This window comes from Scytonema millei VB511283 (assembly GCF_000817735.3).
GTDB lineage: Bacteria > Cyanobacteriota > Cyanobacteriia > Cyanobacteriales > Chroococcidiopsidaceae > Chroococcidiopsis > Chroococcidiopsis millei_B.
On record NZ_JTJC03000002.1, the window covers coordinates 345756 to 403426 of the forward strand.

Sequence of the window (57671 nt, forward strand, 5' to 3'; positions counted from 1 at the left end):
CTGACATGCTAGCTGGACTGCGAGAATGGTGGCGTGTCATCAAACCAGGTGGAACAGTCGTATTGTCAAGTTTTAGTAAGATGGCATTTGAACCAATGGCAGAAACAATTTCTGCACAAATTCAAGCATACGAAGTACCGAGTCCATCTAGCCGCGAACAAATCGACACGCCAGAAAAATGTTTCAATATAATGCAAGCAGCAAGCTTTGAAAAGATTGAATTACAAATCGAACAACTAGGATATTTTCTCAGCAGTTTAGACGAGTGGTGGGAATTAGTTTGGAATGCAGGCTTTCGGATTCGCCTCTCTCAAATTCCAACTGAGAAAATAGAACAGTTTAAAGTAGAGCATTTAGCTGCAATTGCTAAATTCATGACAGACAAAGGAATTTGGTTAGATGTAGAGACGATATTTGTCAAGGGGAAAAAGCCAAACTTATAAAAGTTAAACGTTATGGAAATTCAGCGTTTAGCCAATTGTCCAGCAGTACAGTGCAACTAGAAGGCAGACCAGTATCAGTTATCATGCAAAAGAATTTATGGTATTAACTAGCGCTTCACAGTTCGCTGTCAACCGTTAACTGTCAACCGTCAACTACCAACTATGAAAGCCCAAGCGATCGCCTCTTTCGGCGAACCAAATGTATTCCAAACCATAGATCTACCGAAGCCAGAAGTTATTCCCGGTCATGTCTTAATTCGAGTTGCAGCTACCAGCGTCAACCCAGTTGATTTTAAACTGCGACGGGGAGCCATGCCCGCGATCGCGCCTGAATTTCCTGCCGTGTTGCATGGAGATGTCGCAGGGGTAGTAGAAGCAGTAGGCGAAGGAGTCACTACCTTTAAACCTGGGGATGAAGTCTACGGATGTGCGGGCGGATTCAAAGGTATGGGTGGTGCTTTGGCAGAATATATGCTAGCTGATGCCGATTTACTTGCATTAAAGCCCAAATCTCTTTCGATGAAAGAATCTGCTGCCCTACCCTTAGTAGCAATTACAGCCTGGGAAAGTTTAATTTATCGTGCCAAAATCCAGCCAGGGCAAAACGTATTGGTTCATGCTGCAACTGGAGGAGTCGGTCATATTGGCATCCAATTAGCAAAATGGGCGGGGGCAAAAGTTTATACTACAGTTTCTAACGAAGAAAAAAAGGCGATCGCCCGCGATTTGGGAGCGGATGTTGTCATCAATTATCGTCAGCAAACTGTAGAAGAATATGTCGCAGAACACACTTCAGGCAAAGGCTTTGACGTAGTTTTCGATACAGTTGGTAAAGACAACCTCGATCGCTCTTTCGCTGCGGCAGCAATGCACGGTACGGTAGTTTCCATCTCTACCCGTTCTACCCACGACCTCAGCCCCCTCCATGCCAAAGGATTAACCTTACACGTCGTTTTCATGCTTCTACGTATGCTATACGGCACGGAAAGAGCAGAACATGGCAAAATCCTCTTTAACGTCGCCAAACTCGTAGACCAAGGCACAATTCACCCTTTACTCGACTCCAAATCCTTTCGTCTCTCCGAAGTCGCAGAAGCCCACCGCTACGCCGAATCAGGTCAAGCAATCGGAAAAATCCTGTTGGAACAATAGAAAGGGCGAGGGAAATTCGGAATTCGGAATTCAGAATTCGGAATTCGGAATTAACTCCTGACTCAACCAACTACCAACTACCACTGACAACTGACAACTGATAACTGACAACTGACAACTGATAACTGATAACTGATAACTGATTTAATCCGTAAACCCCACCACAACTTTATTTTCCACAATTAAATCTGGCAGTCCTTCAAGCTTTTCTGCGGCTGAGGGTGGGGCTGCTTCCTTTGGGACAAAAATCGTCAGTCCATCGGGAATGCATTTAACATCAATTGGTGTCTCACCAATGATTTCGCCATCTAAAACAACTTTTTGCGGCGGATCGGTGCGAATTTTGACTCGTTCGGCGCGTAAATATCCTACGTCATCTCGTTCGGCTGCATTCTCGTTCAAAGCTGTAGAGAGTAAGTGAAAAGAAGCCGCAATCGCCCCTGCGCGAGTTGTAGATGAAACTACGGTAACATCTAATAGTCCGTCATCAAATACTACTCCGTCTGGACCTTGAGCTAAGACCGAGGTAGGTGGTGCGGCGTTAGCTACGGTAATTGCGGCAGCCGTGACGTTGATAATTCTGTCTTCTGTCTCAATTTCTGCTGTAAAGCTTTCCAATTCGCGCAACTGTTGCAGTCCAGCCATGACGTAAGCTAGCATTCCAAACCGCTTTTTCGCCTGACGATCTGCTTTTTCTACCGTTTCCGCCTCAAACCCAATACCAGCTAGCAATACCATCGGGCGATCGTTACACAAAGCCGCATCAACTTTGCGCGTTACTCCCCCTAAAATCATCTGACAAGCAGATTCAATTGTATCTGGTAATTCCAAAGCTGCTGCGAAAGCGTTAGCCGTACCGCGAGATATGACACCTAAAGGAATATCCGTTCCCACTACGGCATCAGCCGCCGCCGAAAGAGTGCCGTCGCCGCCAGATGCGATAATAACTTTTGCCCCATCTGCGATCGCTTCTCTAGCGATTTCATCTGCGTCCTTTTCCGCTGTTGTCATCCGAATATCTAGGTCGAATTCCGGCTCTAACAGCGATCTAATTTGTGCTAAATCTTGTTCGGGGTTACTTTGACCAGCCACGGGGTTAAATACTAAGCAAGCTGTCTTTCGGGTCATAAAGTCTTCCGATTCGGCATTCAGATAGTTGCGTTTTCTTTTAAGCTATGATTTTAAATTAGCAGCTGAAATACCTATTCTGTCACTATATCCTAAGTTACAATTTCAGTCATGACAGATCCTTTAATGTATCAAGAAGATCACTTTGTTGTTCTAGAACCCAACCAGCCAGAACAGTTTCTTACGGCTGCCGAATTGTTTGAAAAGCTGAAAGACGTGTTGAGTCAGAGGCAACATAACTTGCCTTCTGAGTTGCAAAATTTCAACTCTATCGAAGCTCAGGCAAAGTATTTAATCGATACGAGTTGCGATTTGAATTTAGAGCCAGGGCAATTTTTACAGTGGTACGCCGTGCGGTTGGAGAAGTGATATTTGTGGTTTTGAGGTGAGGGTGCGATCGCATTATTTATCTTAATTTATCAAACTCTTCTTCAGTAATACCTAATTGCTTCAGAATTTCATAGAATAACCAACTACCAATTTCCCCATTACTATGAATTGGAATGGTTGTAGATCGTCCATCTGAATGTTGCCAACGAGCGTGACTACCCCTTTGCCGTACCTTTTCAAAACCTAATTTCCGAGCTACTCTTTCGAGATCTCTTATTTTAGCTGGCATTGGCGATCGTTAATTCAACATCATTTGGTAAAAAGCGTCCTTGTTCTGCATATTCTTCTTGAATCATTTCAAACACAAATACAAGTTCATTACGCGCTTCATCTGGTGTTTGTCCCCAAGCATGACAGCCAGAAATCGCTGGAACATAGGCAACAAATGTACCATTATCATCGGGACGAATAACAATAGTGTAGTTTTGTAGCAACTTCATAAGTCTATGAATAGATAGGTTGATACTTCTAGTTTAGGCTAGCGATCGCATTTGTGGTGAAGAGGGTGCGATCGCGTTTTTAGTACTATGACAAAATTATTTAGCTAATATTTACTCAAATAGTGGCAGGCTGGGAGTGAGTTTATGCTCGTAGCCAGTATCAGCCGGTAAATCCTTTTGTTGAGCAGCCATCACAGCCAATCTATCACAACGTTCGTTTTCTGGATTACCTGCATGACCTCTTACCCAGGTAAACTCAACTTCATGTTGAGTACATAGTTCTAGTAATTGTTCCCATAAATCAAAATTTATCGCTATTTGTTTCTTATTTCGCCTCCAATTATTTACTTGCCATTGCTTTGCCCAACCTTTCATAATTGCATCGACTAAGTATTGTGAATCGCTGTATAGTGTTACAGTACATTTTTGCTTTAAAGTACGTATTCCAATAATAGCAGCCATTATTTCCATACGATTATTTGTTGTTAATCGAAACCCGCCTGATATTTCTTTGCGGTACTTATCATATAGCATTACAATACCGTAGCCGCCAGATCCTGGATTACCTATACATGCCCCATCTGTATAAATAGCAACATGTTTAAGTTCATTGCCCATAATTCCTAAAACTTCCAATAAAAAATTTTTACTTTAGGAGCGATTTTAGCTCTTATACTTTCCTAACAATAGAGTTTCTTGCGCTTAAGAAATCTCTATCTAATTTAGGTTTAAAAAATTTATATTTACTTTAGAATGCTTTCAATTTCCTCGTTATTAAAGCCGAATTGCCTAAGAATACGCAACACATAAGCAGGTGACATTTCTCCCGCACCCATATCTATAGGCACGATTCTCTTTTGCTCCTGAAAATCACAAATATATAAGCAATGGTCGCCTTTTTCTTCTCGGTAAACTACAGCCTCCTTTTTCCAGGATTCTAATTAACTCTCTTGGTTTGAGAGCTGGTATATTTTTAGGCATATACTTTTCTTAATTCATAAATCTCAGAAGTCGTTTCTCGATCTTCTACAGTTAAAAACTCGTGTAGTTCTTCTATAGAAATTGGGGCAGTATAAATATTTGTTTCAGTTTCATATATAGCTTGAAATGAATCAATCGCATCTTTCAGCTTGTCAACGGCGTTTTCTTGAGTATTTCCTTGTCCTACTATTCCATTTTCTAAGCACAAAGCTACCCAATAACCTGCGCTTTGTCGAAGTACAACCGTGTAAAAGCCCATTAATGTATACCCAAAAGTGAAATTAGGTGGGCAACGCCCACCCTACAATTATGACTTACTAGCAGCCGTAGGCATTCCTAAAATGTCTTCAATCCGAGGCATTTCTTCTAAAGGAATCACCCTTCCTTCATCCTCAAAACCTGCGATTTGATCGAAGTTCAAGTAGCGATACAAATCGCCAGCAAAAGGATGAATTTTGTGTGCCACAATATCCATATATTCCTGTACGGAAGGTAGACGACCGAGTAACGCGCAAACAGCAGCTAATTCCGCCGAACCAAGGTAAACTTGTGCATCTTTACCCATGCGATTATTAAAGTTGCGCGTAGAAGTAGAAAACACCGTTACGCCATCTTCAACTCGCGCCTGATTACCCATACATAAACTGCAACCAGGCATTTCTGTCCTTGCACCAGCCGCACCAAACACACCGTAAACTCCCTCTTCTTTGAGTTGTTTTTCATCCATGCGGGTAGGGGGGCAAATCCACAAACGGGTTTTCACAGCGCCAGCACCTTCTAATACCTTTGCGGTTGCCCGATAATGTCCAATATTGGTCATACAAGAACCAACAAAAACTTCCTGTACCGGATCGTTTTCTACTTCCGATAACAACTTCACGTTATCAGGATCGTTAGGTGCGGCAACAATTGGTTCCTTAATTTCGTTCAAATCAATTTCGATGATTTCCGCATACTCTGCATCAGCATCACCTTCCATTAATACAGGATTTGCTAACCATTCTTCCATCTTGGCAACGCGCCGCATGATGGTTTTAGCATCCTGATAACCCCGCGCTACCATATTTTTCATCAGCGCGACGTTAGAACGCAAATATTCAGAAACAGTTTCGATACTCAACTTGATGGTACAACCCGCACAAGATCTTTCTGCTGTCGCATCGGTGAGTTCAAAAGCTTGTTCGACTTTTAAATCTGGCAAGCCTTCGATTTCCATAATCCGTCCAGAAAAGATGTTTTTCTTATTCTGTTTGGCTACCGTCAACAATCCTTTTTGGATAGCAACATAGGGAATAGCGTTGACGATATCCCGCAGCGTGACTCCTGGCTGTAACTCACCTTTGAATCTGACTAAAACAGATTCCGGCATATCTAAAGGCATAACACCTAAAGCCGCTGCAAATGCTACCAACCCAGAACCAGCAGGAAAGGAAATTCCCAAGGGAAAACGAGTGTGAGAATCGCCACCAGTCCCGACAGTATCCGGTAATAACATCCGATTTAACCAGGAGTGGATGATACCATCCCCAGGACGCAAGGCAACACCAGCGCGAGAAGACATGAAATCGGGGAGTTCGTGATGAACTTTCACATCTACAGGTTTGGGATAAGCTGCCGTGTGACAGAAACTTTGCATCACCAAATCCGCACTGAAACCCAAACAAGCAAGTTCTTTCAACTCGTCGCGGGTCATAGGTCCCGTGGTATCCTGGGAACCAACAGTAGTCATCATCGGTTCGCAGTAAGTTCCAGGACGGACACCAGCTAAACCGCAAGCTTTACCCACCATTTTTTGTGCTAACGTGAAGCCTTTACCCGTATCGGCGGGTTGTTTGGGACGAGTAAAGATTGGACTGGGTTCTAATCCCAAAGCCGTGCGAGTTTTATCTGTCAGTGTACGTCCAATTAATAAGGGGATGCGTCCACCTGCACGAACTTCATCTAAAATCGTATCGGGTTTGAGAGTGAAGGTAGAGATAACCTCGCCTGCTTCGTTGGTAATTTCCCCTTTATATGGATGGATAGTAATTACCATCCCCGTTTCCATCTGGGTGACATCGCACTGAATCGGCAATGCACCCGCATCCTCGGCAGTATTGAAGAAAATCGGCGCGATCGCACTTCCTAAAATATACCCCCCTGCCCGCTTGTTGGGAATGCAGGGAATATCTTGTCCGATGTGCCACAACACCGAGTTAATTGCCGACTTACGGGAAGAACCCGTACCGACAACATCGCCAACATAAGCTACAGGATGTCCTTTTTGCTTTAACTGGGCGATCGCTTCTAGACTACCAGGTTGCCGCGATTCCAACATCACCAAGGCGTGTAAGGGAATATCGGGGCGAGTGGTAGCATGGGGTGCAGGAGATAAATCGTCCGTGTTCGTCTCCCCAGGCACTTTAAATACAGTTACAGTGATGGCTTCAGGTAAAGTCGGGCGAGAAGTGAACCACTCAGCATTTGCCCAAGAGTCAACCACCTGCTTGGCGTAAGGATTGCCTTCACTTGACAAATCCAAGACATCGTGGTAGGACTCATAAACTAGAGCGATCTTACTCAAAGCCTTGGCTGCTGCTTCTGCTAAAGTTGTTTCAGCACTGAGAAGGTCAATCAGCGATCGCACGTTATAACCGCCTACCATCGTCCCCAATAAAGCGATCGCATCAGTAGGAGAAACAAGGGGACTCGTCACGTCACCTTTAGCCACAGCCGTTAAAAACCCAGCCTTAACATAAGCCGCCGGATCGACACCAGGAGGAATGCGATCGCGCAACAGGTGCAGCAATGTCTCCTCTTCCCCAGCAGGCGGGTGTTTCAGCAATTCACACAAATCCGATGTTTGTGCCGCATCCAATGGTAACGGCGGAATACCTAAAGCCCCGCGTTCTGCCACTTGCTGCCGATATTGTTCCAGCATTCTCTACCTCTTTAAGATCTCCAGTATTTTTACTCCTACTTCCAGCTTAGTGCTAGCAAGAGACAGTTATCAGTTATCAGTTAACAGTTATCAGTGGTTAGTGGCTGGTGGCTAGTGGCTAGATAAAGATTCGGTGACTAGCTACTCACATAACAACCAATGACAAATGACAAATGACAAATGACTTAAAAAGCAGATTGTACAAGATAAAATAACCTGTGAGCGATTTACAATGATTGAGCTACGACGCGATCGCCCTACTTTTATATATGTCTCAAACTTACACGGTTCAAATTTATCATCAAGGCGAAACTCACACGATCCAAGTCCCAGAAGACAAAATCATTTTACGGGCTGCTACTGCTGCTGGACTGGATTTGCCAAGTTCTTGTAATGCAGGCGTGTGTACTACCTGCGCTGGCAAGATTTTAGAGGGGACTGTCGATCAAAGCGATGGAATGGGAGTGAGTCCCGAACTTCAGGAACAAGGCTATGTCTTGTTATGTGTCGCCCGTCCGCGTTCCGATTTGAAGATTGAAACGGAAAAAGAAGACGAATTATACGATTTGCAATTTGGAAAACCATAGAATTAAAGTCGTAAGTCGTAAGTCGTAAGTCGTAAGTCAAAACTATGGTTCTGACTTTTCCTATTCCCTACTCCCGTTCTTCCATGACTACTCAATTCGTGACTCTAGAAATCAATCTTCAGGAATCGCCAGCCCAATTACTGCAAGCAATTGAGACGGGATTACGCTTATCAGGAGAACCGTTGCGATGGGCAATTACCGATGTAGATCTTTCCCGCCAAAAAGCAATTGTTGAAGCAATTGTTATCAGTTAAGAGTTATCAGTTATCAGTTATCAGGGAGACAATACAATTCAAATTACAACCACAGGCTACTCAATTTTGACTTTTGACTTGTGTAAGGGCGAGTTTACCAAAAAAGTTATTTGTTCTGTTACTGGGATCTTCTAAAAACCCGCCCCTACGAATTTTTCACGGTTGTCCGAGCGGGTTTTGGATAATCATCTTTGTTAATTGGTAAGGATTCTAGTTAAACCGGCCCCTACGAACCCTACGAATTTTTGACTTTTAACTTTTGACTTTTGACTTTATATGAATCGTCCCTACACAGCCCTCTTAATCGTCCCTACTGGCATTGGGGCAGCTATTGGTGGTTATGCTGGTGACGCGATGCCTGTTGCTAGAACACTCGCCTCGGTATGCGATCGCCTGATTACTCACCCTAACGTCCTTAATGGCGCACAATTATACTGGTCTTTACCTAATGCTTTCTACGTCGAAGGCTATGGACTTGACAAATTCGCCGTAGGATGCTGGGGTTTACGTCCGGTACATCAAAATCGCGTGGGTTTAATTCTTGACAAAGGAATAGAATCAGATCTGCGGCTGCGACATCTCCAAGCTGCGGATGCGGCTAGGGCGACACTAGGACTAAATTTAACCGACTATGTTATTACCGACGCACCTTTGAATGTGGAATTGCGGACTGCTGCTTCTGGGGCGAGTTGGGGAACAATTGGCAATCCAGATAGTTTGTTACGGGCGGCGGAAGTATTGATAAGTAAAGCTGGGGCAGAAGCGATCGCAGTGGTTGCCCGTTTCCCTGATGATGTTGGTAGCGAGGCGTTGCAAAACTATCGCCACGGGCAGGGAGTCGATCCGCTAGCGGGTGCGGAAGCGATTATCAGCCATTTAATTGTCAAAACTTTTCAAATTCCCTGCGCCCATTCTCCCGCGTTATCATCTTTACCCCTCGATCCCGATTTGTCTCCTCGTTCGGCGGCGGAAGAATTGGGATATACATTTTTGCCTAGCGTTTTAGTTGGGTTAAGTCGCGCCCCCCAATTTGTGGTAGACAAACCCCAACATCTAGAAGAGATTTGGGCAAACCAAGTCAATGCTGTCATCATCCCCGCCACCGCTTGTGGTAGTAGTGCTGTCCTGAGTTTGAGTCAATCCCAGGCGCAAATTATTACTGTGGCAGAAAATCAAACCACGATGCAAGTGCCACCCGCACCACTGGGAATTAAAGCGATCGCAGTAAACTCGTATTTAGAGGCTATTGGTGTCATCGCTGCCCACAAAGCAGGTGTGAATCCAACTGTCCTTTGTGGGGCGATCGCAAATTTACATTGCTTATCTACCACAGATGACTAGCCGTAGCCCTATACTATCACTAACCCCTAACCGCCCTGCCATTTCCGTGAGTCAGCAGCAAGATCCGAGTCTTCAACCTTTGTCGCGCCTCCAAATTTTAATGTTGATGGGTGTGACTGCTGTAGTATTTTTAATAATCTCAAAACTCTGGTTAAGATTTGGTTCCGTGTCCCTCTTAAGTGTTAGTTGGGATGCCGGATCTATACTTACAGGCATTGGTCTAGGACTCATTATTACTTCTGCTAGCTTTGTAGTTTATCGATTATGGCCCGCATATCGTCGTAGTTCGGACTTTTACCTAGAATTTGTCCTCAAGCCATTGTTACTACCAGATATTATCTGGGTAGGATTACTACCAGGACTGAGTGAGGAATTACTCTTTCGGGGTGTTATGTTGCCAGCACTTGGCTTAAATGCTACTGGCATTGCCATATCAAGTCTATGCTTCGGTGCTTTACATCTGAGTGGTTCTCAGCAATGGTCTTACGTTATTTGGGCAACTATAGTAGGTGTATTGTTAGGATTCAGTGCTGTAGTCACGCACAATTTACTAGTACCAATTGTAGCTCATACATTTACTAATTTAATTTCCAGTTACCTCTGGAAATTGGGACAGTCTAATTCGTAAATAGGAGCGTACAGTTGTGCTTTTCCTGCGTTTTACATCAAAAAACAACTTTACGGCAGTAAAAAGCCTCTGCGTATTTTCCTGGTGCGTTCGATTCAATTCCTCGCAGCCGCAAGATTGATAAGAAAGTCTCTTCCGTAAACCACTGCTTTCCCACCTGAGTCTGAAAACTGTTGAGAATATGCTGAGTCTTAGTTCGACAAATTGACGGTTCTAAATGCACGAAAAAGTTGGGATTTCCTAAATCGCCGTCATATTTGGGAATTTCATATTCTAAAATGAGATGATTTCTGAAGGTATTCCAAGTTAAATCGGAAATTAATCGATGATCTTGATGTAGATCGTGACGGTAATGAGTCAAAATTAGATCGGGCTGAAATTCTTCTTTTAAGCTCTCAAAAAGTTCTTTAACTTCGATCGCCATGAAAGGTAAAAATCCATCCCGAAAATTTGCGATCGCAATATTTTTAACTTCCGCACCTTTCAAAAACTGTTTGGCACTCTCGTAGGCTTCTTTTTCCCTTTGCGAACTCGAGCTAAATACCACCCAATAAAATACAAGATTCTGATATCTTTCTATCAGTTTTAAAATCGTACCTCCACACCCAATTTCAATATCATCGCAGTGCGCTCCCAAACACAAAATATTATAAGGCGAATCGCTTTTCTCCTCCAAGTTAAATTTCAGCATCCAGTCTATCTCCCAATCTGATATGCTAAGCTGAATGTTTTCGATTCATTAGTTTCCCAGCAATATTCTGACTGAGTAGATTTCCATACCTGCCAAGGTGCTTTCCCTTGGCAATACAAATCGTCTAACTGCTGCTGTTCTTTGAAGGTATCCATGCACGCCCAAAAACCATCGTATTTATAAGCAGTGAGTTGATTTAACTTCATCAATCTTTGAAATGGTTCGCAAACTAACTCCTCACCTTCATTAATGTATTGATAAATCTCTCGTTTAAAAAGAAAATATCCTCCGTTAATCCGAATTCCTGCTTCTTTCACATCTTTAATATCGCTGACTAAACCATCGTCTGTAGCAGAAACAAGATGAAAACTATGGGAAGGTTTAACGCATAAAAAACAAGCTATCCTATCTTTTTGATAAAAATCATCAATAAATTTTGGTAAATTCAGATCGGTCAACCCATCGCTATAATTCGCTAAAAATACCTCTTCACCTTCCAGATACTTTTCTACCGCTTTAAACCTTTGCCCAATACTAGAATGCAAACCTGTATCGACAAAAGTTATTTTCCAATCTTCGATATCACTATTGGATAGTTGAATAGTTTTTCCACCATTCAATAATGTAAAGTCATTAGATAAACATTCATTGTAATGTAAGAAATAGTTCTTTATAGCATCAGCTTTGTAACCAAGACACAAAATAAAATCTTTATGTCCATAGTAGGCATAATACTTCATAATGTGCCATAAAATTGGTCGGTAGCCAATATGAACCATTGGTTTAGGTAAATTTGTAGCAGCTTCTCTCAATCGCGTTCCTAAACCACCGCAAAATAGCACAACTTTCATGGATTTTCTCCTATTTATTTTCTATGTCGCGATCGTTCGCAATCGATCTACCTAACCGTATTCTCGGAAGGGCGGGTTTGTTAAGATCGTCGTAGAATAAATGAATTGTCGATAAACCCGCCCCTACAATTTGACCGATGATGAATGACAAATGACAAACGACAAATGACACATTATTAATAAACAGTTACTTCAGGTATTGGTACAACAAACTTACCACCCCAATCACGAATATATGCCATTTGCTCCATGATTTCATTCTGAAGATTCCAAGGCAAAATTAAAAGATAGTCTGGCTTTGTCTCCAAAATTTTGTTGGGGTTAAAAATAGGAATGCGAGTTCCTGGTAATAATTTACCTTGTTTAAAAGAACTGCGATCGACAGTATAATCAATAAAATCCGTGCGAATTCCACAATAATTCAAGAGCGTGTTGCCTTTGCCTGGAGCGCCATAACCAACAATAGATTTGCCTTGCTTTTTCGCTGTAATTAAAAAATCTAATAGCTTAAACTTGGTTTCTTTAACCTTTTGGGCAAAAGAGAAATAATGCTCTAGAGTTGTAAATCCAGTAACTTTCTCTTCAGATCTTAACGCCTTCACTTGTTGACTAATCGATTTTGACGTGTCTTCAGCATGACTGACATAAATTCTGAGGGAACCGCCGTGAGTTGATAACTGTTCTACATCAAAAATGGTTAATCCGTGGGTAGCAAAAACTTTCTCAACCGTGAGAAAGGAAAGATAAGAAAAGTGTTCGTGGTAAATAGTATCAAACTGATTTCCCTCCATTAACCGCATTAAATGAGGGAATTCCATTGTAATAACTCCCTCTGGCTTGAGCAAAATTTTCATTCCAGCCACAAAATCATTTAAATCGGGTACGTGAGCTAACACGTTATTACCTAAAAGTAAATCGGCTTGTTTTCCCTTTGCTGCTAACTCTCGCGCTGTATGTTGCCCAAAAAACTTGACAACTGTAGAAATACCTTTTTCCTGTGCTACTTTAGCTACATTTACTGCTGGTTCTATGCCTAAAACAGGTATCCCTTGAGCCACAAAGTATTGCAGTAAATAACCATCATTACTCGCAATTTCCACAACTTGGCTCTGTTCGTGCAATCCCCAACGTCCTATCATTTTATCAGTGTAATCTCGAACGTGTTGCAGCCAGGTATCGGAGTAGGACGAGAAGTATGCATAGTGACTGAAGATGTCACTCGGACTGACATACTCTAGAAGCTGGACTAAAAAACAGCGATCGCATACGTACACATGCAGTGGGTAAAATGGCTCCATCTGGTTGAGCTGAGCAGGTGTTATGTAGCTCTCGCACAATGGTGACATTCCTAGATCGACAAAGCTATGTCTCAGCAAGGAGCCACAGAAACGACAGCACGAGCTATTCATTGTTAGATTTTGGTTATATTTTGCTATGCCTAAAACTTAACTATGTCCGAACCAACTAGCTGGCACTAGTCGCTAATGCAACTTAAGATTTATTGCAATTTAAGACTTGGCTTTGAATACTCACTTTCCCTCTAAACTGGATACTACACACTTAATTCGAGCGTGTCAACCCCATATTTGCAAACACCGAGTTCGAGACATTTGTGCAAATTTTGCACAAACTTGAGGATACTTGCAAAAACAGGTTCGGATTCCAGACGCGCGATTGAAGGACTGTTTTGCAAAAATCTGAAATTCAAAGGGAGCAGGGAAACCCATACTTTATTCACTCCAAATTAGCTACAAGCAAGAGACAACAACTAATAGAGAGAAAATATCGACCAATTATCCTGAGTTGAAAATAGGGCATTGTGTTACAAGTTACCAAAAAAACTCGATTGTCTAGTTGACACTTGTAATTAACTTTGGTAAGAGTGTAGCTTATGACTAGGTTTTGATAGAAACTAATTTTTGCCTTAATTAACGATTGCGATCGCGGTCGTTCGCGCTCTGCCACATGCGTGAGGGGCAGTACTCCTGTGTTGTATCTCGACACAAGCGGCAAGAATTAAGTATCGAGATTTAAAAATTTAGAAATTTGAACTATGAGGAGCGGAATCCTGCATGAGTCTGCCGTGTTCTAGCTTCAGTTATGCACCGCTGGTCACCAGGGAAGCAGTCACAGCTCAGGGTAAGTTTTTATACGTTAACGATCGCAAGTTTTTTCTCAAAGGAGTGAGTTACGGTCCCTTCTCTCAGGCAACTCACGGCACTCCCTTTCCTGAAAAACAGGTTGTCGAGAAAGACTTTGCCTTGATGGTAGAACTAGGAGCGAACTGTATCCGCACGTATACCGTTCCCCCTGTATGGCTGTTGGATCTGGCAGCAGCTTACGGTCTGAGGATCGTGGTCGGTATTCCTTGGGCTGAGCATATCTGTTTTTTGAGTTCCTCTGCCGTCCGAGCAGAGATTCGAGGCGCGATCGCTGATGGCGTGCGAGCCTGTCGTGACAGCCCTGCTACATTTGCCTATCTAGTCGGTAACGAGATCCCGCCAGATGTCGTTCGCTGGCATGGAGCTAAGCAAGTTCGAGCTTTCCTGAGAGATTTGGTTTCGGTTGCCAAGGATGGAGATCCAACCGCACTTGTTAGTTATGCTAACTACCCCTGTACTGAGTATTTAGATATTGACTTCACTGATTTTTTATCCTTCAACGTCTATCTACACAAGGAAAAAGACTTTCGCAGTTACCTAGCGCGGCTGCACAATCTAGCAGAAGATAAGCCACTAGTACTAAGCGAGTTCGGCATCGATTCTATCCGCGAGGGTGTAGAGGGGCAAGCTCAGATTCTCGATCGCAAATTGGCATCGAGTTTCAAAACCGGAGCAGCAGGCACGATTGTCTTTTCTTGGACAGACGAGTGGTTTACTGGCGGGTTTGCGATTCAAGACTGGGCGTTCGGTTTAGTCGATCGCGATCGGCACAAAAAGCCAGCATTCTATAGCGTGCAGCAGTATTATCAATCGCTGCTACCACCACAACTACTTGAATATCCCAAAGTCTCGGTGGTTGTCTGTACTTACAATGCCGAACGAACTCTAGACAGTTGCCTCGCCTCGCTAGAGCGGCTCAATTACCCTAATTATGAAGTGATTGTGGTTAATGATGGATCTACAGACGCTAGCTTAGAAATTGCTCGGAAATATGACTATATTCGTTTAATTACTCAAGAAAACAAGGGATTGAGTGTCGCTCGCAATGTCGGGATCGCCGCTGCTGAAGGCGAAATTATTGCCTATACTGATTCTGATTGCGTTGCCGACCCAGACTGGTTAATTTACCTGGTAGATAAATTTCTCAGTTCAGGACTTTCAGCCGTTGGTGGTCCCAACTTGCCCCCACCAGAAGATGCTTTAATCCCTGCTTGTGTGGCAGTGTCTCCTGGTGGTCCTACCCATGTCTTACTGAACGATGAAGTAGCAGAACATATTGCTGGCTGTAACATGGCTTTTCGCCGAGCAGCGCTAGCGGAAATTGGCGGTTTCGATCCGTTGTTTCACGCTGCTGGCGATGATGTCGATCTGTGCTGGCGGTTACAAGACCAAGGCTATACGATTGGCTTTAGTCCCGCCGCGATCGTCTGGCACTTTCGCCGCAATACCGTAGCCGCTTATTTAAAACAACAACGAGGCTATGGCAAGGCAGAAGCTCTAGTCTACTTCAAACACCCCTATCGCTTTAATCTGTTGGGACAACCCCGTTGGTTCGGCAGAATTTACGGCGGACTTTACTCCACTTTTCTCATCGGTCAACCGACTATTTATTCAGGAGTGTTCGGTCGCGGCTTTTTTCAGATGTTGTATCAACCTCCAGCCTCTCTGTTTGGCTATCTCCCTCTAACTTTAGAGTGGAACCTAGCGATCGCCCTCTTTGGTGCTTTATCGCTGTTATCCAGTCACTTCCCTTGGGTTGCCATCGTCATGCTGTTAATTTCCTGGGGTTGGTCTGTGGCTGCTGCCGTACAAGCACCAATTGATTCCCGTTTTCAGGGCATAAAAGCGCGTTTGTTGGTCGCAACGTTAATTTACTTAGGTCCACTGGTTCGCAGTCTAGAGAGGTATCGCTGGCGGTTTAAGGGACTAACTCAGATGGATGCGATCGAGTGCGATCGCCTCACGCAAAAACCCGAAGTTGTTTGGCACAAGTCTGCCTTTTACTTGTCCTATTGGACGGAAGCCGGGATGGAGAAAGAAAGTTTGCTGTTGGGGGCGATGGAACTGCTTGGATCTCGCAAGTACTTTATCATTCCCGATCGCGGTTGGAGCAGTTGGGACTTGGAAGTTTATCGAGGCATCTGGTCGAAGGCTCAGATCAAAGTTTGTACCGAAAACCACGGTAGCGGTAAACGGCTGCTGCGCGTACGGTGTGGATTGAAGCTGACGCAGCTCGCTAAAATGACAGCGATCGCCTGTATCTCACTAGCAGTTGCCGCGATCGCCCTCGGCAGGACTGAACTGGGGGCGATCGCAACGATCGCGAGTACGATTACTGCTACTACAATTCTGTATCAACACATCCGCCTCGGTCGCATTCTCTACTACGTCATGGAGAGCGTAGCACAAAGGCTTTATTTATTGCCAACATCAAACATGGACGATGGGCAATAGACAGATGGTAATTGGTAATGGGTAATTGGTAGTTGCCTCCTTGTCTCCCTTGTCTCCCTTGTCCTCCTTGTCTTCCCGACTCTCGTACGGGCGGGTTTCCAAACCCACCCCTACCGACTCCCGACTCCCGACTCCCAATGATAATAATCCTCGCCCGTAAAACCTTACGCTACCTTCTGCCCTACCGCTTCCTATTTTTAGTGGCGATCGCGCAGGTGATTTTGCTGAATGCTTTAGAATTGCTGAAGCCTTGGCCCCTCAAGCTAATTATCGACAACGTACAGGTTGGCGGTCAGCCGCTACCGTGGGAATTTTTAAAAGGCTTGTCTCGCGAGCAGCTACTTTTGGCGATCTGTATCGGACTGGTGCTGATCTATCTACTTTGGGGCAGTCTGTCACTATTACATAACTACACGACTATTAGCATCGGTCAGCGCATGGTCAACGATCTGCGCGGCGACCTCTACAGCCACTTACAACGCCTTTCTCTAGCTTTTCACAATCGCCAACAAGTAGGAGATTTACTCTACCGCATCGCTACCGATACCTATGCAATTCAAAGCTTGACGATGAACACCGCGATCCCCATCCTCTCAGCAGTGGTGTTTTTGGTGGGGATGTTTGTCATCATGGTGCAGCTCGATCCGTTACTAACTTTCTTAGCGCTGAGCGTTTGTCCGGCTTTGTTTATCACGCTGTCGCTGTTAAATCGCCCGATCAACAAAGCAGCAACTCAATCTCACCAGCAAGAGAGCGTGGTTTATTCGCTCGTGCAGCGGAATATCTCTGCCATGCGGATCATCCAGGCGTTTACCAAAGAAGATGAAGAACACAACAAGTTCATGGCGGCGAGTCGGGAGAGCTTAGCGGCACGATTGCGGCTTTACAATCTCCAAAGTCTCTACTCTGGGGTAGTCAGTTTAGTTAGCGCCGTGGGTACTGCCTTAGTCGTGTGGGTTGCTGCCAATCAAGTATTGGCTGGTGAATTGACGGTGGGCGAGTTGGTGTTGTTTACCTCTTACCTTGCCTCACTTTACGACCCAATTAATAGTATCAGTCAAACCTACGGAATGACTCAGTGGGCGCAGGTGGGCGTGATGCGAGTCTTTGAAATTTTGGATATCGAGCGAGATCTGCCAGAGGGAACTAAAACATTCCCTAGAGTTGGAGCTAAGGGGGAAATTGTTTGGGATAGTGTCAGTTTCGATTATCTGCCCAACCAGCCGACGTTGAAACACATTAATTTGCGCGTGCGAGCGGGGGAGAAAGTGGCAATTGTCGGTCCCACGGGAGCGGGAAAATCAACTTTAGTTAGTCTATTACCTCGCTTTTACGATCCGCAAGTCGGTCGAGTCACGATTGATGGAGTTGACGTACGAGAGTTTCAACTGAAGTCCTTGCGCCGTCAGATTGGCATGGTGCTGCAACCGCCGATCGTTTTTCCCCTTAGCTTTCGGGAGAATATCGCCTACGGTCGCCCCGATGCCGCGCTGTCAGAGGTTGTGTCTGCTGCCCGTCTTGCCCGAATTCACGATTTAATTGTCAGTACGCCCGAAGGATACGACACGGTCGTAGGGGAGAGGGGAGCGACTCTTTCAGAAGGGGAAAGACAACGCTTGACGATCGCCCGGGCAATTTTACTAGACGCACCGATTTTAATCTTGGACGAACCCACCTCCTCAGTGGATGCCGAAACTGAAGCGCTGATTATGGAAGGATTAGACCGACTTACCGTCGGACGGACGACCTTAATTATTGCTCACCGACTCTCAACCGTGCGTCAGGCTGATTCGATTGTCGTGTTACGAGCTGGGCAGATTGTCGAACAAGGTACATTTGCCGAATTGATGAGTCAAAAGAGTGCATTTGCGGCGCTCTACCGTACCCAGTTCAGTTTACAGGGGGAGAAATAAATATGTCGCTGCGGATTGCGATCGCTGGTTTAGCTGGGACATATCCCTTCGGGGGCATGTTTTGGCATTACTTACAATACTTACTCGGATTGCAACGGCTCGGTCACGATGTCCTATATATAGAAGATACGGGTAAATGGTGTTACGACCCAGTTGCAAAAACATTTGTTGAGGATGGGTCGAAAAACGCTGCCTTTTTAGCGCGAGAACTAGCCATTTTAGATGAGAGTTTGAGCGATCGCTGGTTTTTTCGCGACGTAACTGGTAAGACCTACGGTCGTCCTTGGCACGATGTTGTCGAGTTCTGCCGCAGTGCCGACCTGTTACTCCACATTTCTGCTGGGCATTGGATGCGCGAAGAAAATTTTACCAATGCCAAAGTCATCTTAATCGATACCGATCCCTTATATACCCAAGCTGGACTGCTGACTGGTTCCCCTACGGAAGTCGCAGCCCGCGTTGCTTGGTGGCAGGAACATCACGACGTTTTCTTCAGCTTTGGCGAAAATATTGGCGCTGCTGATTGTCAAGTTCCCTGCGAATCATTTGACTGGATACCCACACGCCAACCCATCGTATTAGATTGCTTCGACCGAGCAACCGTACCAGTCACAGAGCGGCGACCCGTGTTGACAACCGTTGCATCGTGGGAACCGAAAGAAAAGGGTCCGGTAGTCAACAGCGTTGCTTATACCGGAAAAAGTAGCGAATTCGAGCGCTACATGGATTTACCATCTCACAGTCCGCTACCACTCGAATTAGCTTTGAGCGGTTCCGCCCCGGTCGAGAGGCTGCAAGAATCCGGTTGGATCGTGCGTGATGGCTACGAAGTTTCCCACAACCCTTGGGTCTACCGAGATTATCTCGCTCATTCCTTTGGCGAGTGGAGTATTGCCAAGAACGCTTACGTTGCCAGTCAAAGCGGCTGGTTTTCTTGTCGTACAGCCAGCTACCTCGCCCTTGGCGTACCAGTCATTTTACAAGATACAGGATTTAGCAAAACCATTCCCACTGGAGAAGGGTTATTAACATTTACAACCACAGCTCAAGCAGCAGCGGCAATTGAGCAATTAAAAACCAACCCGCAGCGACACGCCAAAGCCGCCAGAGAAATCGCCCAAGAGTATTTTGACTCGGATAAGGTGCTGACAAATTTGCTCGAAAAAGCAGGGAATCGGGAGTCGGTAGGGGCGGGTTTGGAAACCCGCCCGTACGGGAGTCGGGGAGAGCTGGGGGAGCTGAGGGAGCTGAGGGAGCTGGGGGAGCAATTCCAGCCACCAGCCACTAGTCACTGATAACTGATAACTGTCAATCAACAACGCAATGTAATGACCAAAGTTACCGTAGCACTAACCACATACAATCGATCGCAGTTACTCAAACTCAGTTTGGCAAGTGTCTTAGCTCAAGACTATCCAGACTTTGGGGTGATGGTTCTCGATAATGCTTCGACAGACGATACTGAAGCAGTCGTGCGATCGCTTGCCGAAGGCGACGATCGCGTCACTTATATTCGTAATGAAACGAATATTGGCGGTTTAGGTAACTGGAACCTAGCTATTGAATTAAATACTAGTCCTTATTTAACAATTTTGAGCGATGACGATTTGATGCTACCGGGGTTGATCGGCGCATCTGCCCGAGTCTTAGACGAGCATCCGCAAGTGGGGTTTTCATTTGCAATGGTGAGACTGATCGATGCTGATGGTAACTCCCTAGACTTGCAGCACACGGGAAACATTTCTGGTGGTTTGGTCAAGGGTCTCGATTTTCTCGAACAGACGATTTCCTGGCAGGGTTGTCCGGTTTATACTTCTAGTTTATTTTTCCGCGCTTCAGCGCTGGCAGTCGTAGGACAGTTTGATAGTCCCCATTCCAAGCATACATTTGACTTGACGACGATCTATCGGCTGGCTGCCAAGTTCGACATCTTCTTTTTAGCCCGAGAACTCGCTCAAGTCCGCCTGCACCCAGGACAAATTACCGAAACAGACTGGCGCTTCGATCGCAACGGACCTATTGGTGTCATTGCTGAAATTATCGATGCGGTAGCTTATCTTTTACAAAGCGATCGCGCTAGGGACGAGAACTATCGCCAATGGCTTGCCGAGCGCTTCCTCGCCCTGCACGCACGTCAAAGCGAATACACGCAAATGGCTCTACCCCACATGCAACAAACTTGGGAAGAACGATTGCAATTAGCTACCCAGGAAATTGCTCGGTTAATCCCCCCAGAAGAAGCCTACATGCTTGTTGATGACGGTCAGTGGCAAGGGGAAGCGATCGCCTCTACACCAGCTATTCCTTTCCTTGAAAAAGACGGGCAGTACTGGGGCGCGCCACCAGATGACGCAACGGCAATTCAAGAACTGGAACGGTGGCAAAGCAAAGGGGTGCAGTTTATCGTTTTTGGCTGGTCGGCGTTTTGGTGGTTCGATTACTATTCTGGACTGGAACGTTACTTGCGCTCCCATTGCCACTGTGTATTGAAAAATACTCGCCTTGTTGTATATAGCCTTCAACCATGATGCAAAAGTCAAAAGTCAAAAGTCAAAAGTCAAAAGTCAACATTCCCCGATTCCCAACTCCCGATCGCGCAAGTTGCTTACGAATCGTCGTCCTCGGCTACATCGTGCGCGGTCCTTTGGGTGGGATGACTTGGCATCCTTTGCAATACCTGATGGGTTTGGCAAACTTAGGTCACGATGTTTATTTCATCGAAGATAGCGATGATTATCCCTCTTGCTACGACCCGACACGCGGCTATATGGATACCGATCCTACCTACGGTTTGAAATATGCTGCGAGTATCTTCGAGCGAGTTGGCTTGGGCGATCGCTGGGCGTATTACGATGCCCACACGAGTTCGTGGTTGGGAGGTTGTGCTGACCGGATTGAGGAAATTTGCACTACTGCCGAGTTGTTACTCAATTTAGATGGAGTCAACCCGCTACGCCCTTGGCTGCTGCAAATTCCTAACCGTGCGTTAGTTGAGGGGGATTCAGTCTTTACTCAAATTCGCCACCTCACCGATGCTTATGCTTACGAACAAGCGCGACAGCATACAACTTTCTTTTCTTGTGCCGAAAATATCGGTCAGAGCAAATGTACTATCCCCGATGATGGTTTTCCCTGGCAACCCACGCGCCAACCGATCGTTCTCGATGCCTGGTCGGTGACACCTTTACCTGATGCCTCAGCCAAATTTACGACAGTCATGCAATGGGAAAGTTACCCAGCGCGAGAATATAAAGGTATCCGCTATGGCTTAAAAGCGGATGCTTTTCCCCCTTACATAGATTTACCAAAGCGGGTAGGATCGATCCTGGAGCTAGCAGTGAGTGGAGGTAATACACCCACCGAGCTACTAGCAACTAAAGGCTGGAGAGTACGAGAGCCGCCCACGCAAACACCCTGGACTTATCAGGAATACATTCAGCAATCGAAGGCAGAGTTTAGTATAACCAAGGATGCTTTTGCCGTGACTTATAGTGGTGTTTTTAGCGAACGCAGCGCTTGCTATCTCGCTAGCGGTCGTCCCGTGGTGATTCAAGACACGGGTTTTTCCAATTGGTTACCTACTGGTGCAGGCGCGATCGCATTTAGTAACCTAGAGGAGGCGATCGCGGGGATTGAAGCAATTAATAGCCGCTACGAATTCCACTGCCAAGCAGCAAGAGCGATCGCTCAAGAATATTTCGATGCCCGTCACGTCCTACCACCTTTACTTGAAGCCGCCATGAAAGGAGGAGTGAGGAGCGAGGAGCGAGGAGTAAGGGGAAAGAGAGCTGAGGGAGAGTTGCCCAGCTGAGGGAGAGAATTGACTCACCACTCACTACACCCTACACCCTACACCCCATTCTTCACTGATAACTGATAACTGATAACTGATAACTGGTCAATCGTGAGCAGAAAACAGGGAAAGCACAAATTTCGTTCTGGTATGCAATGGCTAGCTTGGTCGGCGACTCTAGCCGGAATTTGCTTAGCTAGCGGGCTGGGTTACTTCCTAGTTTTCAATTCCACTGCCGAACCAGTGATGGTACAAATGGTAGCCGTAGAAACAGGAACCGTAGAAAATACAATTGATGAAAGCGGTACTGTAGAACTTCAGGGACAACGAACGATCAAGTCGCCTACTGAAGGTGCTGTCGATCGCGTCTTAGTACAGCCGGGAAATCAAGTGAAAGCCGATCAGGTACTCGTCATTCTCCGCTATCCCGAGCGCCAAACCGCTTTAGCTAACCAGCAATTGAAAATACTAGAGGCGCAAGCTACTTTGGTACGCAATCGTCAAAAAATCTTGGAGGCTCAGGAACAGTTAATTGCTGATGAAAAAATTCGTAAAAAACTAGACGCTTTGGCACAGGAAGGAGCCGTAGCGCAACAACAAGTCCAAGAGCTAGAGGATAAAGTGCGGCAAAATGAAGCTGACATCCGCAACGCTCAATTAGAGGCTCAGAATGCGACAATCCAACTTCAGATCGAGCAACTTCAGCGTCAAAGCATTCAGCAAAAACTCCAAGATACATTAGTGCGATCGCCTTTAGATGGAACAGTTTTGGGAGTCAGCGTCAAAAATGGTGATGGAGTTGAATTGCGTACCGATCTACTGACAGTTGGCGATCCGGCACAAGTGAAAATCAAACTTTTGCTTTCTCCCCTGAACGCCGCCCAAGTCAGAGTCAATCAAGTGGTTCGCGTCAGCGCGATCGCTCCTAACGCCAAAACGTTTACTGGTAAAATTCAAAGCGTATATCCCCAGGCAGTGACTCCCGAAGAAAGTCAAAAACAAAGCGGTCGTAGTGGTAGTAGCGAGCGATCGAATCAACCTAGAGTACCCGCAACTGTCAAACTCGACACCCCAACGCGATCGCTCATTCCTGGCAGCGGCGTAAACGTTGAGATCGTACTAGAGCAGCGGCGCAATGTCCTAGTCTTGAATTCAGAAGTGATTCAACGCACCGAACAGCGTCCTTTTGTTTGGGTAAAAGATAGTCAAAACAAAGCTCAGAAACGATATCTTAAATTAGGTTTAGAAGGATTACTCACCGCCGAAATTGCTGCTGGACTGAACTTTGGCGAAAAAGTCATTTTACCCCCTGCCGAAACCACCCTAACCCCAGGAACGCCAGTTATCAGTGGTCAGTGAACAGTTATCAGTGGTCAGTGACCGGTTATCAGTTGTCAGTTATCAGTTAATTCTCACTTACGAATTACGAATTACGAATTACGACTTATCCAATGAGCCTTTCACCCATCGAACTACTAGTCCTCACCTTTTACTCTTTGCGTAGTAATCCCCTGCGTTCTGCTTTGACGGCGTTAGGCGTATTTATGGGTGTGGCAGCAGTTAGCGCTACGCTTCAAGTTGGCAGCATCAGCCGGATTGTGATTGCCCAGAGATTAGCAGAAAGAGACGCGCCTCAGATTATGGTAGGGCTAAATTGGCAAGCAGGCAGCGACTTGAGCGCTCAAATGAGCCTAGCAGATTTGGAATTTTTCCGCCAACGGCTCTCTGGCTTACGGGCAAGTAGCGGCGCAGCTTGGGTAGGCTCGGCTGAAACTATATTTCAAACTGAAGAAGCTAGTCCTCAGATGATGGCAGTGACCCCAGATTTTTTACTCACCTTGGGTAGACCGTTGGAAGCAGGACGGTTCTTTACTGCTGCTGATTTCGCCAACTATCGACCTGTGGTTGCGATCGATCGCTTTCTGGCGGATAAGCTATTCAAAGATGGTCAAGCAGTCGGACAACGCCTTTATGCTAACAATAGACCCTACGTAGTAGTGGGAGTCGTACCGACTAAAATGCAGGAAAACGCACCACCTGAAGGACAATTGTTAGTACCGCTACCAGTTTATAGTTCTCTTACAGGTAGCCGTGCTGTCGATACAATTCAGCTTCGTCCTCGCCGGATTGAAGACCTTGAAGCTTTTGGCAACCAAGTACAGCAACTCTTGGCACAACGTTTTCCAGGTAGAAGTTATTGGGCTTGGAACAATGTAGCAGACATCATTCAACAACAAAAAATCATGCAGCTAGCCTCTCAAGCGTTAACTGTAGTGGGTGCAATTTCCCTCCTCGTAGGAGGTGTGGGTATTGCCAATATTACGATCGCTTCAGTGATAGAACGCACGCCAGAAATCGGTTTGCGTCGGGCTTTGGGAGCAACTCAGCAAGATATTATGGCGCAATTTATTTTAGAAGTTGCGCTTTTAAGTTTAATCGGCGGGACGATCGCCATAGGGACGGTGCATGGGATTGCTGTTGCTGTCTCCGATACATTTGGCTTGCCCTACCAATTTGAACCCAGTACGGCAAGTCTAGCGCTAGCTTCAGCTTTACTAGTCGGTATGGGTGCTGGTTTTATTCCCGCTCTCCGTGCCAGCCAACTCGATCCAGTCAAAGCTTTGCGATCGGAATAAGCATCAACAAAAGTCAAAAGTCAAAAGTCAAAAGTCAAAATCTTTTTACACCCGACTCCCGACTCCCTGCTCCCTGACAACTGATAACTGTCAATCAGGAATAATGATATTTTCTAAATCCTGCGCTGCTGCTGGATACTGTGGATTCATTGCTTCTAACGTATCGGCGATCGCTCGGGCAATGACTAAGTTTCTATACCACTTCTTATTCGCCGGGACGACATACCAAGGAGCATATTCTGTAGAGCAATAATTAATTGCATCTTCATAAGCTTGTTGGTAATCATCCCATAATTTCCGCTCGTTGACATCGTTAATAGAAAATTTCCATCGCTTATCTGGATCTTCCAGCCGCTTTTCTAATCTCCGCTTTTGTTCGTCTTTAGAAATATGTAGAAAAAACTTAATAATACTGACATTATTCAAAACCAGCATTTGTTCAAATTCATTAATGCTGTGATATCTTTTCTGCCATACTGCTTCCGGGACGAGTTGTTTAACGCGCACGATTAATACATCTTCGTAGTGAGAACGATTAAAAATATTAATCATTCCTCTTTGCGGTGTCCGCTGATGGTATCGCCACAAAAAATCATGGCTCAATTCTTCTTGGCTGGGATTTTTAAAAGACCAAACTCGACAACCTTGAGGATTGATCCCCTGAAAAACATGTTTAATTGTGCCGTCTTTACCACCAGTATCCATTGCTTGCAATACAATGAGCAGACTGCGCTGCTGCTCGGCGTACAGGCGTTCTTGTAACAAACTCAAGCGATCGCGATAATACTCTAATTCCGCTTCTATTTCTTTTTTGCTCTGATAGCTTTCACAAGTATCTGGGTCGATTTGACTTAATTGAATTGGTTCGTTGGGAGTGACGCGATAGCGGGGATAATCGGGTTTTGGTGGTAACTCATCTGCTACAACTGTCTCTGGAGACATAACGCGAGCAACTTTTGCTGTCTCTTTAGCTGTAGTTTTGTCAATATGAGCAGCAGACTTTTTTGCCGATTTTGAGTTTGCCATAGTAACACTATCGCCAAGCTTTATCGAACTTATTTTTCGATTTTATGGCAAGAACCACAGCAGTGTTTCTCTCAAAAGATAGACTCATGTGTTTTGTTTTACAGCAGTGAGGGGTAGTTGGTAGTTAGTTAACAGTTGACAGTTATCAGTGAAGAAAGGGTGTGGGGTGACAGTGACCAGCGACCAGCGACCAGTTAGTTATTTTATCTCCCTCAGCTCCGCGACTCTCTCTTCTCCCTACTCCCTACTCCCTACTCCCTATTATGATTAACGACTACAGCTTTGAATAACGCATAATTGTTACAGGAACACCGATGTTCGTTGCCAAGACAGACAAAGCAAATTTAAGTTTGAGCGATCGCGGTAATTCTTTCCATGTAACTGCAACAAAACCAAAGCGAGTGTAAAACTCTGCTAGTTTACGCCCCAAGCATTCTAAATAAAGCGGCTGAGTTGCTTGTCCAATTAAATATTCCACCAAGTATGTTCCCAAACCTTTACCCCGCCAGTTAGAGGCAACCACTAAACTACCCAATTCTTGCGCCCCAGCAAAAGCCCGTAACTGCCCGCAAGCAACTACTCGTCCGTTGCATTCAACGACTGAAAATTGTTGCCAGCGTAACTGCGTCGGGTCGAGTTTTGCCGATAGCACCAACTTCCGAATCGCCCAAGTATCCTTAGCATTGGCGGGGCGAAGATTGCATCCCGATGGTAGAGTAGACATTCGGTTGAAGTCTAAGTTTTCAAAATTAGATGACAACTACATTTTTACAACTAAACCAACAGCACGACGAACGTATGCTTGATACGACTCATTTGCAGGTGGAAATACCAATCCATAAAGCATGATCCCACTAATGAGGTCGAAGACAAGATCGGCATCTATATCTGTGGCAATTTCCTGTCTGCTTTTTGCTTGTGCGATGACAGCAGCAAAGGCTTGGCGACGGGGTTGGAGATATTTCGCCCAATAAACCTGAGCAAACTGGGGATTGTTAGATGCTGTACTGATGATTAAAGCCACAATTTGCCGTCCTAGAGGATCTAAGGTCATCTGGGTAGCACTGGCAATAATTAGATCGATATCGCTCCAAAAGTTTTTCGTATCGGGGATTTCTACGTCTTCTCTGCGGCTTTCGATCGCATCTGCCACCAGTTCTTCTTTTGAATTGTAGCGTCGGTAAATCGTGGTTTTTCCCACTCCTGCACGGCTAGCGATCGCCTCTATACTCATGCGGTCGTAACCTACCTCGGCTAAGAGTTCCAAGGTGGCTTTATGAATAGCGCGATCGGCTTCTACACTACGCGGTCTTCCAGGCTGATTTTTAATTTTTGCATTCATTATTGGTTCATTGCTCTTGGATCGTCATCTGGTGGTATCATCCGCTACCGCTACGCAAATATAAGCGGCGTGTCTTAACGATGCATCCACCATTGTGATGTTCTTCGTTTAAATCTGCGATCGCCACAAGGCGATCGATGGATGTAGTACCCGTAATCTTCAAACCATCAGCTCTCTAAATCAAATGGGATGACTGTTGCTACTGGCGAGGATTAAATTAAGGAACGACTTCTAGTCTACCTAAAGGAGGAAATTTAGTTAACAACTGAGTAACTTGAAAACCCTCTATCCACAGAACGATCTAGCAGATGAGTTAGTTGGAGTACTGTAAATGCTAAATCGTATAGAGATTGTATCCGATGAAACTGACATATTTGAAGCAACAAGTTTCGACTTTGGGACGTTTTCTGGCAACAACGCTATTTTTTCTGTCTGCGATCGGCTTCGTATGGCACTTTGCCTTGTTCTCAAACCCTGTAGCAATGGCTAGTCCCGCTCCGATTTCGCTCGCAGCGGCAGACTTAGGCGATCGAACTAAAGAAGCAGCCGACGATGTTGCTAAAGGCTCCAAGAATTTGATCCGGGATACGGCAAACAAAGTTGAGCGAACTGCCAACAAAAATGCGGCTAAAGTCGATCGAGCTGACGACGAGGGTAGTGGCGTTGAGCGCAAAGCCAAGCGCGATCGGGATCGGATCGAACAAAGAGCTGAGGAAGATGCCGCTCGGACGGAAAAAGCAGTAGATAAAAACATCAACGCTGTCAAGCGTACTGTTGATAGTATCAAGGACGCTTTTAGCAATTAGAGCAGCAATTTGCTCGGTTAGTTGGGATATCGGTGGAGATCTGGGGCAGAAGATTTACATTTCCTCATAGTCTGCACGTAGAAGCCTAAACTAGAAAGCATAACTCAGAAAGCCTAAGTCAGGAAGATAATTTCTTGGCTTAGGCTTTTTCTTTGGAATGACGAGGGACGAGCGCCAAATATCGAGACCGAGCGTTTGCATGAGGCAAGTATGACTATTATGATGAAATTTACTGAAGCTTAAGGATTGATTAACCATACTAGCTCTCGAATTACAGTGTTAATCTCAAATGATGGGTGTTATATTACATCGCTTTTCCGTATGCACAAATTTTGCCAACAACTCAAAAAAATGACACTAGCCAATTAGTCAGTATGGGAGTAATGTAGTTGTCGAACATCTGAAATAAGCTAAGCAAATGCTAGCATTTGCTGGTAATTCTCATATAACCAATGGATCGCACTACTCAATGGAAAGTTACATGGCAAATTATAAGTTATAAAATTATGACATTTCTCTGGCAGTGGCTTGGTGTATTTGGTATGTCGTTCGGTGCGATCGTTTTTGGAATTGGCGCTCACAACGCAAAAAATCAGCGTTGGCAGATTTTGTATACGCTCAACTTCTTCGTTTGCGCGATCGCTGCTGGACTATATTTAATTATGGCTCTCGGTCAAGGAGTAGACTTTATTAACGGTCGTCCCATTTTTTGGATCAGATATGTTTCCTGGTTTATTTCCACACCTTTATTGCTATTAATTCTCACATATCTTGGTAAAACTAGCATCACAACTACAGCTAGTTTAGTGGGAGCAAATGCTTATACTATTGCTGCTGGTTTTGTTGCTACTATTTCACCCTATCCAGTTAATTATATTTGGTATATTGTCAGTTGTGCAGCTTACTGTGCTACTGTATATCTTCTCCTTCATCAATATCGCCCACAAGTAGAACGTACCTTCCCTAGAGTCATTCCAGCATTCCACAAATTGCTAAAAGTCCACTTGATAATATGGACATTTTACCCAATAGTCTGGATTCTTAGTCCCGCAGGTTTGAATTTCTTAAATATTAGCGTGGAAACAATGTTTGTTACTCTCCTCGATCTGGGTTCCAAGGTAGGTTTTGGTTTTCTTTCATTGCAAACCATGACTGCCATAGAGAAAGCGAGACAGCAAGCAAAAACAGCATCTTCTTTAGTTGTATTTCGTTAATTTGTAGCAAAAAAAGTAGATATAGCGTGCTTCTACTCTTCGTCCCAAGTTCGCAACTGAATATAAACTAAAACTAGCGCTACCAATAACAAAACTGTAGCCGCAGCCGCAGCGTAACCGAAATCAAATTGCCCAAACGCTTCTTGATAAATGTAATAAACTAAAATATTAGTAGAATTTAAAGGTCCTCCACCAGTCACGACATAAATTTGCTCGAAACCCCGCAAAGTAAAAATTGCCGTTGTAATCGCAGCAAAGATTAACGTCGGTCTCAATCCTGGTAGAGTAATGTACCAAAATTGCTGCCAAGCATTTGCTCCATCTAATTCTGCCGCTTCATAACGACTGGGAGGAATTGCTTGCAATCCAGCTAGAAATACCACCATATTGAAGCCTAGCTGCTTCCAAATACTCAATAAAATGATGACTGGCATTGCCCAAATATTACTACCTAGCCAGGGAATCGGAGAAATTCCAATTGCATTCAACCATATATTGACTGGTCCATCGGTTTGAAATAGCCAGCGAAATCCTAACCCAGCGGCGACAATAGACACAATTGAAGGGAGGAAGTAGGCGCTGCGTAATAATCCTCGCCAAGCTATAGTGCGGTTTAATAGTGCTGCCAAACCCAAAGGAATTACTAGGCTGGGAATTACTGTAGCAATGGTAAAATAGAGGGTATTACTGAGAACTTGCCAAAAATCAGGATTGAGAATTAGTCGTAAGTAATTGTTAAACCCCACCCAGCGCACGCCAGCAGCGGTAAAACTTCCTGTAGTGAAGCTAAGGTAAAACAGATAAGCAATGGGAAATATTAAGAATATTCCTAGCATGAGCAGCGCTGGTGTTAGAAAAATCCATGCTGCGATCGCATCGTTATCTAGCAGTTGCTTGCGAGAACGCTCAGAAGCCATACATTGTATTTTAACTTTGTAGGGCTATTTTACTCATTAAAGGGAGCAGGGAGCAGTTATCAGTTATCAGCAATTTTTCACGCCGGGGTGAGGCGATCGCGGCTCGAATGATGGATAATGACTGAGTTAGCACCTTGCTCGATAAAATGCTGTATGACGATCCCAGCAACCACCGCCTCTACTGCCAGCCTAATTTCTCCGGTCGATCCCACTGATATGTGGATACCAGGAGAACCAATTAAACTAGGTATACTTGCTTCTGGAAATGGCAGTAACTTTGAAGCTGTAGCAGAGGCGATCGCCCAAGGTAGACTTAATGCTAAAATTCAAGTCTTAATTTACAACAACCCAGAAGCGAAAGTCGCAGTTCGAGCTGCAAATCGCGACGTACCAGCCGTTTTGCTCAATCATCGTCATTTTCCCAGCCGTGAAGATCTAGATCGTCAAATTGTTCAAACTTTACATCAATATGACGTATCATGGGTTATAATGGCGGGCTGGATGCGAATCGTCACGCCAGTACTGATCGACGCTTTTGCCGAACGAATTATTAACATCCATCCCAGTTTATTACCTAGCTTTCGCGGCATTCAGGCAGTAGAACAAGCCCTTGCTGCTGGTGTAAAAATCGCAGGTTGTACGGTACACATAGTTGTTCCCGAAGTCGATAGCGGGCGCATTCTGCTCCAAGCTGCCGTACCCGTTTTACCCGACGACACCCCCCAAACTCTACACCAACGAATTCACCAACAAGAATATCGAATTTTACCCGCCGCGATCGCTCTTGCTGCAAGACAGTAAGCAGTTGTCAGTTGTCAGTTATCAGTGTACAGACGTTACATGTAACGTCTGTATAAAGTAGTCAGTTATTAGTTGTCGGTCAACCGTCTTCACGGAGTTTAGCGCAGCGCTTACTGTCAAACAATGACGATTAAACCTCGTGCAAAATTTGCACGTCGTTTATAGATTACCCGTAAGATTCAATCGGTTCGCTACCGTCAGGAGCAGGTGGCACAAATTTTTTCCAACCGAGTAACTGAAAGCCAACATACCATAAATAAAGCGGATTGAGCAGGATATAGCGCCGCCACAAGCGTCTGGGTTCTTGTAGCAGACGAAATAACCACTCCAATCCCAAATCTTGCATTGTTTGCGGTGCTGGCGCTAGCCTACCAGCGTGAAAATCAAAGGCAGCACCCACAGCTAAGATGGGGATACCTAGCATTTGGCGATATTCATAAGCCCAAACTTCTTGTCGAGGACAACCAAGACCGAGAAGTACGGCACTGGCTCCAGAGGCTTTAATTCGAGCCACTAACTCTTTTCGTTCCTCTGAGGAGAGACGGCGAAATTTAGAAGGCTCCATGCCCGCAATTTGAAGCTGAGGAAAACGTTGCTGCAACTGACAAGCGAATTGCTGTAATACTTCTATTTGACTGCCATAGAGATAGACGCTCAATCCTTTTTCAGCAAAAGCTTGAGCGATTCTGAGCGTCAGCTTGGGACCGCAAACGCGATCGGGTAATCCTTGCTTGTGCAGCCACCACAAAGCCCAGCGCACGGGTTGTCCGTCAGGAACTACGAGATCCATACCGTTTAATCGGCGGGCGTGAATAGGATCTAAAAATCCCGTCATCACGCCATGAACGGCTAACGCACTGACCGCATAGGGAACTCTCTTTTCAGCCGCAACAACAATTTTGTTGACAGCAAATTCGTAATCTATAGCGTGGATGTTAATCCCTAAGATGGAGTGTTTGCCTCGATTAATCACTGTACTTTAACCACCTTTCACAGTTTTGGGTATAAATCTCCCGCAAAATGTGCGGTACGTCGTATTTAATCGACCAATTTGGATACTTAGCTTTAAACTTTGATAAATCGCTGATGTACCAGATGTGGTCGCCACTGCGATTTTCATCGGTGTAAGAGTAGTTCAACTTTTTGCTAGCAATTTGTTCGCAATAAGCGATCGCCTCTAGCATCGAGCAATTACTCTCTCTACCACCGCCAATGTTGTAAACTTCAGCGATCCCAGGGTTGAGATAGAACTCGTAAAATGCTGAAATTAGGTCTGACGAGTGAATGTTATCGCGGACTTGTTTACCCTGATAACCATAAATCGTGTAGGGATCGCCAGTCACGGTACATTTCATTAAGTAAGCGAGAAAGCCGTGTAATTTTGTTCCCGAATGGCTGGGTCCGGTCAAACAACCACCCCGAAAGCAAACAGTAGGAATGCCAAAGTAATGACCGTACTCTTGTACCAGTACATCGGCTGCAACTTTAGAAGCTCCAAATAGAGAGTGCTTGCTGCGATCGATACTCATATCTTCAGCGATCCCCAAAGCATACTTATGAGCGGGATCGATTTCCCAACGGCGGTCTAACTCGACTAGGGGTAAAAAGTTGGGTAAGTCTCCGTAGACCTTGTTAGTGGAAGTGAAGATAAATGGGGTGTTCGGGCAATGTTGGCGCGTTGCTTGTAACAAGTTCAACGTACCGTTGGCATTGACCGAGAAATCAGAGAACGGATCGCGTGCAGCCCAATCGTGAGATGGCTGGGCTGCGGTATGAATGACAAGGGCAATGTCCTGTTTGTAGTACTGAAAAATGGCATCGAGGCGATCGCTATCTCGGATATCTACATCGTAGTGAGTGTACTCTTTAATCTGAGATTGCAAACGCCTAAGATTCCATTTTGTGGAAGCTTCCTCTCCAAAAAAAAAGCTACGCATATCGTTATCGATACCGACGACATGCATACCGAGAGCGCTAAAAAAACGTACTGCTTCCGAACCAATGAGACCAGCAGAGCCAGTAACGATCGCAACACTCATGGCTTATTCTCAAGCTTTTTGTAATTTTTTCTATGCATTTTTTAGTATGCATTCCAGAGCTGCAATGACTGCCGGTACTTTTGACAATACATGCGAACATCACGATCTATACTTGACCAGGCTAGAGCCGCCACACATGCTAATGCTCAGGCGATCGCGCGTCAAAAATTTGTCTGACATTCGCTCGAATGCCTGCACCTCTGTCGCGAGAATCCTCAGACTGAAAATCTGCAATCTCTCGCTGACAATTTTGCAATACTCTGGATTGAAATTTGGTGTTCTACCACACAGGAACCTGCCAGCTACCGTAGATGGAAACTCCTCAAGATTTCAGCTGCTCTAGGAATTGTTAGAACTGCTTTTTTTCTTCGTCTCTCGGTCTAGATTGCCGTACCTGAGTCCGTAATCGTTAATAGACCAACAGACAATTGGAGTCTGCCGCAGCTACGGTACGAAAGGCGATTTTAATGTAGCCAGAGTCAATATACTCCAACTAAGTGGAATTACGCAACCCATTTTTCTTTCCATCTTGCGATCGCTTCATAAATACGTTTTTGTAGCTGTTGGTGTGACTTGTGCTATGTAGTTGTTGTTGAGCGCGAGGCGCAATCGCACTTAACCTGCAACTAGTATTTAGCCCTGAATGTAATCTATCCCTAAATGTTATGTCTAACTATCTATTCGAGGGAACGGGCAACGGGTAACGGGGAAGAGCGATGAAATTGGTGCAGGATAGATCTTTGACTGCAACGTCGTTTGGATATTGTCAACCGTAATTTCACGGATAATTTGTGACAACTTACCCCAACCTGGAGTCAATTTTCCGTAAAATTTCGCAAGCAATGAATTAAGAAAGATTCTTAACTTATCGTAACGTTTTCGATTTGATAAACCTAAACCCCCATAGTTAAGGCATAAAATGGTCGTCGTTAAATTCTTAGTATCGGTTTGTGCTAGCGATCTCTATCCATCGTCGGCTGAAAATTCTAAAATAAATTTAATGTCTATTTTTTCGCTTGAATTTTTAACTTATGTGTTTAAAACTTGCTTTCGACTTGACTTAGGTTTGTATCATTTTCTACAACAAAACTTGTAAAAAAGATCGCAACTAAGCGTCAATAAATTAATCGAAGGTCATGAACTCGGATCGACAAATGCAAGCCAAGCAAATCTAAACAATCTAAACAAATGGAGCTAGAGCCAGGTTTCGATTACAAAGTTTTAAGTGAGAAAAACCGTTCGCTCGTTCAGCAAAGAACTAAAGAGCTGAAGGAGCGCTTGCAGCGTACAGCTCAAGATATATGGGAAATTGGCAAGAAATTAGTTGAGGTGAGAGCAGAACTGAAAGGACATGGCTACTTTGATGCTTGGCTGAGAGCTGAATTCGGGTGGAGTCGGCGCACGGCATACAACTTTATTTATGTATACGAAGCATTTCCTTATGCAAAATTTGCACAGATGATCATCGAACCATCTGCGCTCTATCGCTTAGCTTCGCCTTCGACTCCCGATGCAATCCGCGACAAATTCATCCAACAAGCTAATGCGGGTAGTAAAGTCAGTCATAAAGAAGTTTTGAAAGCCGTTACTGAAGAAAAGCTGAAGCAAATTCCCAATTCTCCCATCGAACATTCCCTCAAATCGGCAGCAGCTCAAGCAGAAGAAGATCCGTCCCTAAATATAGATAAAGAAGTTAAATCAGTCGTCTCAGAAATACAACAACCTCCCTATAAAGCTGCTTATAAAGCTAATCCAACAATTGTCACCCCACGTTTCCAGCAGTCGCATTGGTACACGTTGGGCATCAATCACCTATTATTTTGCGGCGATACTAACTCACCAGCATTTTTCGATCGCTTACCGGAAGCAGCTTTTGCTTTGGATATTGCGGCAAGTGGTACGTGGCAGCATGACTGGTTGATGTATAAAGCCCGCTCGGCGTTGATCCTCCATCCCCGCGAAAGACTCGATGGAGAGCGGATTAGGCAGCTACTATTGATGTTTTCGGAACGGGAAGATGCAATAATATTACCCTGCGCGCCCAGTGGAGAGGTGATTGCTACGATTGGTAGGCTCAAGCGTAAATTATTTGCTGGCTATCAGAATCGACAACAGTGCCAACAGGCGATCGCGGATTCGGGATTAAAAGCGCAAAAGGTTGAATTACCCTAGTTGTAATCCTAGTCGCAATTGTTACCCTGAAAGCAGATCGCATTTATGCTGATAATGGTATACTGCCAAGAAAGTCTCGTTCTCATTGACAGTTAAGGACAATTAAGTTCTTTGTTAGCGTGGCGATCGCGGCACAGTTCAACTAGCCACCCGCCCTATTCCCAGTAGCATTTGCGCCAGAAATATCTCCGGTCGCGAAACGTTCGCTCTCAATCAGCAGCAACTTACCATTAGCTTATGGAATCTAGAGTGGAATCTAGAGAAGCCGTAGACATCAACTTGCAAAACTTGCAGTTAGCCATCAAACGGCGATGGTTCTCAGCAGCAGGGGTATTTGGCTTTGTCTTAGGACTCTCAACGCTCGCAGCCCTTTTGCAAGCGCCGCTATACCAAGCAGAAGGCAAGCTCTTGCTCAAAAAGCCCAGCGAGACTTCTAGTCTCAATCCTGAAAAGTACGAGCCGCGCTTGGAACCGCTTAGCGCTGAGAGCAATCCGGTGAGTACCGAGTCGGAAATCGTCAGTTCGATCCCGCTGGCACAGAAAACGATCGCCGCGCTCACCCTTAAAGACGAAGAAGGTAAGCCGCTCAAACCAACAGCACTGATTAGTCAGTTGACACTGAAAAATATTCCCGCTACTGACGTGCTGCAAGTCGCATATGAAAGTAAAGATCCTCGGGAAGCAGCGGCAGTCGTCAATAAATTGATGAGCGCTTATGTAGATTACAACATTCAAAGTAACCGCGCCGAAGCCTCAGCCGCAGAAGATTTTATCGTCAAGCAACTGCCGCAGACAGAAAGTACGGTGCGAGCAGCTGAAGCTAGTTTACGCCGTTTCAAGGAACGACATCAAATCGTCAGCCTAGAACACGAAGCCATCTCAGCTGTAGAAGTGCTGAAGGAACTGCAAGACCAAATCACGCTTGCAGAAGCAGCACTCGTACAAACTCAAGGTCGAGCGACAAAACTGCAAAAAGAGATTGCCCTCACTTCCCAAGATGCCGTACCGATTAATTCTCTCAAAGAGTCCCCTGGCATACAGAAGACACTGGCAGAATTACAACGGGTAGAAGGCGACTTGGTTGTCCTTCAAACTCGTTTTGAAGATACCTACCCCGAAGTCCAAAAATTACAACAAAAACGGGATGCCCTCAAACAGTTGTTAGAAGGACGCATAGGACAAATGTTGGGCAACTCGAAACAGGTATCGAATCGCAATTTAGAAGCAGGCGAGTTACAACAAAAACTGGCTGAAGACTTGGTAAGAGCGGAAGTCGAACGCCTCAGTTTGTCTAATAGATTAAACTTTTTAGCTCAAGCTAGAACGAACTACAGACAAAGAGCGAAGATTTTACCGCAATTAGAGCAGCAACAACGGGAGTTAGAGCGACAAGTCAGAGCCGCCCAAGCTACCTACGAATTAATGCTGAAAAAACTGCAAGAACTACGGGTAGAGCAAAACAGAAATATTGGTAACGCTAGCATTATTGAAACAGCATTAGTGCCAGAAACTCCATTATTGGGTAAAAGAGTGATGACTCTCGGTCTGGGAGGAATTGCCGCACTATTACTCGCGATCGCCACGATCGCTATACTCGAACTGAGCGACGCATCAATCAAAACACTCAGAGAAATTAAGCAGGTGTTTGGTTACACCTTGATTGGTAGCATTCCTCAACTGGGCAAATTCATCAAATTGAAACCTGGACGACAGCAAGATTGTCCAGTTCCCGAACTAGCGGTGAGAAATAGCCCTCGCTCGTTGACAGCGGAAGCTTATCGTATGTTACAAGCTAACTTGCGGTTTTTGAATTTAGATCGTCCGCTCAAAGCCGTCGTCGTGACGAGTTCAGTGCCGAAAGAAGGCAAATCGACCGTTTGTGCTAATTTAGCCGTCGCGATCGCCCAGCTAGGACGCAGAGTGTTATTAATTGATGCCGACCTCCGCTCTCCGATCCAACACCATATTTGGCAGCAAACGAATGTAGAGGGTTTGAGCCACGTCCTCGTTGGCGGAACAGACTTTCAGGCAGCAGTAGAACAAGTTATGCCAAACTTACACGTTCTTACGGCTGGAGTCTTACCACCTAACCCAATGGCTTTAATCGACTCTCAGCGAATGGCTGCATTGGTCAGTTCTTTAAGCGATCGTTACGATTTTGTCATCATCGACGCTCCGCCTTTGGTAGTAGCGGCAGATGCTCTGACTCTAGGGAAAATTACCGATGGAATTTTGTTGGTCGCTAGACTAGGGGTGGTCGATTATACTAATGCAGTTGCGGCAAGAGAGGCTCTCAAATGTTCCTGTCAGACAGTGCTGGGAGTTGTTGCCAATAGCGTTCCGTCCGAAAATCGACCTTACAGTTCCTTCCATCGCGATCGAAGTCTCGGCGATCGCGATGCTACGGTAGTCTCTAGTAAGTGAATTGGTAATGGATAGTTGTCAGTTGTCAGTTGTCGTAGTAGGGGCGGGTTTAGCCAGCAGATTCACGGCTCAAGCTCTAATCTTCCTTCAAAATCCGCCCGTACAGTTATCTCGTAGTTAGCGCTCTGTAACCTTCGATGTCCGATTTCTATCCTTTATCAACATGAGAACGCGCGAGATCGTATTAGAAGCAGGTAAAACTGAAAGTCAGTATTGGCGGGATGTTTGGGACTATCGCGAATTATTATATTTTCTCGCTTGGCGAGATATTTTGGTTCGTTACAAACAAACTGCGATCGGTATTCTCTGGGCGCTGATCCGACCGTTTCTCACCACGATCGTGCTGACAGTAGTTTTTAGCGTTTTGGCTAAATTGCCCTCAGAAGAAAACGTGCCTTATCCAATTATGGTGTTTGCAGCAATGCTACCCTGGCAATTTTTTGCGAACGCCTTGACTGAGTGTAGCAATAGCTTAATTACGAACTCTCAAATTATTTCTAAGATTTACTTTCCTCGCTTGATCGTTCCCGTAAGTGCAGTTGTGGTCTGCTTTATAGATTTTTTAATTTCTGGTATGATTTTACTAGCTTTAATGGCATGGTATAATTTCATCCCAAATTGGCGAATTTTAACGCTACCTTTATTTACAGCGATCGCCTTTGCTGCGGCAATAGGTGCTGGTCTGTGGTTAGCAGCCCTGACAGTAGAATATCGAGATTTTCGCCATGTCGTACCGTTTCTCGTTCAAGTCGGTCAATACATCTCGCCTGTAGGTTTTAGTAGCAACATCGTTCCCGAACAGTGGCGATTGCTATATTCTCTAAATCCGATGGTAGGGGTTATTGATGGGTTTCGTTGGGCAATTTTAGGGGGAGAAGCTCAACTTTACCTACCAGGACTAATTCTGAGTGTAGGGTTAGTTTTACTTTTACTTGCCAGCAGTATTTGGTATTTTCGACGCACGGAGCGCACTTTTGCAGACGTGATTTAAGTTGTAGGAATAGATCGTGTCACAAACCGTTATTCGTGTCGAGCAGTTGGGAAAAAAATATCTGCTAGCGCAGCAAGCAGGTGGATATACTAATTTGCGAGAAAAAATTACTCAAAAAACTAAGTCTTTGACTCAGAAAATATTAACTTCCAAACGCACGCATAAATTTAAAACTAAACCAACTTGCGAAGAATTTTGGGCGCTCAAGGATGTTTCATTTGAAGTTAAACAGGGTGAGTGCATTGGAATTATTGGTGGAAACGGAGCCGGAAAATCGACATTATTAAAAGTTTTAAGTCGCATTACCGAACCAACCAAGGGTAAAATACGAATTAAGGGTCGAGTTGCCAGTCTTTTAGAAGTAGGAACGGGCTTTCACCCAGAACTGACAGGAAGAGAAAATATTTATCTCAACGGCGCAATTCTGGGAATGAGTAAAGTTGAAATCAAAAATAAATTTGATGAAATTGTCGCTTTTGCAGAAGTCGAAAAATTTTTAGATACGCCCGTAAAGCGCTATTCCTCCGGTATGTATGTCAGACTAGCGTTTGCCGTTGCCGCTCACCTAGAACCAGAGATTTTAATTATCGATGAAGTCTTAGCAGTAGGAGATATAGCATTTCAAAAGAAGTGTTTGGGCAAAATGGAAAATGTTGCGACTCAAGAAGGTCGAACGGTTTTATTTGTCAGTCATAATATGCAAATGGTTCAAGCTTTGTGTGCTAAAGCTTGCTTACTCAAAGCCGGAAGTATAGTGGCTCAGGGAAAATCAAGTGATGTCATCGAGAAATATTTATTATCCTTGCGATCGCTAACACAACTCAATTCAACCATATTGGAACAGCGAAAAGATCGCTCTGGAGATGGCAGCGCTAAGCTAACTTTTGTGAAGATTGAAGATGGCGATGGAAATAAAGTCATTTGTTCGATTAGCCGCTTAAAACTCACCATCGGCTACCGTAGTGAAAAACCAATTTACTCACCGCGATTTTTAGTCACTATTTATGACTACAACAACGAATATGCCATTTTTGCGCTAGATAGTGATGTCGTAGGAGGAGTTCCCGAACTGCTTCCTGCTGAAGGTACGGTAACTTGTATCACAGAACCAATGTATCTGACACCGGGGCGATGTCGCATTGAACTAGAGATCCTCAGAGGCGAAATTCTGCTTGATTGTATCGAATATGCTGCGTCTTTTGATGTAGAACCTTACGACATTTATGGGTCGGGAAAGTCACCTCCTCGCAGTTGGGCGACTTGCCTGCTGCAATATCAATGGTCTACTCACGTATGCTAATTTTAGTTGAGAAACAATATGGTTTCAATCCAAAAAGTAGCTCGTTCGATGTATGACGATGTTTCTCCTTTACTTTTAGATTTAAACGATCGCATTAACTGGAGAAATGTTTTTGATTGTAGTTGGCAGAAGGAAGATTATTGCGGTTATGGATTGTTTGATGGCAAGGAAATTGTCGGTTTTTTAGGATTAATTTTTAGTCGTAGAGAGATCGGCGATCGCGTCGAGAATTTTTGTAACATTCATAGTTGGATAGTCAAACCGCAATATAGAGATCGAAGTATCTCACTGATTTTGCCCATTCTGAGGTTGAAAGATTGTACGCTGACAGATCTCAGTCCAGCCCCTAGAGTTATTGAAATTCTGCAAAGTTTGGGATTTAAAAAACTAGATTCAAAGCTACGTGTATTACTACCAATTGGCGGGAGAAATAGGAGTGCGATCGAGAAAGTTAAACTGACTCAAGAAAAATCTCACATAGCAGAGCGACTCTCAAAACAAAATTTCAGATTATTTCAAGATCATATAAATTATTCTAACTGCAATCATTTACTAATTGACAATGGAAAAAATTACTGCTACGTCATATATACTATAGTAAAACAAGCATTTCTTTCACACTGCTACATTCAATACATCAGCAATATTCAAATATTTTCGCAATACAGCGGTGCAATCCGTTCCGAAATAATGCGGCATAGTCGTACTCCTTTAGTTGTGGTAGATTCGCGGCTCATCGCGCCGTTCAAGTTACCATTCAGTTATGATTTACCGTTTAGTTTTCCTAAACTTTACAAGTCGTCTAGCTTAAAGCCAGCTCGAATTGATAATTTATACTCAGAACTTATTTTATTAAATTTCAGCTTGATTCCAAACAACTTACAAGAATTGCGTGCTTTATGGCATGAAACTAAATATTGGCACAGCAGAAGAAATGATTCTTGAGATATTAGTAAATTTTACTAGTGGAATAAGTAAGTAAAAATGATTGTCAAAGAAACTCAAAATATAGGACAGCAGATTCGCCAATTTATCCTGACTGAGTTCCCACAGGCAAACGAGCGATCGCTTAGCGACAACGAAACTTTCTTAGGCAGCGACATTGTTGACTCTTTAGGTATTGTCAAATTAATGACTTTTGTAGAAACTGAATTTGACATAACTGTAGAAGACGAAGACCTTCAACCCGAAAATTTTCGATCGATTGCGAGATTGACCGAGTTTGTGAAAACTAAACTCGCCCAAAAGTAATATTTGACGCTCGGAGGTTTAAGCTAATAATGTCATCGGAAACTTTTGCTTCACTAGAGTCAGAAAATATCTACAGTTGCTTTAATTCTGACGCAGGGCTACTAACCCTACAGGGTTCTCAGGTAGAACTGCGACGGCGACTTGATGCCTTGTTTTGTAGCTGGGCAGAAGTAGTAGGAGCAATTGAGTATTCCTTTCCGCCAGTATTATCGGTTTATTCCCTTGATTTAGCTGACTACTTTAGCTCTTTTCCACACTTAGCTACCCTAACAACGCAAATCGACAGTAACAATGAGGGAATGAAGCGGTTTGTCGATTCCACCAGAAACGAAAGGCTGACCGAAGTAGACCAAAATTACCTCACGCCAGCACGCTACGTATTACCGTCAGCAGCTTGCTACGCAGTTTACAATCACCTGAGCAACAAAAAACTGCAAAATGACCTTTTCATTACCGTTTGTTCCCCTTGTTTCCGCCAAGAGTCAATCTATAAAGCAGGCGAACGACAGTGGACTTTCAATATGAGAGAAATTGTCTGTATCGGTCGCCAAGAGACAGTCCGAAATTTTCTCAATACCTACCGTCAGTTGATTACAGAAATACTCGATCGAGCTAAATTACCTTTTCAACTTCGCGAAGCCACCGATCCTTTCTTTGATAAACGCGACCCCGCTCTAATTTTACAAAAATTAGAACCGCTGAAATACGAATTTCTTTATCGCGATAACTTGGCAATTACTTCGCTCAACTTTCACCGCAAATTTTTTGGCGATCGCTTTAACATTCAAGACTGTAACGGAGAGCCAGCATATACAGGTTGTGTGGCTTTTGGTTTAGAACGCTGGCTTTCTGCTTGCATTCGCGAATACGGTCAAAATTGGGAGAATTTACCTGCTGTTTTAAAATTTTTCTCTCATCGAGCGTGACTGAAGAATAATCTGAGTTAAAAGATTTTTGACTTACTTAAAAAGTTAACCAAATATAACATTTAACAAAGGATATAAATTATGTCAATCGATTTGCTCAATCAAACCTTATATGAAAAGCCGAGTACTGTTAAAGAGTATATATGCACGCAAAAATATTTATGGATAGAAGAAAAAACTATTTTTGAAAAGTACGAGCAGCATATCAAAGATAAGGCAATTCTTGATGTTGGCTGTGGTGGTGGGAGAACGGCGATCGCTCTAAGCGAACTGACCCCAAATTATACAGGGATCGATTATTCGCTGGAAATGGTTAAAGCGTGTCAGAAATGGCATAGTTCTCTAAATTTCCTACACGGTGATGCTAGCGATATGCATATGTTTGATGCGGAGAGTTTTGATTTTATTATTTTTTCCTTTAATGGCATCGATTGCATGTCGCATGAAAAGAGAATAAAAACGTTGGAAGAAATCTACAGGGTTTTAAAAAGTGGCGGAATATTTGCATTTTCCAGTCACAATTTAGACGATCGCAAAATTGTCACTGCCTTTAATAAGTACGACATAAAACGTCCGCGATCGCTCGTGAAAAATGTTCTCAACGTCATGAGTTATTTGAAAGTAAGAAAGTATCAGATACATGCCGATACATATGAAATTCTCAGCGATCCTTTAGCAGGTTTCGGACATTTGACATACTACATTAGAAAGCAAGAGCAGGTAAAGCAGCTTGTAAATGTTGGTTTTCAAAACATTGCTATCCTCAATCGCCAAGCCCAATTTGTTGATGTTGATTCTTTAGACAGAGACAGCGAGTGGTTGCACTACATTTGTCAAAAGCCAATGTCAAAAGCCAATGTCAAAAGTCGATGTCAATAACTAATGTCAAAAATCAACTGTAACGATCGCAATTAAGGCTGTCAACGAAAGTAAAACGCTCATGGACAAACCTCTGGTTTCTGGGATCGTTATCTTCCTAAATGAAGAACGGTTTATTGAGGAAGCAATCGCTAGTGTTTTTGCCCAGACTTACAACAACTGGGAACTGCTATTAGTTGATGATGGCTCCACGGATGGTAGTACGGCGATCGCCCGTCGCTATGCCGAACAATACCCTCACAAAGTTCGTTATCTCGAACACGAAAATCACCAAAATTGCGGTATGAGTGCGGCGCGAAACTTAGGCATTCGTCACGCTCAAGGCGAGTACATTGCTTTTCTTGACGCTGACGACATTTGGCTGCCACAAAAGTTGGAACAGCAAGTTGCCATTCTAGAATCGCAGCCCAAAGCCGCCATGCTTTACGGACGCACTCACTTTTGGTTCAGTTGGACGGGAAACCAGAGCGATCGTCAATACAACTATTTCACCGAATTGGGCGTTGAACCCGACACTCTAGTCCAGCCACCCACACTGCTAAAACTCTTTTTACAAAATGAATCTACCGTCGCATCTACTTGTAGCGTCCTGATCCGCCGCGAGGTATTTCAAAATATTGGTGAATTTGAGCCAGAATTTCGCACCATGTACGAAGATATGGTCTTTTACACCAAAGTCTTTCTTCAAGCGCCCGTGTTTGTCTCAGGGAAATGCTGGGATCGCTACCGACAGCACCCTCAAAGTAGTTGTCGCGTAGCAATTCAGGAGGGAGAGTATAACTCTTTTCACGCCAGTCCCACTCGTGGCACTTTCTTGCGTTGGGTAGAGACTTACTTACGCGATCGCGGTGCTGAGGGAACGCAGGTGTGGAGCGTTCTTCAAACAGAATTAATGCCTTATCGGTATCCGTGGTTGTATTCAGTAGGGCAAATGTTGAGACTGTGGCGACAGCAGGTGAAAAAGGCATTAAAGTCAGCTGGGCGGCGAGTATTATCTAGAGACTTGCTGTACTGGCTGAAATTTCAAAAAAGATTTAGAGGTACGTCACAATTAGGTGGAGTGCGCTTTGGTAATCTCCGCCGTCTCAAACCCGTCAGCCACAACTTCGGTTTCAATCGCGGTTTGCCGATCGATCGCTATTACATTGAAAAATTTCTTGCCAGCCATGCCGATGCCATCCACGGACACGTCTTGGAAGTCAGCGAGAACAAGTACACACTCAAGTTTGGCGGCGATCGCGTCAGCAAAAGCGATGTCCTGCACGTAACTCAGGATAACCTCGCAGCAACAATAGTCGCTGACTTGACCTGTTGCGATGAAGACAGTTTACCCTCAAATACTTTCGATTGCATTATGGTTACGCAAACCCTACCGTTTATTTACGACGTGCGGGCGGCGATCGCGACTCTACACAGGATATTGAAGCCAGGAGGGACGATCTTAGCAACATTCGCTGGCATTAGCCAAGTTAGCCGTAGCGATATGGAAACTTGGGGAGAATACTGGCGATTTACAACCCTTTCAACTCGAAAGTTATTTTCTGAAGCTTTTCCAGCAGACCAGATCGAAGTAGAAGCATATGGCAATGTATTGGCTGCAATGTCATTTTTACAAGGATTAGCCGTCGAGGAACTGCGCCAGGAAGAACTAGACTACTTCGATCCTGACTATGAATTGTTAATTAGCGTAAGGGCAACTAAACCAGAGGTAAATCATGACAATACCTGGAGTGAAAGTACCTGGAGCCAATCGGATACGAGGGTTTGCTCGTCACTGTCGCAACCAACTTCAACCAGGGTCGCTGATCCTGCTCTATCATCGGGTCACTGACGTGAGTTGTGACCCTTGGGGATTGAGCGTAACACCCCAGCACTTTGCCGAGCAATTGCAAGTTTTGCGCCAATATACCCAGCCAACACAATTGCGGCGATTGAGCCAAGATGTAGCAGAAGGCAAACATCATCGCCGTAACGTGGTCGTTACCTTTGACGACGGCTACGCCGATAACCTCCACAATGCCAAACCAATGCTCGAACGCTATGACGTACCTGCGACTATCTTTGTTGCTAGCGGCTATGTCGATCGCGAACGAGAATTTTGGTGGGACGAGTTAGAGCGGCTATTTTTGCAACCTGGATCTTTACCCCAGCAACTAGAGCTAAATATCAATGGCTGTCAATATCAGTGGGATTTGGGAGAATTTGCCAATTACGCCGGATCGACATACCAGCAGCATCGCCATTGGAAAGCAGAACGGGAAGAGCCCCCCACCCCGCGCCAGTTGGTCTATTACGAGATCTGGAAACTACTGCGCGTTTTACCCGCAGGCGATCGCGATCGCATTTTAGATCGACTGCTAGCGTGGGCGGGAATGACAGCAGGTAGCCGTTCGACCCATCGTTCTCTCGCCTTGGCAGAAGTAGCAGCTCTAGAGCGGGGATCGCTCGTTGAAGTCGGCGCTCACACGATCGCGCATCCATTTCTCTGCTCTCTGTCCTTATCTTCGCAGCAAGAAGAAATTTACCACAGCAAAGCTCAACTGGAAGAACTGCTCGGACACGAGGTGACAAGTTTTTCCTATCCCTTCGGCAATTACACCTCAGACTCGGTGGCGATCGTCCGCGATGCTGGCTTTAACTGTGCCTGTGCCACGATTCACGCTAGCGTCCAACGCCATAGCAATCTGTTTGAGCTGCCCCGCATCGAAATTCAAGACTGGAATGGAGAAGAGTTTGCTAGGAGGCTATCGCGTTGGTTCGATGTTTGAACAGTTATCAGTCAAGAGTGACTTGTGGCTGGTGGAACCAGTAGTAAGTGGGGTGTGGGGTGTAGGGTGTGGGGTGTAGGGTGTGGAGATTGTAAATTTCTTTCTTTGCGACTCTCCGCGACTCTCCCTCAGCAACCTGGCGCTCCCGATCGCTCCCTCAGCCTTCTTCCCCGACTCCCGACTCCCGACTCCCGACTCCCGACTCATGCAGCTACTTGTTTCAATTATTACTATATTTTTAAATGCTGAGGATTATATTGAAGAGGCGATCGCCAGCGCGATCGCTCAGTCATACGATGTTTGGGAACTGTTACTGGTTGATGATGGTTCTACGGATGGCAGTAGCAAAATTGCTCGCGACTATAGCGATCGATATCCTGAAAAAATTCGCTATTTAGAACATTCAGGGCATGAAAATCGCGGTATGAGTGCCTCGCGCAATCTGGGGATTCAGCACGCACGAGGGGATTACATCGCCTTTTTAGATGCGGATGACGTTTATTTACCCGATAAAATTGCCCAACAAGTTGCAATTTTAGAGTCTCATCCTGAAGTTGGCTTGGTTTGCGGCAGAACGAAATGGTGGTACAGCTGGACGGGAAACGAGAGCGATCGCTTGCGAGATTTTCTCCAAAAGTATGCATTACCTTTGAATACTGTGATTTCTCCACCTGCCATTCTGATTCTATTTTTAAAAGATGAATGGGCTTCACTTTGCGATATTTTGGTGCGTCGCCAAGCTGTTGAAACTGTCAATGGATATGAAACATCTTTTCGCGGTATGTATGAAGACCAAGCCTTTCATGCCAAACTCTGCTTGAAATATCCAGCTTTCGTATCGAGCCAATGTTGGTATCTCTATCGCCAGCACTCCCAAGCCTGTACTACTGACTCTCACGTTAGTGGCAAAACTCTAGCAGCGCGACAAATTTTTCTGACGTGGCTAGAAGACTATCTTGCTAAGTCAGGATTGCAGCAATCGGAAGTTTGGCGAGTCGTCCAACAGCAACTTTTTCCTTACCGTCATCCCCACCTACACCGACTCTGGTTGAAGTGGCGGTTTGGCATTGTGTGGCGCGGACAAAAGATGTGGAAAAAATTCGGTTCTGTTTTTAATTTTAACTTTTAACTTTTGATTTTTCATTATGCGTTTTATTATTACTGGCGGCGCGGGTTTTATTGGTTCTCACCTAATAGAAACATTATTGACACAAGGTCACGAAGCGATCGCTGTCGATAATTTAATCTCAGGTAAGCGGCAAAATCTGCCACAACATCCGCAATTGATATTTATTCAAAAAGATATTCTTGCTTGCCAACCAGAAGACTTTCCCCATCCAATTGACGGCATCATTCATCTAGCTGCAACTCCATCAGTGACAGAATCTTGGCTGCAACCGTTAGTATCTCACCGTAACAACCTCTCAGCTACCCTAGCTGTGATTCATCTGTGTCAAGCTTTAAAAATTCCCAAACTCGTTTTTGCCAGTTCCGCTGCTGTTTATGGCAAACAGAGGACTTTACCAATTGTGGAAACTCTTACCCCTATTCCCATTTCTCCTTATGGTTTGCAAAAATTGACCAGCGAACAGTATGCCAGTTTGTTTGCAGCGCAGATTGGCTTTTCCTTTATCGGACTGCGGTTATTTAATGCCTTCGGTTCCCGCCAAATTCCAAATTCTCCCTATTCTGGGGCGATCTCGATTTTTGTGGCTGCTATGCAGCAAGGACTGCCGATCGCCATTTATGGTGATGGTACGCAAACGAGAGATTTTATCTATGTCAAAGATGTTGCCGCTGCTTTTACCCAAGCCGCGATCGCTCCTCTCGAACCTGGTTCTACCTACATTTGTAACATCGGTACAGACAATTCTATTTCCCTCAATCAACTTGTAGAAATTTTAAAACAGTGTTTTCCCAATTGGCGATCGGACATAAAATACTTCCCTTCCCGCCTCGGTGATATTCAACACTCCCAAGCCGATATTTCCCAAGCTAATTTACTCCTAAATTTTCAACCGCAATGGTCAGTTGCATCAGGTATGAAAGACTTTGTTAAAGGGAGCAGTTTTCAGTGACCAGTTATCAGTTATCAGTTATCAGTTATCAGCGCTCGAGCAAGTTCTAGCTACCTCTTACCTCTCGCCTCTTAACCAATGACGAATGATAAATGACAAATGACTAAACTATTAATTATTTTTCCTTCTGTAGAAAGGGGTGGGGCGGAGGAATACGCTCTAACTATTGCCGGTGATGCTCGAAAGCAAGGTTGGCAGGTTCATGCAGCTTTTCCTAAAACTCCTCAAACAACTTCTCTCGCTCAAGATTTTCAGCAGCAAAAAATTAGCTATCACTATTTAGAAATAGCTGAAACTTATACTCGAAAACTCAGAACTTTACGTCAATATTTGCCCGATTGCTTGCGAACGCTCTCCTTGTTTTTACAACTTCAACCCGATGCAGTTATCGTCGTTCTTCCTTGGGTAGACCGCAGTTTAGGTACTATTTTTGCTTGCGCTTATTTAAATATTCCTACAGTGGTGGTGTTTCAGCTAGTTCCTTGTCACATTACCTTAAGCCAGTGGCAATTAACACTTTACAATTGGTCGAGAGTTAGAAATCAACAATGGGTAGCTGTTTCCCAAGATAGTCAAAAGTTAGTTGGTAAGATATTCCAGATGCCAGTTAGTGAAGTGAAATGTATCTATAATGGGACGAAATTAGAGGTAGACAAGAAGCAAAGCCTGCAAGAGATTGTAGCGCTGCGCGATCGCCTCCGCCAAGAATTAGAATTACCGTTAACTAGCCGTTTAGTTTTAACTGTCGGTCGGCTGAATCAACAGAAAGGTTATAGCGACCCGATCCCCATTATTCCCGCGATCGTGAAAGAATTTCCTGAAGTCAAGTTTATTTGGGTAGGAGATGGAGAACTGCGATCGCAGTTAGAAGCAGAAGTCAAAGTAACAAAAATCGAAGCATCTGTACTGTTTCTCGGCTATCGAGCTGACATACCACAGTTACTCAAAGCCGCCGATCTCTTTTTATTTCCCAGTCATTATGAAGGATATCCCTTTGCTTTATTAGAAGCAATGGCTGGCGGTCTGCCAATTGTTGCTTCTAATGCTAATCCTATGCCAGAAATAATTACGGATCGGTTAGATGGTTTATTATTTCGTAAGGGCGATCGCCACGATCTTTTAACAAAGCTAAAGTGGGCTTTGCTAAACCCTCTTTTGATGCGAGGTATGGTAGAAAATGCCAAACTGCGAGTTTGCGAATTCTCTGCAACTAAAATGAGTTGCGAAACTCTGAATTTAGTGCAGCAATTAATTAATGTAAAACAGGAGACAGAAAATAGAAAACATAACGCTGCCTGAGTTAACCATTTTTATTCGATGCAGTGCGATCGATAACCAATTATCTCAAGAGAACCATGAATTATTTTAATTATTTACAAATTTCGGTGTTTGACAAAGTGAGAATAATATGCACAATTTAAAGGTGATTTTTCTGCCTTGGTGGTCGAGAAATCCTTATCAGCAGCTTTTAGTAACGCATCTTCAAGCATTGGGCGTAGGCGTAAAAACTTTTAGTAATAATGGAAAAATCTTTCTGACTCCAGAGGTTATCCGCTGGCGACCAGATGTTATTCATTTCCACTCACTATATCCATTCTATCTATCATCAAATCTGCTGGCTTTTGCGCTCAAGTTTCTATTATTTTTTGCTCAGCTCGTATTTTTAAAATTTGTTGGAATTAGAATTATTTGGACGATTCACGATTTAAAAAACCACGAAAACATGCAAGTGCGTGCGGAGCGAATTTATAGTATTTTTTTTGCTATATTTGCCGATGCTATTATTACCCATTGCGTACAAGCAAAACAGACGGTCATTAAATCATTTCATGTCTTCAATAAAAGTAAAGTTTTTGTTGTTTCACATCCCCACTACATCAACTACTATGAAAATAATATAGACCGCGAGACAGCGCGAAAAAAATTAGGTATAACAGATGCCGAACTAATTTTTTTATTTCTGGGATTGATTCGGGCTTACAAAGGCGTTCCCGAACTCATCGATGCTTTCAAGCAGCTACAACAAGACAAAGTTTATTTAGTTATTGCTGGTAAAGCATCTGAGAAATTAACTCAACAGATTCAGCAGCAAGTGCAAGATTGTCACGAAATTAAATTTATTCCTGGTTTTGTAGCTGACGAGCAATTACAAATCTATATGAATGCTTGCGATGCGATGGTACTGCCATACCGAGATATCTTAACCTCGGGTTCGGTAATTTTAGCTATGTCCTTCGGTCGTGCGTGTGTCGCTCCCCGTAAAGGCTGTATCAGCGAAGTGGTCAGTGACTTAGGAGGGTTTCTCTACAATCCAGAAGAAACGGACAGTTTGTTGTATGCTATGAAAGATGCAATTCAACACAAATCTCAGTTGCAACAAATAGGCGATCGCAACCGCCGAGTAGTGGAGCAGTGGAGCTGGGATAGCTTTGCACGCATGACACTACAAATTTATCAGCATCGATCTCGATCGACATCGAGCTTGCGATCGCCCGTAGATTAAATTTTGTCCATACCAAGCGGTTAGCGAGGAAAGACAAAATGTATGGTTTAACAGAGGTTAACTTGTATAGTTTGCTGAGCAGAACGGCATGAGCCTACGTACTCAAGTCATGCGAGGCGGAACATTCTTAGTTCTGCGCCAAGCATTAGGCATGATTCTCTCTTTGGGAGGTGTTTTACTACTTACCCGCATTTTAGGTCCGAAAACATACGGGCTTTACTCTGCCACGCTAAATATTTTTGTCTACGTTCAAAGTCTCAGTCAGTTAGGAATTGAGATTTATCTGGTGCGACAGAAAGATGAAGAAGACATCAAACTTTATCATCAAGCCTTTACCTTGCTGCTCTTACTGGCGATAGGAGGTACTGGCATATCTCTCATAGGGATACCCTTACTACAAGAGTGGGTACGTCTAGAAGGATTTAGCGATGTGGCTCGCGTCATGTTTCTGGGTCTGCCAGTCGTGTTGCTGAGCCAAGTTCCTTTGGCAAGACTAGAGCGACACTTGGATTACAAACAAGTCGCTTTGATCGAACTGAACGGTCAGTTCGTTTACTACTTAGTTGCCCTTCCCCTGGCTTTTCAGGGAGCTGGTGTCTGGTCGCCTGCGATTGGATGGTGGATGCAACAAGTTATGACTCTAGGACTACTTTACTGGCGGGCAGATTATCGCCCTCGTTGGCATTGGCAACCAGATGTGATTCAGCAAATGCTGAGCTACAGCGTTGGCTACTCTGCTTCCTCCTGGGTTTGGCAACTACGTAACCTGGTCAACCCTCTAGTAGTCGGTAGGTATGCAGGTGCGGAAGCAGTAGGATTTGTCGCCTTAGCGATTCGGATTGTGGAAGTCCTGAGTTTTGTCAAAACCGCAACTTGGCGATTGTCGATCGCAGCTTTGGCTCGTCTCCAAGGCGATCCCGTGCGACTCGGTAAAGCAGTGAGCGAAGGTATGAGCCTTCAGATCTTAGCGCTGGGTCCTCTGTTAGTATTCGTTAGTTGGCTCAATCCTTGGCTGATACCGTTGTTGTTCGGTCAGCACTGGTTGCCAGTCATTCAAATCTATCCTTTTATTGCCCTCAGTTACCTCAGCAACGCCGTGTTCAATCTCCATTGTTCTGTGCTTTACGTCTTGCAGCGCAACTGGGAAGTGACAGCTTTTCACTTAGCACACATTATCTTGTTTGCTGGCACGGCGTTGGTTGTAACCTCTCATTTTAATGGCTTCGTTGGATACGGTTGGGGAGAGGTAGCGGCTTTAGCTAGCTATGCCGTTCTCCATGTTTTTGTCGTGCAGCATATTAAACGTCCTACCTATCGCTTACCTATAATTTGGTGGCTAGCTTTGGTAGGAGCTTTATTTATTTACCAATTGGGTTGGTGGTCGGCTTTAGGTTTGATCGCGCTGTTTTGTATGCCTGCTACCTATCGGCAGTTGAAATACTACATCGACAGCCTGCGGCAAGCTCGATCGGAGCGTTAGCATCACTTGACAAAAATCAGTCATAAGTCAGCCATAAGTCAGTTAAAACAAGGCAAATTTATGCGTTTCAAAGTATCCATAATTGTACCCACATATAATAGTGAGGACTATATTGCCAGGGCAATAAAATCTGTATTGCAACAGACAGAATCTCAAGTAGAAATTATTGTGATAGACGATGCTTCTGTTGATGCTACCGTACAAGTGGTACAACAGTATAAGTGCGATCGCCTCCAATTACTGATAAATGATGGCAACCGGGGACCTAGCTACAGCCGCAATCGCGGTATTGCCGCAGCTAGGGGAGAATGGATAGCTTTGCTAGATTCTGATGATTGGTTTGCCCCTGAAAGAATTGAAAAGTTGCTGCAAGTCGCTCTAGCAGAAGATGCAGATGTAGTAGCCGATGACTTATATCTGATTGCCAATCGGGCCAACCAGCCGTGGGGAACGAGATTTTCTGCTCCGCTAGGATTTGGTTGGCGACGACCTAAGTTTCAAGGAGTTACGCAAATCGATGCAGTAGATTTTATTGAAATGGATTTAGGTGTAGTGAAACCCATATTTAAACGTGATTTTCTCGTTCATCATAATTTGAGTTTCGATGACAATTTACGTTATGGAGAAGACTTTCAATTTTATTTGAAAGCTCTCATTTGTGGGGCAAAATTTATCATCCTTCCTCAGCCCTATTATTATTATTGCTCTCGTCCTGGCTCTCTGATTACTGATTATCTAACATGCCAGCAGCAAATGTATGTAGATATCGATCGCTTCCTTCAAGTCGATGCAGTTCAAAAAAACTTTGCTCTAATACGTTCTTTAACAAGAAGATATAAAATCGTTGGAACTCATTTAAGTATTAGTTTAGCTTACAACCAATTAAAAGCAGTGTTTAAAAGCGAAAAACTGTTCGCCGCGATCGCTAAAATTATTACCAATCCTCAGATCGTTGTCCTATCGATTTTACATATCATCAGAAACTTAACACAGCGAGCGGCTCCGCTGTGGGTTGCGCTATCTCGCAATTCAAAAAAAATCAGTTTAAATCGCATATAGAGCGAGTCTTTAGTCACAGTTTTACTAACTACGCGATCGCTATCGAATTTTAAAAACTTAACTTAAAAAGTTAAATTTTTCATAATGAAACTTTTACTTCGTGCGGAAAAGGTATTTACAGTTATATCGTTACTGACTCTGACGGGAGCTTGGTTTCCACGCCTGTATGAAATCGTCAGTGGAGAATCACTGATCGTACTCACATCTGAGGGAGTTGTAGCACTACAAATTCCTTTCTACTCGATTTATATCACTACATTTGCGCTCATATTGCTTCGATGGAAAAAAATTATACAAGCGCTGGTAAAAGGCAAGCTTTTATTATTACTAGTTGCGATCGCGATCGTCTCAATTTTATGGTCAGATGCACCTGCGATTACGCTGCGACGAAGTTTAGCCGTCTCAGGTGCGACTTCATTCGGCATCTATTTAGCTACACGATATAGTCACAAAGAGCAATTGCATCTATTAGCTTGGACTTTTGGAATAGCAGTACTATCTAGTATATTATTTACCATAGCGTTACCAGCTTACGCAATTGTTCCAGACCCAAATAGCGTAGCTTTAGGATCGGTTTGGCAAGGGATATATATCCACAAAAATGTTTTTGGTCGGATTATGACTCTAAGCACAATTGTCTTAGCAATTGTTGCTTTTAGTCCTTCTCAATCTCGATATTTAGCCTGGATCGCCTTGAGCCTTGCAGTCAGTCAAGTGTTACTGTCATTTTCTACTAGTTCTTGGATTATCTTAGCAATTGTTCTAGCACTATTTCCTTTATATCGGGCTTTGCGATGGAACTTTTCTTGGATGTTGCTACTATATATTGCCGTAGCACTATTCTGCGGTAGCTTAGCTGTTCTAATTACGAGCAATTTGGATCTTGTCTTAAATAGTTTGGGAAAAGATTTAACCTTGACTGGTCGAACCAAAGTTTGGTCTGCTGTTATCGACAAAATTGGCGAACGTCCTTGGTTGGGTTATGGATATAGCGCTTTTTGGCGGGGTAATGAAGGAGCATCTGCTTATGTTCGGCTAGCTAGTGGATGGAAAGTAGCTTTCTCTCATAACGGCTTATTAGATCTATGGCTCGATCTAGGATTTATTGGAGTTTCAGTTTACTTAATCGGTTTTTTTAAAGCTTTTACGCAAGCAATAACGTGGATGCGCTGGTCTAAAACATCTTATGGATTATGGCATTTAATCTTGTTAACGTTCATATTTTTAACTAATTTTTCTGAAAGCACAATTTTGAAGTCAAATGATATTTTCTGGGTGTTGTATACAGCAACATACTTTTCGCTGTCACAAAGCTCGATAGATGTTTAGCTTAGCTTAAAACTTCCGCCTATTTTTCAGCTATTAACTACTTGGAGCAAAAATGAATGTCCTCTAGCCTAGCAGTTTTTATCCCGAGTCTCGATGGTGGCGGAGCCGAAAGAGTTATGCTCAACCTCGCTGATGGTTTTGCTGCTCAAGGTGTAAAAGTTAGTTTAGTTTTAGTTAAGGCAGAGGGACCATATCTGTCGCAAGTATCTTCAAAGGTAGAATTAGTCACTTTGGGAAGTCGGCAGAAGTTACTGCTCAGCTTTCCCGATTTGATAAATTATCTGCGGCGAGAGCAACCTGTCGCAATGTTATGCGGACAAGAGGATGCCAATATAGTCGCACTTTGGGCAAAGCAACTGATGAAAGTATCGACTCAAATGGTCGCGATCGTCCACAATCATCTCTCACGCGATGCCCAAACTTCTACCCTACTCAAAAGACAACTGACACCTCATCTGGTACGTTGGTTCTACCCTTGGGCGGATAAAATTGTCGCTGTGTCTCAAGGGGTGGCTGAGGATCTCGTCGATATTGGTTTACCAAAAGACAAAATTCAGGCAATTTATAATCCCGTCGTAACTCCAGAACTGCACGACCGGGCAAGAGAAAGTATATCTCATCCTTGGTTTGCGCCAGACCAACCTCCAGTGATTATGGGAGCGGGAAGGCTAGAGAATCAGAAGGATTTTCCAACTTTGATCCGTGCTGTTGCTCAGTTACGGCAGCAGCGTCCCGTGCGGCTGATGATTTTGGGCGAAGGGACAAAACGACCTGAATTAGAGGCTTTGATAAGGGAACTCGGTTTAACAGATAGCGTTGCCATGCCAGGATTTGTGAGTAATCCATACGCTTATATGGCAAGGGCAAATGTTTTTGTCCTCTCGTCGATCTGGGAAGGTTTTGGTAACGTGCTAGTAGAAGCGATCGCAGTTGGAACTCCGGTGGTTTCTACTAATTGCAAAAGTGGTCCGGCAGAAATTTTAGAACATGGCAAGTATGGCAATTTAGTCGCCGTAGGGGATGTCATGGGGATGGCTGAGGCGATCGCCCAGACGCTAGACTGTCCGCCAGCATCTACTGAATTACAGCGTCGAGCCGAGCGATTTTCTACTGCAAAAGTTTTGGCAGAGTATCGACAGATTCTACAAATAACCTAGTACAAAAGTCAAATATTCGTACGGGCGGGTTTGTTTGCAAATGTTACATGTTCAGGTAGGATTGGTTGTTGAAACCCGCCCGTACAAAAGTCAAACATTCGTAGGGGCGGGTTTGTTTTCAAATGTTACATGGTTTGCGCAGATTTTGCTGTGGAAACCCGCCCGTACACCAATTTAAAATCGTGGGAATTAGCATATGAAAAAGAGCGGTGAAAAACAAATTAATGTTCTCATGGTGGGAGACAGCTTATCTAAGCAGGGAGGAATTGTCACTTTAGAAAAGTATATGCTGAAACACGCTCCTGCTAACGTGCAAATTCAACATATTGGTACGGCAGTTGATGGTTCGGCAATGCAAAAGGCTTTTGGGTTTGCGATCGCCTTGGTGCGGGTTATCTTGGTACTACTGACGAAAAAAGTGGATATCGTTCACGCGCATGTAGCCGAGAGAGGCAGTGCTTATCGCAAATCAATCGTGACTTTAATTGCTAAATTCTTATTTCGTAAACCCGTGATTTTACATTCTAATAGTCCTGAGTTTCATGAATTTTATCAGGGGTTATCTTTGAATGTTAGACAAGGGTTGCTGTGGGCATTTAGTCAGTGCGATCGCTTCATTACTGTTTCCGATAGTTGGCGTAATTTCTATGTGGATAAATTTGGTTTAAAACCAGAACAAGTTTTGGTACTGGCTAATCCAATTGAATTACCAATTCAAGTTCCTCACCGAGAACGGGCGAACCAAATTAATCTTGTTTTCTTAGGACGCATCGGACAGCGTAAAGGCACTTTCGATCTGATTCGCGCTTTTGCCATGTTACCTGAGCCGATAAGAAACCAAGCAAATTTAATCTTGGCAGGAGATGGAGAGGTTGACAAAGCCCGCGATTTAGTCACGAGCTATCATTCAAATATTAGTAATATTAGCGATCGCATTACTATATATGACTGGCTCAATCCAAAGCAACGAGATGCTTTATTAACCAAAGCGCATGTCTTTATTTTACCTACTTACAATGAAGGATTGCCCTTAGCTTTGCTAGAAGCAATGGGATGGGGATTACCTGTCATCACAACGCCAGTAGGGGGGATTCCCGATTTGATTGTCTCGGGAAAAAATGGTTTATTAGTCCAACCTGGAGATATTCAACAACTTTCCACTGCTATTGAATCGCTGATTCAGGATGAAAACTTGAGACTTGCTTTGGGTAGTGCGGCGAGGGAATGCGTCACGCCTTTGGATGTCAAAAGTTATTTCAGTTTCCTATTGCAAATCTACGATCTAGTATTAGGCTTTCAGGAAAATCAGTAGTCAAAAGTCAAAATGTATAGAGTTAATAGTAGCGAGCAATGCGATCGCCCTGAGAATAGAAGTTAAAAGTGTAACAGCTTACATACCAGAAAGTAGGTAGCAGTAATAATTGGTATAAGAAAACTTATCAACCAATTTTAAAGAAAAAATTAAATAACTGTGTCTGTCCGAAAAGTAGGTTTATAACCTCGCTGTTTCCAACCTAGATTTTTTCGGTAAAACCAATGAATCATCGGCAAATCACAAGACGGCTAGCAATTGCTCTAGGGTTAAGTACCTTTGCAGGTGTAAGCGTATCACCACTGCTGAAACTTGACAATTTGAGCCAACAGGCTGAAGCAGTAGAAAGTGGAACGCAAGATTTTACGATTGTCGGCAATGCAAGTTTACGCGATCGAGCAGCAGCCAAAAGATTTCTTTTTGGAGCAGCAACAGGATACCATAAACTAACCAACGATGCAGCGCTGAATGCGAAATTTCGCCAAGATTGTGCCATTTTAATGGCAGAAGAAGATTTATTATGGGGTGCGCTTCGTCCAGATGCAGACACTTTTGCCTTTACCAAAGGTGATTGGCTAATTGATTACGCTCGCCAACACAAAATGTTAGTTGGTGCTACTCATTTGGTATGGCATGAATATATGCCTCAGTGGTTGGAAGAAAAGCTGAATAAGCAAAATGCCGAACAGATCCTACTGCAACATATCAATAAAGTTGTGACACGCTATGCTAAAAAGATTCATTTTTGGTCTGTAGTGAACGAAGCAATCTTAACTTCCGATAAACGACCGGATGGATTGCGAAAAACGCCGTGGTTAGAATTTTTAGGACCCGATTATATTGAGATGGCATTTCGTGCTGCTGCTGCCGCAGATCCGCAAGCTTTGTTGCTATATAACGACAACGCTTTGGAATACGATATTCCCTATCATGACGAAAGACGAGCAGCGGTATTAAAATGGTTGGAAAGATTGAAAGCTAAAGATACTCCCATACACGGTTTAGGTTTACAATCTCATATAGGCAAATTAGATAATTTTAGCCCCAAAAAACTGAAAACTTTTTTGCGTGATGTTGCTAGTCTGGGTTTAAAGATCGTTATCACTGAAATGGATGTTGGAGATGCAGGAATG

Annotated in this window: 55 protein-coding genes (2 of these 55 cut by a window edge); 37 read left to right on the forward strand and 18 right to left on the reverse strand. The window is 44.2% G+C overall.

Annotated elements, in window-relative coordinates; all coding sequences use genetic code 11:
• On the forward strand, positions 1 to 443 hold the 3' portion of the coding sequence (locus QH73_RS09260; protein WP_039716654.1) for a class I SAM-dependent methyltransferase. 388 nt of this gene lie to the left of the window's left edge; the window shows 443 of its 831 coding nt (coding positions 389–831); its start codon lies off the left edge, out of view; it ends in the stop codon at positions 441 to 443.
• 162 nt (positions 444 to 605) lie between these two features.
• Positions 606 to 1595 (forward strand): zinc-dependent alcohol dehydrogenase family protein, encoded by a 990-nt coding sequence (locus QH73_RS09265; protein WP_039716653.1) that lies wholly within the window; start codon positions 606 to 608, stop codon positions 1593 to 1595.
• Between the two features lie 144 nt (positions 1596 to 1739).
• Here QH73_RS09265 and QH73_RS09270 read toward each other — a convergent pair whose 3' ends face one another.
• Entirely contained in the window at positions 1740 to 2723 is a 984-nt protein-coding gene (locus QH73_RS09270; RefSeq protein WP_039716652.1) for a YegS/Rv2252/BmrU family lipid kinase, read from the reverse strand.
• Between the two features lie 111 nt (positions 2724 to 2834).
• Here QH73_RS09270 and QH73_RS09275 point away from each other — a divergent pair, with 111 nt between their 5' ends.
• The gene (locus QH73_RS09275) at positions 2835 to 3092 is read left to right on the forward strand and encodes a CRR7 family NDH-1 assembly protein (RefSeq protein WP_039716651.1); all 258 of its coding nucleotides are present in this window, start codon (positions 2835 to 2837) and stop codon (positions 3090 to 3092) included.
• 37 nt (positions 3093 to 3129) lie between these two features.
• Here QH73_RS09275 and QH73_RS09280 read toward each other — a convergent pair whose 3' ends face one another.
• From QH73_RS09280 to acnB, 5 genes are all read right to left on the reverse strand, one after another.
• Complete coding sequence (locus QH73_RS09280; RefSeq protein WP_132866856.1) at positions 3130 to 3342, reverse strand: type II toxin-antitoxin system HicA family toxin; 213 nt, start codon at positions 3340 to 3342, stop codon at positions 3130 to 3132.
• Positions 3332 to 3553, reverse strand: coding sequence for a type II toxin-antitoxin system HicB family antitoxin (locus QH73_RS09285; protein ID WP_039716650.1), 222 nt, complete (start codon positions 3551 to 3553; stop codon positions 3332 to 3334). Before QH73_RS09285 ends, QH73_RS09280 begins: the two co-directional genes overlap by 11 nt.
• A gap of 111 nt (positions 3554 to 3664) precedes the next feature.
• Positions 3665 to 4189, reverse strand: a complete 525-nt coding sequence (rnhA, locus tag QH73_RS09290) for a ribonuclease HI (protein WP_236146956.1) — start codon at positions 4187 to 4189, stop codon at positions 3665 to 3667.
• 337 nt (positions 4190 to 4526) lie between these two features.
• Positions 4527 to 4793 carry a type II toxin-antitoxin system HicB family antitoxin gene (locus QH73_RS09300; RefSeq protein WP_039716648.1) on the reverse strand — a complete coding sequence of 89 codons (267 nt, stop codon included), beginning with the start codon at positions 4791 to 4793 and terminating at the stop codon, positions 4527 to 4529.
• A 48-nt stretch (positions 4794 to 4841) separates the two neighbouring features.
• Positions 4842 to 7454: a bifunctional aconitate hydratase 2/2-methylisocitrate dehydratase gene (gene acnB / locus QH73_RS09305; protein WP_039716647.1), complete on the reverse strand. Its 2613-nt coding sequence runs from the start codon at positions 7452 to 7454 to the stop codon at positions 4842 to 4844.
• A gap of 269 nt (positions 7455 to 7723) precedes the next feature.
• Between acnB and QH73_RS09310 the strand changes: the two genes are divergently transcribed.
• From QH73_RS09310 to QH73_RS09325, 4 genes are all read left to right on the forward strand, one after another.
• The gene (locus tag QH73_RS09310) at positions 7724 to 8041 is read left to right on the forward strand and encodes a 2Fe-2S iron-sulfur cluster-binding protein (protein ID WP_039717680.1); all 318 of its coding nucleotides are present in this window, start codon (positions 7724 to 7726) and stop codon (positions 8039 to 8041) included.
• A gap of 83 nt (positions 8042 to 8124) precedes the next feature.
• On the forward strand, positions 8125 to 8295 hold the full coding sequence (locus tag QH73_RS09315) for a DUF8621 family protein (RefSeq protein WP_508613032.1): 171 nt from the start codon (positions 8125 to 8127) through the stop codon (positions 8293 to 8295).
• Between the two features lie 276 nt (positions 8296 to 8571).
• Positions 8572 to 9636 carry a DUF3326 domain-containing protein gene (locus tag QH73_RS09320; protein WP_039716645.1) on the forward strand — a complete coding sequence of 355 codons (1065 nt, stop codon included), beginning with the start codon at positions 8572 to 8574 and terminating at the stop codon, positions 9634 to 9636.
• A 40-nt stretch (positions 9637 to 9676) separates the two neighbouring features.
• Entirely contained in the window at positions 9677 to 10264 is a 588-nt protein-coding gene (locus QH73_RS09325) for a CPBP family intramembrane glutamic endopeptidase (RefSeq protein ID WP_132866953.1), read from the forward strand.
• Between the two features lie 37 nt (positions 10265 to 10301).
• On the opposite strand, the gene QH73_RS09330 is transcribed toward QH73_RS09325, so the two are convergent.
• Genes QH73_RS09330 through QH73_RS09345 form a run of 4 tightly spaced genes read right to left on the reverse strand, consistent with a single transcriptional unit; the run spans position 10302 to position 13215 of the window.
• Positions 10302 to 10955 carry a PIG-L deacetylase family protein gene (locus QH73_RS09330; RefSeq protein ID WP_039716644.1) on the reverse strand — a complete coding sequence of 218 codons (654 nt, stop codon included), beginning with the start codon at positions 10953 to 10955 and terminating at the stop codon, positions 10302 to 10304.
• A gap of 5 nt (positions 10956 to 10960) precedes the next feature.
• On the reverse strand, positions 10961 to 11806 hold the full coding sequence (locus tag QH73_RS09335) for a sugar phosphate nucleotidyltransferase (protein ID WP_039716643.1): 846 nt from the start codon (positions 11804 to 11806) through the stop codon (positions 10961 to 10963).
• Between the two features lie 10 nt (positions 11807 to 11816).
• Positions 11817 to 11978 (reverse strand): hypothetical protein, encoded by a 162-nt coding sequence (locus QH73_RS09340; RefSeq protein WP_165587650.1) that lies wholly within the window; start codon positions 11976 to 11978, stop codon positions 11817 to 11819.
• 4 nt (positions 11979 to 11982) lie between these two features.
• The gene (locus tag QH73_RS09345; protein ID WP_039716642.1) at positions 11983 to 13215 is read right to left on the reverse strand and encodes a class I SAM-dependent methyltransferase; all 1233 of its coding nucleotides are present in this window, start codon (positions 13213 to 13215) and stop codon (positions 11983 to 11985) included.
• Positions 13216 to 13878: 663 nt separating this feature from the next.
• Here QH73_RS09345 and QH73_RS09350 point away from each other — a divergent pair.
• The 7 genes from QH73_RS09350 to QH73_RS09380 all read left to right on the forward strand — a co-directional run bounded on the left by QH73_RS09350 (position 13879) and on the right by QH73_RS09380 (position 24764).
• Entirely contained in the window at positions 13879 to 16422 is a 2544-nt protein-coding gene (locus tag QH73_RS09350) for a glycosyltransferase (RefSeq protein ID WP_039716641.1), read from the forward strand.
• A 32-nt stretch (positions 16423 to 16454) separates the two neighbouring features.
• Complete coding sequence (locus tag QH73_RS09355) at positions 16455 to 18335, forward strand: ABC transporter ATP-binding protein (RefSeq protein ID WP_236146957.1); 1881 nt, start codon at positions 16455 to 16457, stop codon at positions 18333 to 18335.
• A 2-nt stretch (positions 18336 to 18337) separates the two neighbouring features.
• Complete coding sequence (locus tag QH73_RS09360; RefSeq protein ID WP_052290173.1) at positions 18338 to 19630, forward strand: glycosyltransferase family protein; 1293 nt, start codon at positions 18338 to 18340, stop codon at positions 19628 to 19630.
• 33 nt (positions 19631 to 19663) lie between these two features.
• Positions 19664 to 20863, forward strand: a complete 1200-nt coding sequence (locus QH73_RS09365; RefSeq protein WP_039716640.1) for a glycosyltransferase family A protein — start codon at positions 19664 to 19666, stop codon at positions 20861 to 20863.
• Positions 20860 to 22146, forward strand: coding sequence for a glycosyltransferase family protein (locus QH73_RS09370; RefSeq protein ID WP_201278059.1), 1287 nt, complete (start codon positions 20860 to 20862; stop codon positions 22144 to 22146). The genes QH73_RS09365 and QH73_RS09370 overlap by 4 nt, the downstream gene beginning before the upstream one ends.
• A gap of 93 nt (positions 22147 to 22239) precedes the next feature.
• Positions 22240 to 23487: an efflux RND transporter periplasmic adaptor subunit gene (locus tag QH73_RS09375; protein WP_039716639.1), complete on the forward strand. Its 1248-nt coding sequence runs from the start codon at positions 22240 to 22242 to the stop codon at positions 23485 to 23487.
• A gap of 92 nt (positions 23488 to 23579) precedes the next feature.
• Positions 23580 to 24764, forward strand: coding sequence for an ABC transporter permease (locus QH73_RS09380; protein ID WP_039716638.1), 1185 nt, complete (start codon positions 23580 to 23582; stop codon positions 24762 to 24764).
• 90 nt (positions 24765 to 24854) lie between these two features.
• Here QH73_RS09380 and QH73_RS09385 read toward each other — a convergent pair whose 3' ends face one another.
• The 4 genes from QH73_RS09385 to QH73_RS28725 form a co-directional block, all read right to left on the reverse strand.
• A complete protein-coding gene (locus QH73_RS09385; protein WP_039716637.1) occupies positions 24855 to 25790 on the reverse strand; it encodes a polyphosphate kinase 2 family protein in 936 nt (311 codons plus the stop codon).
• A gap of 274 nt (positions 25791 to 26064) precedes the next feature.
• Complete coding sequence (locus QH73_RS09390) at positions 26065 to 26514, reverse strand: GNAT family N-acetyltransferase (protein WP_039717676.1); 450 nt, start codon at positions 26512 to 26514, stop codon at positions 26065 to 26067.
• A gap of 36 nt (positions 26515 to 26550) precedes the next feature.
• Positions 26551 to 27132: a TetR/AcrR family transcriptional regulator gene (locus tag QH73_RS09395; RefSeq protein WP_039716636.1), complete on the reverse strand. Its 582-nt coding sequence runs from the start codon at positions 27130 to 27132 to the stop codon at positions 26551 to 26553.
• 37 nt (positions 27133 to 27169) lie between these two features.
• Positions 27170 to 27295, reverse strand: a complete 126-nt coding sequence (locus QH73_RS28725) for a hypothetical protein (protein ID WP_286194080.1) — start codon at positions 27293 to 27295, stop codon at positions 27170 to 27172.
• Positions 27296 to 27491: 196 nt separating this feature from the next.
• On the opposite strand from QH73_RS28725, the gene QH73_RS09400 reads away from it, so the two are divergent.
• Positions 27492 to 27938: a DUF874 domain-containing protein gene (locus QH73_RS09400; RefSeq protein ID WP_039716635.1), complete on the forward strand. Its 447-nt coding sequence runs from the start codon at positions 27492 to 27494 to the stop codon at positions 27936 to 27938.
• A 452-nt stretch (positions 27939 to 28390) separates the two neighbouring features.
• Positions 28391 to 29152 carry a bacteriorhodopsin gene (locus tag QH73_RS09405; RefSeq protein ID WP_236146958.1) on the forward strand — a complete coding sequence of 254 codons (762 nt, stop codon included), beginning with the start codon at positions 28391 to 28393 and terminating at the stop codon, positions 29150 to 29152.
• A gap of 32 nt (positions 29153 to 29184) precedes the next feature.
• Here QH73_RS09405 and QH73_RS09410 read toward each other — a convergent pair whose 3' ends face one another.
• Positions 29185 to 30069 (reverse strand): carbohydrate ABC transporter permease, encoded by an 885-nt coding sequence (locus QH73_RS09410; RefSeq protein ID WP_039716634.1) that lies wholly within the window; start codon positions 30067 to 30069, stop codon positions 29185 to 29187.
• A 77-nt stretch (positions 30070 to 30146) separates the two neighbouring features.
• On the reverse strand, positions 30147 to 30281 hold the full coding sequence (locus QH73_RS28730) for a hypothetical protein (protein WP_286194095.1): 135 nt from the start codon (positions 30279 to 30281) through the stop codon (positions 30147 to 30149).
• Positions 30282 to 30285: 4 nt separating this feature from the next.
• Between QH73_RS28730 and purN the strand changes: the two genes are divergently transcribed.
• On the forward strand, positions 30286 to 30870 hold the full coding sequence (gene purN / locus QH73_RS09415) for a phosphoribosylglycinamide formyltransferase (RefSeq protein WP_374189018.1): 585 nt from the start codon (positions 30286 to 30288) through the stop codon (positions 30868 to 30870).
• Between the two features lie 166 nt (positions 30871 to 31036).
• Here the strand turns inward: purN and QH73_RS09420 are convergent, their stop codons facing one another.
• Both QH73_RS09420 and QH73_RS09425 read right to left on the reverse strand, forming a co-directional pair.
• Complete coding sequence (locus tag QH73_RS09420) at positions 31037 to 31843, reverse strand: WecB/TagA/CpsF family glycosyltransferase (protein ID WP_039716632.1); 807 nt, start codon at positions 31841 to 31843, stop codon at positions 31037 to 31039.
• Positions 31836 to 32909 carry an NAD-dependent epimerase/dehydratase family protein gene (locus QH73_RS09425; protein WP_039716631.1) on the reverse strand — a complete coding sequence of 358 codons (1074 nt, stop codon included), beginning with the start codon at positions 32907 to 32909 and terminating at the stop codon, positions 31836 to 31838. Before QH73_RS09425 ends, QH73_RS09420 begins: the two co-directional genes overlap by 8 nt.
• 1188 nt (positions 32910 to 34097) lie before the next feature.
• On the opposite strand from QH73_RS09425, the gene QH73_RS09430 reads away from it, so the two are divergent.
• The 20 genes from QH73_RS09430 to QH73_RS09525 form a co-directional block, all read left to right on the forward strand.
• On the forward strand, positions 34098 to 35081 hold the full coding sequence (locus QH73_RS09430) for a DUF3102 domain-containing protein (protein ID WP_039716630.1): 984 nt from the start codon (positions 34098 to 34100) through the stop codon (positions 35079 to 35081).
• A 237-nt stretch (positions 35082 to 35318) separates the two neighbouring features.
• A complete protein-coding gene (locus QH73_RS09435) occupies positions 35319 to 37505 on the forward strand; it encodes a GumC family protein (RefSeq protein WP_052290171.1) in 2187 nt (728 codons plus the stop codon).
• A 163-nt stretch (positions 37506 to 37668) separates the two neighbouring features.
• On the forward strand, positions 37669 to 38496 hold the full coding sequence (locus tag QH73_RS09440; RefSeq protein ID WP_039716629.1) for an ABC transporter permease: 828 nt from the start codon (positions 37669 to 37671) through the stop codon (positions 38494 to 38496).
• A 16-nt stretch (positions 38497 to 38512) separates the two neighbouring features.
• On the forward strand, positions 38513 to 39796 hold the full coding sequence (locus tag QH73_RS09445) for an ABC transporter ATP-binding protein (protein ID WP_039716628.1): 1284 nt from the start codon (positions 38513 to 38515) through the stop codon (positions 39794 to 39796).
• Positions 39797 to 39814: 18 nt separating this feature from the next.
• A complete protein-coding gene (locus QH73_RS09450; RefSeq protein WP_132866858.1) occupies positions 39815 to 40741 on the forward strand; it encodes a hypothetical protein in 927 nt (308 codons plus the stop codon).
• A gap of 39 nt (positions 40742 to 40780) precedes the next feature.
• Entirely contained in the window at positions 40781 to 41047 is a 267-nt protein-coding gene (locus tag QH73_RS09455) for an acyl carrier protein (RefSeq protein ID WP_052290169.1), read from the forward strand.
• A 29-nt stretch (positions 41048 to 41076) separates the two neighbouring features.
• Positions 41077 to 41973: a class-II aminoacyl-tRNA synthetase family protein gene (locus QH73_RS09460; protein ID WP_052290168.1), complete on the forward strand. Its 897-nt coding sequence runs from the start codon at positions 41077 to 41079 to the stop codon at positions 41971 to 41973.
• A gap of 81 nt (positions 41974 to 42054) precedes the next feature.
• Complete coding sequence (locus QH73_RS09465; RefSeq protein WP_052290167.1) at positions 42055 to 42852, forward strand: class I SAM-dependent methyltransferase; 798 nt, start codon at positions 42055 to 42057, stop codon at positions 42850 to 42852.
• 61 nt (positions 42853 to 42913) lie between these two features.
• Complete coding sequence (locus QH73_RS09470) at positions 42914 to 44683, forward strand: glycosyltransferase (protein WP_039716627.1); 1770 nt, start codon at positions 42914 to 42916, stop codon at positions 44681 to 44683.
• A gap of 22 nt (positions 44684 to 44705) precedes the next feature.
• Positions 44706 to 45620, forward strand: coding sequence for a polysaccharide deacetylase family protein (locus QH73_RS09475; RefSeq protein ID WP_236146959.1), 915 nt, complete (start codon positions 44706 to 44708; stop codon positions 45618 to 45620).
• Between the two features lie 82 nt (positions 45621 to 45702).
• Positions 45703 to 46749 (forward strand): glycosyltransferase family 2 protein, encoded by a 1047-nt coding sequence (locus tag QH73_RS09480; protein ID WP_201278061.1) that lies wholly within the window; start codon positions 45703 to 45705, stop codon positions 46747 to 46749.
• Positions 46750 to 46765: 16 nt separating this feature from the next.
• The gene (locus QH73_RS09485; protein ID WP_039716624.1) at positions 46766 to 47698 is read left to right on the forward strand and encodes an NAD-dependent epimerase/dehydratase family protein; all 933 of its coding nucleotides are present in this window, start codon (positions 46766 to 46768) and stop codon (positions 47696 to 47698) included.
• Positions 47699 to 47797: 99 nt separating this feature from the next.
• Complete coding sequence (locus tag QH73_RS09490) at positions 47798 to 48997, forward strand: glycosyltransferase family 4 protein (protein WP_039716623.1); 1200 nt, start codon at positions 47798 to 47800, stop codon at positions 48995 to 48997.
• Positions 48998 to 49106: 109 nt separating this feature from the next.
• Positions 49107 to 50201 carry a glycosyltransferase family 4 protein gene (locus tag QH73_RS09495; protein WP_052290166.1) on the forward strand — a complete coding sequence of 365 codons (1095 nt, stop codon included), beginning with the start codon at positions 49107 to 49109 and terminating at the stop codon, positions 50199 to 50201.
• 88 nt (positions 50202 to 50289) lie between these two features.
• Complete coding sequence (locus tag QH73_RS09500; protein ID WP_039716622.1) at positions 50290 to 51681, forward strand: oligosaccharide flippase family protein; 1392 nt, start codon at positions 50290 to 50292, stop codon at positions 51679 to 51681.
• A gap of 60 nt (positions 51682 to 51741) precedes the next feature.
• Complete coding sequence (locus tag QH73_RS09505; protein ID WP_132866860.1) at positions 51742 to 52740, forward strand: glycosyltransferase family 2 protein; 999 nt, start codon at positions 51742 to 51744, stop codon at positions 52738 to 52740.
• A gap of 84 nt (positions 52741 to 52824) precedes the next feature.
• The gene (locus QH73_RS09510; RefSeq protein ID WP_052290164.1) at positions 52825 to 54069 is read left to right on the forward strand and encodes an O-antigen ligase family protein; all 1245 of its coding nucleotides are present in this window, start codon (positions 52825 to 52827) and stop codon (positions 54067 to 54069) included.
• A 56-nt stretch (positions 54070 to 54125) separates the two neighbouring features.
• Complete coding sequence (locus tag QH73_RS09515) at positions 54126 to 55226, forward strand: glycosyltransferase (protein WP_039716620.1); 1101 nt, start codon at positions 54126 to 54128, stop codon at positions 55224 to 55226.
• 196 nt (positions 55227 to 55422) lie between these two features.
• Positions 55423 to 56538, forward strand: a complete 1116-nt coding sequence (locus tag QH73_RS09520; protein WP_039716619.1) for a glycosyltransferase family 4 protein — start codon at positions 55423 to 55425, stop codon at positions 56536 to 56538.
• 224 nt (positions 56539 to 56762) lie between these two features.
• Positions 56763 to 57671, forward strand: partial view of an endo-1,4-beta-xylanase gene (locus QH73_RS09525; protein ID WP_039716618.1) — the 5' portion only. It continues 303 nt past the right edge of the window; only the first 909 of its 1212 coding nucleotides appear in the window; its start codon is at positions 56763 to 56765; its stop codon lies off the right edge, out of view.

What these genes read in the sequence shown, in the direction of transcription:
- QH73_RS09265 (WP_039716653.1), top strand. Translation starts at nt 606, where the DNA reads ATGAAAGCCCAAGCGATCGCCTCTTTCGGCGAACCAAATGTATTCCAA.
- QH73_RS09270 (WP_039716652.1), bottom strand. Translation starts at nt 2,723, where the DNA reads ATGACCCGAAAGACAGCTTGCTTAGTATTTAACCCCGTGGCTGGTCAA.
- QH73_RS09275 (WP_039716651.1), top strand. Translation starts at nt 2,835, where the DNA reads ATGACAGATCCTTTAATGTATCAAGAAGATCACTTTGTTGTTCTAGAA.
- QH73_RS09280 (WP_132866856.1), bottom strand. Translation starts at nt 3,342, where the DNA reads ATGCCAGCTAAAATAAGAGATCTCGAAAGAGTAGCTCGGAAATTAGGT.
- QH73_RS09285 (WP_039716650.1), bottom strand. Translation starts at nt 3,553, where the DNA reads ATGAAGTTGCTACAAAACTACACTATTGTTATTCGTCCCGATGATAAT.
- QH73_RS09300 (WP_039716648.1), bottom strand. Translation starts at nt 4,793, where the DNA reads ATGGGCTTTTACACGGTTGTACTTCGACAAAGCGCAGGTTATTGGGTA.
- acnB (WP_039716647.1), bottom strand. Translation starts at nt 7,454, where the DNA reads ATGCTGGAACAATATCGGCAGCAAGTGGCAGAACGCGGGGCTTTAGGT.
- QH73_RS09310 (WP_039717680.1), top strand. Translation starts at nt 7,724, where the DNA reads ATGTCTCAAACTTACACGGTTCAAATTTATCATCAAGGCGAAACTCAC.
- QH73_RS09315 (WP_508613032.1), top strand. Translation starts at nt 8,125, where the DNA reads ATGACTACTCAATTCGTGACTCTAGAAATCAATCTTCAGGAATCGCCA.
- QH73_RS09320 (WP_039716645.1), top strand. Translation starts at nt 8,572, where the DNA reads ATGAATCGTCCCTACACAGCCCTCTTAATCGTCCCTACTGGCATTGGG.
- QH73_RS09330 (WP_039716644.1), bottom strand. Translation starts at nt 10,955, where the DNA reads ATGCTGAAATTTAACTTGGAGGAGAAAAGCGATTCGCCTTATAATATT.
- QH73_RS09335 (WP_039716643.1), bottom strand. Translation starts at nt 11,806, where the DNA reads ATGAAAGTTGTGCTATTTTGCGGTGGTTTAGGAACGCGATTGAGAGAA.
- QH73_RS09345 (WP_039716642.1), bottom strand. Translation starts at nt 13,215, where the DNA reads ATGAATAGCTCGTGCTGTCGTTTCTGTGGCTCCTTGCTGAGACATAGC.
- QH73_RS09350 (WP_039716641.1), top strand. Translation starts at nt 13,879, where the DNA reads ATGAGTCTGCCGTGTTCTAGCTTCAGTTATGCACCGCTGGTCACCAGG.
- QH73_RS09360 (WP_052290173.1), top strand. Translation starts at nt 18,338, where the DNA reads ATGTCGCTGCGGATTGCGATCGCTGGTTTAGCTGGGACATATCCCTTC.
- QH73_RS09365 (WP_039716640.1), top strand. Translation starts at nt 19,664, where the DNA reads ATGACCAAAGTTACCGTAGCACTAACCACATACAATCGATCGCAGTTA.
- QH73_RS09370 (WP_201278059.1), top strand. Translation starts at nt 20,860, where the DNA reads ATGATGCAAAAGTCAAAAGTCAAAAGTCAAAAGTCAAAAGTCAACATT.
- QH73_RS09380 (WP_039716638.1), top strand. Translation starts at nt 23,580, where the DNA reads ATGAGCCTTTCACCCATCGAACTACTAGTCCTCACCTTTTACTCTTTG.
- QH73_RS09385 (WP_039716637.1), bottom strand. Translation starts at nt 25,790, where the DNA reads ATGGCAAACTCAAAATCGGCAAAAAAGTCTGCTGCTCATATTGACAAA.
- QH73_RS09390 (WP_039717676.1), bottom strand. Translation starts at nt 26,514, where the DNA reads ATGTCTACTCTACCATCGGGATGCAATCTTCGCCCCGCCAATGCTAAG.
- QH73_RS09395 (WP_039716636.1), bottom strand. Translation starts at nt 27,132, where the DNA reads ATGAATGCAAAAATTAAAAATCAGCCTGGAAGACCGCGTAGTGTAGAA.
- QH73_RS09400 (WP_039716635.1), top strand. Translation starts at nt 27,492, where the DNA reads ATGAAACTGACATATTTGAAGCAACAAGTTTCGACTTTGGGACGTTTT.
- QH73_RS09405 (WP_236146958.1), top strand. Translation starts at nt 28,391, where the DNA reads ATGGATCGCACTACTCAATGGAAAGTTACATGGCAAATTATAAGTTAT.
- QH73_RS09410 (WP_039716634.1), bottom strand. Translation starts at nt 30,069, where the DNA reads ATGGCTTCTGAGCGTTCTCGCAAGCAACTGCTAGATAACGATGCGATC.
- purN (WP_374189018.1), top strand. Translation starts at nt 30,286, where the DNA reads ATGTGGATACCAGGAGAACCAATTAAACTAGGTATACTTGCTTCTGGA.
- QH73_RS09425 (WP_039716631.1), bottom strand. Translation starts at nt 32,909, where the DNA reads ATGAGTGTTGCGATCGTTACTGGCTCTGCTGGTCTCATTGGTTCGGAA.
- QH73_RS09430 (WP_039716630.1), top strand. Translation starts at nt 34,098, where the DNA reads ATGGAGCTAGAGCCAGGTTTCGATTACAAAGTTTTAAGTGAGAAAAAC.
- QH73_RS09435 (WP_052290171.1), top strand. Translation starts at nt 35,319, where the DNA reads ATGGAATCTAGAGTGGAATCTAGAGAAGCCGTAGACATCAACTTGCAA.
- QH73_RS09440 (WP_039716629.1), top strand. Translation starts at nt 37,669, where the DNA reads ATGAGAACGCGCGAGATCGTATTAGAAGCAGGTAAAACTGAAAGTCAG.
- QH73_RS09450 (WP_132866858.1), top strand. Translation starts at nt 39,815, where the DNA reads ATGGTTTCAATCCAAAAAGTAGCTCGTTCGATGTATGACGATGTTTCT.
- QH73_RS09455 (WP_052290169.1), top strand. Translation starts at nt 40,781, where the DNA reads ATGATTGTCAAAGAAACTCAAAATATAGGACAGCAGATTCGCCAATTT.
- QH73_RS09460 (WP_052290168.1), top strand. Translation starts at nt 41,077, where the DNA reads ATGTCATCGGAAACTTTTGCTTCACTAGAGTCAGAAAATATCTACAGT.
- QH73_RS09465 (WP_052290167.1), top strand. Translation starts at nt 42,055, where the DNA reads ATGTCAATCGATTTGCTCAATCAAACCTTATATGAAAAGCCGAGTACT.
- QH73_RS09470 (WP_039716627.1), top strand. Translation starts at nt 42,914, where the DNA reads ATGGACAAACCTCTGGTTTCTGGGATCGTTATCTTCCTAAATGAAGAA.
- QH73_RS09485 (WP_039716624.1), top strand. Translation starts at nt 46,766, where the DNA reads ATGCGTTTTATTATTACTGGCGGCGCGGGTTTTATTGGTTCTCACCTA.
- QH73_RS09490 (WP_039716623.1), top strand. Translation starts at nt 47,798, where the DNA reads ATGACTAAACTATTAATTATTTTTCCTTCTGTAGAAAGGGGTGGGGCG.
- QH73_RS09495 (WP_052290166.1), top strand. Translation starts at nt 49,107, where the DNA reads ATGCACAATTTAAAGGTGATTTTTCTGCCTTGGTGGTCGAGAAATCCT.
- QH73_RS09500 (WP_039716622.1), top strand. Translation starts at nt 50,290, where the DNA reads ATGAGCCTACGTACTCAAGTCATGCGAGGCGGAACATTCTTAGTTCTG.
- QH73_RS09505 (WP_132866860.1), top strand. Translation starts at nt 51,742, where the DNA reads ATGCGTTTCAAAGTATCCATAATTGTACCCACATATAATAGTGAGGAC.
- QH73_RS09510 (WP_052290164.1), top strand. Translation starts at nt 52,825, where the DNA reads ATGAAACTTTTACTTCGTGCGGAAAAGGTATTTACAGTTATATCGTTA.
- QH73_RS09515 (WP_039716620.1), top strand. Translation starts at nt 54,126, where the DNA reads ATGTCCTCTAGCCTAGCAGTTTTTATCCCGAGTCTCGATGGTGGCGGA.
- QH73_RS09520 (WP_039716619.1), top strand. Translation starts at nt 55,423, where the DNA reads ATGAAAAAGAGCGGTGAAAAACAAATTAATGTTCTCATGGTGGGAGAC.